The organism is Lysinibacillus sp. Bpr_S20, assembly GCF_023337835.1.
Classification (GTDB): Bacteria; Bacillota; Bacilli; order Bacillales_A; family Planococcaceae; genus Lysinibacillus.
Window position 1 is genome coordinate 461,370 of sequence record NZ_JALNLQ010000002.1, and the last position, 57,671, is coordinate 519,040.

Annotated in this window: 55 protein-coding genes (2 of these 55 cut by a window edge); 44 read left to right on the top strand and 11 right to left on the bottom strand. The window is 35.7% G+C overall.

Going from position 1 to position 57,671, the window contains the following annotated elements; genetic code table 11:
* The 4 genes in view from MWJ95_RS06650 to phnX are tightly spaced (at most 15 nt apart) and all read left to right on the top strand, a layout consistent with a single transcriptional unit that may run on beyond the window.
* On the top strand, positions 1 to 530 hold the 3' portion of the coding sequence (locus MWJ95_RS06650) for an ABC transporter permease subunit (RefSeq protein WP_249104842.1). The gene continues 1,135 nt to the left of window position 1, outside the view; 530 of the gene's 1,665 nt are visible here — the last part of the coding sequence; its start codon lies beyond the left edge, outside the window; it ends in the stop codon at positions 528 to 530.
* Complete coding sequence (locus tag MWJ95_RS06655; protein WP_249104844.1) at positions 493 to 1,476, top strand: extracellular solute-binding protein; 984 nt, start codon at positions 493 to 495, stop codon at positions 1,474 to 1,476. The genes MWJ95_RS06650 and MWJ95_RS06655 overlap by 38 nt, the downstream gene beginning before the upstream one ends.
* 15 nt (positions 1,477 to 1,491) lie before the next feature.
* Complete coding sequence (locus MWJ95_RS06660) at positions 1,492 to 2,586, top strand: 2-aminoethylphosphonate--pyruvate transaminase (protein WP_249104846.1); 1,095 nt, start codon at positions 1,492 to 1,494, stop codon at positions 2,584 to 2,586.
* Positions 2,583 to 3,389, top strand: a complete 807-nt coding sequence (gene phnX / locus MWJ95_RS06665) for a phosphonoacetaldehyde hydrolase (RefSeq protein ID WP_249073296.1) — start codon at positions 2,583 to 2,585, stop codon at positions 3,387 to 3,389. Before MWJ95_RS06660 ends, phnX begins: the two co-directional genes overlap by 4 nt.
* 80 nt (positions 3,390 to 3,469) lie before the next feature.
* Here the strand turns inward: phnX and def are convergent, their stop codons facing one another.
* Complete coding sequence (gene def, locus MWJ95_RS06670) at positions 3,470 to 4,027, bottom strand: peptide deformylase (protein WP_249073295.1); 558 nt, start codon at positions 4,025 to 4,027, stop codon at positions 3,470 to 3,472.
* A gap of 393 nt (positions 4,028 to 4,420) precedes the next feature.
* Between def and pdhA the strand changes: the two genes are divergently transcribed.
* The 7 genes from pdhA (at position 4,421) to MWJ95_RS06705 (ending at position 12,113) form a co-directional block, all read left to right on the top strand.
* Positions 4,421 to 5,536, top strand: a complete 1,116-nt coding sequence (pdhA, locus tag MWJ95_RS06675) for a pyruvate dehydrogenase (acetyl-transferring) E1 component subunit alpha (protein ID WP_249073294.1) — start codon at positions 4,421 to 4,423, stop codon at positions 5,534 to 5,536.
* 3 nt (positions 5,537 to 5,539) lie between these two features.
* On the top strand, positions 5,540 to 6,517 hold the full coding sequence (locus MWJ95_RS06680; RefSeq protein WP_079559704.1) for an alpha-ketoacid dehydrogenase subunit beta: 978 nt from the start codon (positions 5,540 to 5,542) through the stop codon (positions 6,515 to 6,517).
* A 236-nt stretch (positions 6,518 to 6,753) separates the two neighbouring features.
* Positions 6,754 to 8,094, top strand: a complete 1,341-nt coding sequence (locus MWJ95_RS06685) for a dihydrolipoamide acetyltransferase family protein (RefSeq protein ID WP_249073293.1) — start codon at positions 6,754 to 6,756, stop codon at positions 8,092 to 8,094.
* Between the two features lie 5 nt (positions 8,095 to 8,099).
* Positions 8,100 to 9,515: a dihydrolipoyl dehydrogenase gene (gene lpdA, locus MWJ95_RS06690; protein WP_249073292.1), complete on the top strand. Its 1,416-nt coding sequence runs from the start codon at positions 8,100 to 8,102 to the stop codon at positions 9,513 to 9,515.
* Between the two features lie 455 nt (positions 9,516 to 9,970).
* Positions 9,971 to 10,753: an SDR family NAD(P)-dependent oxidoreductase gene (locus MWJ95_RS06695; protein ID WP_249073291.1), complete on the top strand. Its 783-nt coding sequence runs from the start codon at positions 9,971 to 9,973 to the stop codon at positions 10,751 to 10,753.
* Between the two features lie 246 nt (positions 10,754 to 10,999).
* Positions 11,000 to 11,443, top strand: coding sequence for a CidA/LrgA family protein (locus MWJ95_RS06700; RefSeq protein WP_249073290.1), 444 nt, complete (start codon positions 11,000 to 11,002; stop codon positions 11,441 to 11,443).
* Complete coding sequence (locus MWJ95_RS06705) at positions 11,436 to 12,113, top strand: LrgB family protein (protein WP_249073289.1); 678 nt, start codon at positions 11,436 to 11,438, stop codon at positions 12,111 to 12,113. Before MWJ95_RS06700 ends, MWJ95_RS06705 begins: the two co-directional genes overlap by 8 nt.
* Before the next feature lie 33 nt (positions 12,114 to 12,146).
* On the opposite strand, the gene MWJ95_RS06710 is transcribed toward MWJ95_RS06705, so the two are convergent.
* Positions 12,147 to 12,743 carry a class I SAM-dependent methyltransferase gene (locus MWJ95_RS06710; protein WP_249073288.1) on the bottom strand — a complete coding sequence of 199 codons (597 nt, stop codon included), beginning with the start codon at positions 12,741 to 12,743 and terminating at the stop codon, positions 12,147 to 12,149.
* Positions 12,744 to 12,967: 224 nt separating this feature from the next.
* On the opposite strand from MWJ95_RS06710, the gene MWJ95_RS06715 reads away from it, so the two are divergent.
* The gene (locus MWJ95_RS06715) at positions 12,968 to 13,297 is read left to right on the top strand and encodes a helix-turn-helix transcriptional regulator (RefSeq protein WP_249073287.1); all 330 of its coding nucleotides are present in this window, start codon (positions 12,968 to 12,970) and stop codon (positions 13,295 to 13,297) included.
* A 40-nt stretch (positions 13,298 to 13,337) separates the two neighbouring features.
* On the opposite strand, the gene MWJ95_RS06720 is transcribed toward MWJ95_RS06715, so the two are convergent.
* Positions 13,338 to 14,807, bottom strand: a complete 1,470-nt coding sequence (locus tag MWJ95_RS06720) for an aminotransferase class I/II-fold pyridoxal phosphate-dependent enzyme (protein ID WP_249073286.1) — start codon at positions 14,805 to 14,807, stop codon at positions 13,338 to 13,340.
* Between the two features lie 151 nt (positions 14,808 to 14,958).
* Here MWJ95_RS06720 and MWJ95_RS06725 point away from each other — a divergent pair, with 151 nt between their 5' ends.
* Positions 14,959 to 15,918, top strand: a complete 960-nt coding sequence (locus MWJ95_RS06725; protein WP_249073285.1) for an NAD(P)H-dependent flavin oxidoreductase — start codon at positions 14,959 to 14,961, stop codon at positions 15,916 to 15,918.
* Positions 15,919 to 15,939: 21 nt separating this feature from the next.
* Entirely contained in the window at positions 15,940 to 16,227 is a 288-nt protein-coding gene (locus MWJ95_RS06730) for a UPF0223 family protein (RefSeq protein WP_249073284.1), read from the top strand.
* A 435-nt stretch (positions 16,228 to 16,662) separates the two neighbouring features.
* Here the strand turns inward: MWJ95_RS06730 and MWJ95_RS06735 are convergent, their stop codons facing one another.
* Positions 16,663 to 17,289 carry a YktB family protein gene (locus MWJ95_RS06735; RefSeq protein WP_249073283.1) on the bottom strand — a complete coding sequence of 209 codons (627 nt, stop codon included), beginning with the start codon at positions 17,287 to 17,289 and terminating at the stop codon, positions 16,663 to 16,665.
* A gap of 123 nt (positions 17,290 to 17,412) precedes the next feature.
* Here MWJ95_RS06735 and MWJ95_RS06740 point away from each other — a divergent pair, with 123 nt between their 5' ends.
* Complete coding sequence (locus tag MWJ95_RS06740) at positions 17,413 to 17,610, top strand: hypothetical protein (RefSeq protein WP_053483442.1); 198 nt, start codon at positions 17,413 to 17,415, stop codon at positions 17,608 to 17,610.
* Positions 17,611 to 17,789: 179 nt separating this feature from the next.
* Positions 17,790 to 18,584, top strand: coding sequence for an inositol monophosphatase family protein (locus tag MWJ95_RS06745; protein ID WP_249073282.1), 795 nt, complete (start codon positions 17,790 to 17,792; stop codon positions 18,582 to 18,584).
* Between the two features lie 47 nt (positions 18,585 to 18,631).
* Here the strand turns inward: MWJ95_RS06745 and MWJ95_RS06750 are convergent, their stop codons facing one another.
* A complete protein-coding gene (locus MWJ95_RS06750) occupies positions 18,632 to 18,817 on the bottom strand; it encodes a DUF5325 family protein (RefSeq protein WP_079559722.1) in 186 nt (61 codons plus the stop codon).
* 138 nt (positions 18,818 to 18,955) lie between these two features.
* Between MWJ95_RS06750 and typA the strand changes: the two genes are divergently transcribed.
* The 5 genes from typA to MWJ95_RS06775 all read left to right on the top strand — a co-directional run bounded on the left by typA (position 18,956) and on the right by MWJ95_RS06775 (position 24,367).
* A complete protein-coding gene (gene typA / locus MWJ95_RS06755; RefSeq protein WP_249073281.1) occupies positions 18,956 to 20,800 on the top strand; it encodes a translational GTPase TypA in 1,845 nt (614 codons plus the stop codon).
* Positions 20,801 to 20,832: 32 nt separating this feature from the next.
* Positions 20,833 to 21,198 carry a YlaH-like family protein gene (locus MWJ95_RS06760; RefSeq protein ID WP_374110120.1) on the top strand — a complete coding sequence of 122 codons (366 nt, stop codon included), beginning with the start codon at positions 20,833 to 20,835 and terminating at the stop codon, positions 21,196 to 21,198.
* 614 nt (positions 21,199 to 21,812) lie between these two features.
* On the top strand, positions 21,813 to 22,805 hold the full coding sequence (locus MWJ95_RS06765) for an ABC transporter substrate-binding protein (RefSeq protein ID WP_249073280.1): 993 nt from the start codon (positions 21,813 to 21,815) through the stop codon (positions 22,803 to 22,805).
* 1 nt (position 22,806) lies between these two features.
* The gene (locus MWJ95_RS06770) at positions 22,807 to 23,574 is read left to right on the top strand and encodes an ABC transporter ATP-binding protein (RefSeq protein ID WP_249073279.1); all 768 of its coding nucleotides are present in this window, start codon (positions 22,807 to 22,809) and stop codon (positions 23,572 to 23,574) included.
* Complete coding sequence (locus MWJ95_RS06775; RefSeq protein ID WP_249073278.1) at positions 23,567 to 24,367, top strand: ABC transporter permease; 801 nt, start codon at positions 23,567 to 23,569, stop codon at positions 24,365 to 24,367. Before MWJ95_RS06770 ends, MWJ95_RS06775 begins: the two co-directional genes overlap by 8 nt.
* Before the next feature lie 309 nt (positions 24,368 to 24,676).
* Here the strand turns inward: MWJ95_RS06775 and MWJ95_RS06780 are convergent, their stop codons facing one another.
* Entirely contained in the window at positions 24,677 to 26,107 is a 1,431-nt protein-coding gene (locus MWJ95_RS06780) for a S8 family peptidase (RefSeq protein ID WP_249073277.1), read from the bottom strand.
* A 399-nt stretch (positions 26,108 to 26,506) separates the two neighbouring features.
* On the opposite strand from MWJ95_RS06780, the gene MWJ95_RS06785 reads away from it, so the two are divergent.
* The 11 genes from MWJ95_RS06785 (at position 26,507) to MWJ95_RS06835 (ending at position 38,880) form a co-directional block, all read left to right on the top strand.
* A complete protein-coding gene (locus tag MWJ95_RS06785) occupies positions 26,507 to 26,695 on the top strand; it encodes a class II lanthipeptide, LchA2/BrtA2 family (RefSeq protein WP_249073276.1) in 189 nt (62 codons plus the stop codon).
* A gap of 56 nt (positions 26,696 to 26,751) precedes the next feature.
* The gene (locus MWJ95_RS06790; protein ID WP_249073275.1) at positions 26,752 to 26,940 is read left to right on the top strand and encodes a class II lanthipeptide, LchA2/BrtA2 family; all 189 of its coding nucleotides are present in this window, start codon (positions 26,752 to 26,754) and stop codon (positions 26,938 to 26,940) included.
* A 56-nt stretch (positions 26,941 to 26,996) separates the two neighbouring features.
* Complete coding sequence (locus tag MWJ95_RS06795) at positions 26,997 to 27,179, top strand: class II lanthipeptide, LchA2/BrtA2 family (RefSeq protein ID WP_249073274.1); 183 nt, start codon at positions 26,997 to 26,999, stop codon at positions 27,177 to 27,179.
* 32 nt (positions 27,180 to 27,211) lie between these two features.
* On the top strand, positions 27,212 to 30,334 hold the full coding sequence (locus MWJ95_RS06800; RefSeq protein WP_249104932.1) for a type 2 lanthipeptide synthetase LanM family protein: 3,123 nt from the start codon (positions 27,212 to 27,214) through the stop codon (positions 30,332 to 30,334).
* A complete protein-coding gene (locus MWJ95_RS06805) occupies positions 30,335 to 32,533 on the top strand; it encodes a peptidase domain-containing ABC transporter (RefSeq protein WP_249073273.1) in 2,199 nt (732 codons plus the stop codon).
* On the top strand, positions 32,475 to 32,723 hold the full coding sequence (locus tag MWJ95_RS06810) for a plantaricin C family lantibiotic (RefSeq protein WP_249073272.1): 249 nt from the start codon (positions 32,475 to 32,477) through the stop codon (positions 32,721 to 32,723). The genes MWJ95_RS06805 and MWJ95_RS06810 overlap by 59 nt, the downstream gene beginning before the upstream one ends.
* 73 nt (positions 32,724 to 32,796) lie before the next feature.
* Positions 32,797 to 35,928, top strand: coding sequence for a type 2 lanthipeptide synthetase LanM family protein (locus MWJ95_RS06815; RefSeq protein WP_249073271.1), 3,132 nt, complete (start codon positions 32,797 to 32,799; stop codon positions 35,926 to 35,928).
* Between the two features lie 334 nt (positions 35,929 to 36,262).
* Positions 36,263 to 37,165, top strand: a complete 903-nt coding sequence (locus MWJ95_RS06820; protein WP_249073270.1) for an ABC transporter ATP-binding protein — start codon at positions 36,263 to 36,265, stop codon at positions 37,163 to 37,165.
* 9 nt (positions 37,166 to 37,174) lie between these two features.
* The gene (locus MWJ95_RS06825; protein WP_249073269.1) at positions 37,175 to 38,116 is read left to right on the top strand and encodes an ABC transporter permease; all 942 of its coding nucleotides are present in this window, start codon (positions 37,175 to 37,177) and stop codon (positions 38,114 to 38,116) included.
* Positions 38,117 to 38,361: 245 nt separating this feature from the next.
* Positions 38,362 to 38,586: a helix-turn-helix transcriptional regulator gene (locus tag MWJ95_RS06830; protein WP_249073268.1), complete on the top strand. Its 225-nt coding sequence runs from the start codon at positions 38,362 to 38,364 to the stop codon at positions 38,584 to 38,586.
* The gene (locus MWJ95_RS06835) at positions 38,587 to 38,880 is read left to right on the top strand and encodes a hypothetical protein (RefSeq protein ID WP_249073267.1); all 294 of its coding nucleotides are present in this window, start codon (positions 38,587 to 38,589) and stop codon (positions 38,878 to 38,880) included.
* Positions 38,881 to 39,390: 510 nt separating this feature from the next.
* On the opposite strand, the gene MWJ95_RS06840 is transcribed toward MWJ95_RS06835, so the two are convergent.
* Positions 39,391 to 39,594 carry a YlaI family protein gene (locus MWJ95_RS06840; protein WP_249073266.1) on the bottom strand — a complete coding sequence of 68 codons (204 nt, stop codon included), beginning with the start codon at positions 39,592 to 39,594 and terminating at the stop codon, positions 39,391 to 39,393.
* Positions 39,595 to 39,605: 11 nt separating this feature from the next.
* A complete protein-coding gene (locus MWJ95_RS06845; protein WP_249073265.1) occupies positions 39,606 to 40,106 on the bottom strand; it encodes a molybdopterin-binding protein in 501 nt (166 codons plus the stop codon).
* Positions 40,107 to 40,288: 182 nt separating this feature from the next.
* Between MWJ95_RS06845 and MWJ95_RS06850 the strand changes: the two genes are divergently transcribed.
* The 3 genes from MWJ95_RS06850 to pyc are packed head-to-tail and all read left to right on the top strand — an operon-like array spanning position 40,289 to position 45,256.
* Positions 40,289 to 40,570 carry an Fpa/YlaN family protein gene (locus MWJ95_RS06850; protein ID WP_053483432.1) on the top strand — a complete coding sequence of 94 codons (282 nt, stop codon included), beginning with the start codon at positions 40,289 to 40,291 and terminating at the stop codon, positions 40,568 to 40,570.
* A gap of 60 nt (positions 40,571 to 40,630) precedes the next feature.
* Positions 40,631 to 41,809: an FtsW/RodA/SpoVE family cell cycle protein gene (locus MWJ95_RS06855; protein ID WP_249073264.1), complete on the top strand. Its 1,179-nt coding sequence runs from the start codon at positions 40,631 to 40,633 to the stop codon at positions 41,807 to 41,809.
* A 12-nt stretch (positions 41,810 to 41,821) separates the two neighbouring features.
* Entirely contained in the window at positions 41,822 to 45,256 is a 3,435-nt protein-coding gene (gene pyc / locus MWJ95_RS06860; protein ID WP_249104849.1) for a pyruvate carboxylase, read from the top strand.
* A gap of 311 nt (positions 45,257 to 45,567) precedes the next feature.
* On the opposite strand, the gene MWJ95_RS06865 is transcribed toward pyc, so the two are convergent.
* Entirely contained in the window at positions 45,568 to 46,491 is a 924-nt protein-coding gene (locus MWJ95_RS06865) for a COX15/CtaA family protein (protein WP_249073262.1), read from the bottom strand.
* A 336-nt stretch (positions 46,492 to 46,827) separates the two neighbouring features.
* Here MWJ95_RS06865 and cyoE point away from each other — a divergent pair, with 336 nt between their 5' ends.
* The 7 genes from cyoE to MWJ95_RS06900 all read left to right on the top strand — a co-directional run bounded on the left by cyoE (position 46,828) and on the right by MWJ95_RS06900 (position 53,857).
* On the top strand, positions 46,828 to 47,745 hold the full coding sequence (gene cyoE, locus MWJ95_RS06870) for a heme o synthase (protein WP_249104851.1): 918 nt from the start codon (positions 46,828 to 46,830) through the stop codon (positions 47,743 to 47,745).
* Between the two features lie 100 nt (positions 47,746 to 47,845).
* A complete protein-coding gene (gene coxB / locus MWJ95_RS06875; protein ID WP_249073260.1) occupies positions 47,846 to 48,934 on the top strand; it encodes a cytochrome c oxidase subunit II in 1,089 nt (362 codons plus the stop codon).
* A gap of 41 nt (positions 48,935 to 48,975) precedes the next feature.
* A complete protein-coding gene (gene ctaD / locus MWJ95_RS06880) occupies positions 48,976 to 50,859 on the top strand; it encodes a cytochrome c oxidase subunit I (protein WP_249104853.1) in 1,884 nt (627 codons plus the stop codon).
* Entirely contained in the window at positions 50,859 to 51,485 is a 627-nt protein-coding gene (locus tag MWJ95_RS06885) for a cytochrome c oxidase subunit 3 (protein ID WP_249073258.1), read from the top strand. The genes ctaD and MWJ95_RS06885 overlap by 1 nt, the downstream gene beginning before the upstream one ends.
* 1 nt (position 51,486) lies before the next feature.
* Positions 51,487 to 51,831, top strand: coding sequence for a cytochrome C oxidase subunit IV family protein (locus MWJ95_RS06890; protein WP_249073257.1), 345 nt, complete (start codon positions 51,487 to 51,489; stop codon positions 51,829 to 51,831).
* A gap of 599 nt (positions 51,832 to 52,430) precedes the next feature.
* The gene (gene ctaG / locus MWJ95_RS06895; protein ID WP_249073256.1) at positions 52,431 to 53,354 is read left to right on the top strand and encodes a cytochrome c oxidase assembly factor CtaG; all 924 of its coding nucleotides are present in this window, start codon (positions 52,431 to 52,433) and stop codon (positions 53,352 to 53,354) included.
* 41 nt (positions 53,355 to 53,395) lie between these two features.
* Positions 53,396 to 53,857 carry a DUF420 domain-containing protein gene (locus MWJ95_RS06900; RefSeq protein WP_100545569.1) on the top strand — a complete coding sequence of 154 codons (462 nt, stop codon included), beginning with the start codon at positions 53,396 to 53,398 and terminating at the stop codon, positions 53,855 to 53,857.
* A gap of 33 nt (positions 53,858 to 53,890) precedes the next feature.
* Here MWJ95_RS06900 and ytvI read toward each other — a convergent pair whose 3' ends face one another.
* Together ytvI and MWJ95_RS06910 are read right to left on the bottom strand one after the other, a co-directional pair.
* A complete protein-coding gene (ytvI, locus tag MWJ95_RS06905) occupies positions 53,891 to 54,955 on the bottom strand; it encodes a sporulation integral membrane protein YtvI (protein WP_249104855.1) in 1,065 nt (354 codons plus the stop codon).
* A gap of 207 nt (positions 54,956 to 55,162) precedes the next feature.
* A complete protein-coding gene (locus tag MWJ95_RS06910; RefSeq protein WP_249073253.1) occupies positions 55,163 to 55,528 on the bottom strand; it encodes a YugN family protein in 366 nt (121 codons plus the stop codon).
* Between the two features lie 145 nt (positions 55,529 to 55,673).
* Between MWJ95_RS06910 and MWJ95_RS06915 the strand changes: the two genes are divergently transcribed.
* On the top strand, positions 55,674 to 56,798 hold the full coding sequence (locus MWJ95_RS06915; RefSeq protein ID WP_249104856.1) for a CAP domain-containing protein: 1,125 nt from the start codon (positions 55,674 to 55,676) through the stop codon (positions 56,796 to 56,798).
* Between the two features lie 192 nt (positions 56,799 to 56,990).
* Positions 56,991 to 57,671, top strand: the 5' portion of a protein-coding gene (locus MWJ95_RS06920; RefSeq protein ID WP_249073251.1) for a UDP-N-acetylmuramoyl-L-alanyl-D-glutamate--2,6-diaminopimelate ligase. 795 nt of this gene lie beyond the right edge of the window; 681 of the gene's 1,476 nt are visible here — the first part of the coding sequence; the start codon lies at positions 56,991 to 56,993; its stop codon lies off the right edge, out of view.

Consider the following 57,671-nt stretch of genomic DNA (forward strand, 5'->3'; position numbering starts at 1 on the left):
CTTCGATGATTACGAATACTGTGCCAGGTATGGTACTTGGTCTTTCTTATTTGTTTTTCTTTACCGGCAGTAGCTTGAAGGGGACTTTCCTTATCGTTATTGCGTGTAATATTGTTCACTTCTTTACGACGCCCTATTTAATGGCGAAAAATTCATTGCAAAAAATGGATCCGACATGGGAAGTGACAGCTGAGCTATTAAAGGATTCGTGGTTAAAAACGGTCATTCGTGTAATTTTGCCGAATATTAGACCTACGATTTATCAAATGTTTAGCTATTATTTTTTAAATGCCATGGTGACTGTTAGCGGGGTAATTTTCCTTGTCAGTACGAAAACGATGCTTGTATCGACACGTATAAAAGAACTTCAACATTTTGCGAAGTATACAGATATTTTTGTCCTATCGATTTTTATTTTATGTACAAACCTCATTGTGAAATTAGGTTGTGACTATATAGCAACACCTAAAGAAAAAACAAAGGAGCATACAGATGAAAAAATCAACAGTAATGATGTTAGGTACAGTTAGCACTGCCATTGTTTTGGCTGCTTGTGGAGGAGCGGAAGCGGGTTCGAAAGATCAAGTCATTATTTATTCAAATGCGGATGATGAAGCCGTTCAAGTAATGGAAGCAACATTAGATAAAAAGGGTTATGAAGGTAAGTATTTAATCCAATCATTCGGAACTTCAGAACTGGGTGGGAAAATAATGGCTGAGGGGAAAGACATTGAAGCGGATGTCGTTACAACAGCTTCTTATTTTATCGAAAGTGCACAAAAATCTAAGTCAATGTTTGTAGATTTATCTTCTGATTTAAAGCCTCTAGATGGTGGTACTACATTTGCATTACCGATTTTAGGGAATATCGGGTCAATTTTTATCAATACGGATTTATTAAAACAAAAAGGGTTGCCAGTTCCAGCATCAATAAAGGATTTAACAGACCCTGCTTATAAAGATATGTTGTCATTTCCGAATATTCTAGATTCGTCAACAGGTTGGTTATTAGTGCAAGCGATTATAAATGAGTATGGCGAAAAAGAAGGCAAAAAGATATTAGCTGATTTAACTAAAAATGCTGGACCGCATATCGAAAGTTCAGGATCTGGACCTATTAAAAAAGTGAAAACCGGCGAAGTGGCTGTAGGGTTTGGTCTACGTATTCAAGCGATTGATGCTAAAAAAGAAGGGCTACCGATTGATTACATCGATCCGATAGAAGGTAATTTTACATTAACTGAATCAGTAGCCGTGGTAGATAAAGAAGGGGATGAAGCGCTAGCGCGTGAAATAGCCAAAATAATAGCAACGGAGGCCCGCCCTGATTTATTGAAGCAATATCCTGTAGCCCTTTATGAAGGTGAGCAAGTCAATGAAGAGTATGTGCCTAAATATTTGAAGAAATGGGACACAACATTAACGGTTGATCTATTAGAAAAACATCAAGCTTTCTTTAAAGAAGCGCAAAAATAAGGAGATATTGATTTAATGAACAGCTATAAATTGTTAACGCCAGGACCATTAACGACAACTGAAACAGTAAAACAAGTGATGTTAAAGGATCGTTGCACATGGGACGATGATTATAAAACGGTCACACAAACAATACGTAAGCAGCTTTTGGAGTTAGCGCAAGTAAAAGAAACCGATTATACAACTGTTCTTATGCAGGGAAGTGGTAGCTTTGTTGTGGAATCTGTGTTAACAACTGCAATTGGAGATGAAGATAAAGTCCTTATTATCACAAATGGTGCTTACGGTGAACGCATTGTTGATATGGCAAAAGTACTTAAGCTACAGCATACGGTCTATAGTGTTCCTTATCATGAACAACCGTCACCACTCAAAGTGAAAACGCTGTTGGAAAATGATTCAACAATAACGCATGTTGCCGTTGTACATTGTGAGACGACAACTGGCATATTAAATCCTATAAGTGAAATAGGAGACGTTGTGAAAGGGTTGAATAAAACGTTTATTGTTGATGCGATGAGTAGCTTCGGTGGCGTACCAATGGATGTATCGGTAATGGGGATTGATTATTTAATTAGCAGTGCCAATAAATGTATCCAAGGAGTACCAGGCTTTGGATTTGTGATAGCGAAGATTGAGGACTTAGAAAAGTGTAAAGGGCAAGCTAGAAGCGTTGCGTTAGATTTATATAATCAGTGGGAAGTAATGGAAGTGGATGGGAAATGGCGTTTTACATCACCTACACATGTTGTGGCTGCTTTTGCGAAGGCAATAGAGGAGCTAGTGGAAGAAGGTGGAGTCCGTGCTCGACACGAACGATATGCGACGAATAATCGTATACTTCGCGCTCGTTTGCAAGAGCTTGGGTTTAATGCTTATATTTCAGAGGATCTACAATCACCTATTATTACAACGTTTTTATTCCCTTATGAAGGCTTCTCCTTCGAACATTTCTATCATGCGATGAAAGAAGCCGGTTTTGTTATTTATCCGGGGAAATTAACAGATATGGATACATTCAGAATTGGTAATATTGGGGATATTCATGAAGATGATATGAATACACTATGTAAGGTTATCGAAAATTATATGGCGGTGATGAAAAAATGAAGATTGAAGCGATTATTTTAGATTGGGCAGGTACAACTGTTGATTTTGGCTGCTTTGCTCCTGTGAATGTTTTTCTTTCAATTTTTGAAGATGCGGGCATCGAGGTAACGCTTGAAGAAACACGCAAACCGATGGGCATGCTGAAAATCGATCATATTCGTACAATGCTAGAAATGCCTAGAATTCGTGAGGCATGGAATCAAAAGTATGGACGACATTTTACGGAAGAGGATGTCCAGGCGTTATATGTGCAGTTTGAATCAAAGTTAATGGAGTCATTAGCAACTTACACTGATCCGATTCAGCATGTGAAAGAAACCATACATCAATTAAAAGAAGCGGGTATTCGTATCGGTTCTACGACGGGGTATACTGACTCAATGATGGGGGTAGTGACTCAACATGCAGCAGCAAATGGATATGAGCCTGAATTTTTAGTAACGCCTACTCAAATAGGAGATAAAGGACGTCCGTACCCATATATGATATTTAAAAATATGGAGGCATTAGGTATTAAGGCAACAAAGCAAGTTGTGAAGGTTGGAGATACTACTTCAGATATTCAAGAGGCTTTAAATGCAGGTGTATGGGCTGTTGGTGTTATTGTTGGAAGCTCTGAAATGGGGTTATCACAAGAGGAATTTATGGCCTTGTCAGAAGAAGAGCAGCAAGAGGCTATTGAAAAAACAGCACTAGTATTTAAAGAAACGGGTGCACACTATACAATTCGAACAATGAAAGAGCTGCCAGCGTTGCTTGAAGAAATTAATGAACGTTTAGGACAAGGAATAGTCATGGTGTAAACATAAAATATCACAACGAGCTGGAAAGAAAGGAGACCCCGCAGTTTAAAAACTGCAGGATTTGCTTTCTTTCTGTGCTTTTAATCACGCTCATATGGTGTTGAATCTGGGATTTCCGCAAATGGATTTTTTTCATTAATGCGATCGTAAAACATAATGCCATTAAGGTGGTCTAATTCGTGTTGGAAGGCTATAGCAGGCATGCCTTTAAGTCGCATTTTTTTCTCTTCACCGTCAACTGTTTTAAATTTAACTGTAACACGAGCATGACGTGGTACATAGCCTGGAACATTGCGATCTACAGAAAGGCAGCCTTCACCCGCTGGAAGGTAAGTGTTTTCTACAGAGTGGCTAACGATTTTTGGATTGATCGCTACAAAACTTAATTGTTCGCCATTGTCATCTGTTAAATGAAGGGCAAACATACGATGTAGGCTATTTACTTGATTGGCAGCTAATCCAATGCCACCGCGTAAATTATATTTATCTGCCATTTCAGGATCTTGGCTGTTTATTAAATATTGAAGCATATCTTCTGCAAGTTGTTTTACTTCATCAGTTAAAGGAAATTTGACCTCCTCAGCTTTTGTGCGTAAAGTCGGATGACCTTCGCGAATAATATCATCCATTAAAATCATATATGAATCTTCCTTTCAACTTTATAGTGCTTACTAATAATTATACATCACGTCTTAAAACAATCACATGAAAAAAGACCTTATTTGAATATACTTAAAAAATTATTATATAGCTATTAGATTGTCTAGAACTGGGCATTCTACTATTGGTAATCATGAAAGGAAACTAAATTAATGAGCGCTTCTACTATGTTGTTATAATACAGTTGTTGTGGATTAGTGGTACAGTGTGAAACAGAGTTGTTTAATCGTTACTTTAGAAAAAATCTTTGTTTATACGCGTAATATATGATTGACCGACGGTATTTTATTCAGTATACTGAGTGCAAAGAATAAGTTGTACTAGTTGAAACAGTGATTTATTTTAATACAGCTGAAAGGGAGATGTGACAAATGAGCAAGAAAAACAATAATATTTTTGATGCTAAACAAACGCTGACTGAAATCGAAGATAAGTTTGAAATGTTTCAAATTTTGAATGAAGAAGGCGAAATTATAAATGACAATGCAGACCCAAAACTATCTGATGAGGAGCTAGTTGAGTTAATGACGCGTATGGTTTATACACGTATTTTAGACCAACGCTCTATTTCTCTTAACCGTCAAGGTCGATTAGGCTTCTATGCGCCAACGGCTGGGCAAGAAGCATCGCAACTTGCTTCACACTTTGCATTAGAAAAAGAAGACTGGATTTTACCTGGTTACCGTGATGTACCACAAATCGTATGGCATGGTTTACCTTTAGATAAAGCGTTTTTATTCTCACGTGGTCATTTTATGGGGAACCAAGTTCCTGAAGGCGTAAACGTATTAGCACCTCAAATCATTATCGGTGCACAATATATTCAAGCAGCAGGTGTAGCTCTTGGTATTCAAAAACGTGGTAAAAAGGCTGTGGCTGTAACTTATACAGGTGATGGTGGCTCATCGCAAGGGGATTTCTATGAAGGCATTAACTTTGCAGGTGCGTTTAAATCACCAGCAATCTTCATTGTACAAAATAACCAATATGCAATTTCAACACCTCGTGAATTACAAACAGCTGCGAAAACAATTGCTCAAAAAGGTGTAGCAGCAGGCTTACCAAGTATTTTAGTTGATGGAATGGATGCGCTAGCAGTTTACGTAGCAACACGTGATGCACGTGAGCGCGCAGTTAACGGCGAAGGTCCAACATTAATTGAAACAATGTGCTATCGCTATGGTCCTCATACAATGGCAGGGGATGACCCAACGCGTTACCGCACATCGGATACAGATAGTGAATGGGCACAAAAAGACCCTCTTGTACGCTTCCGTAAATATCTAGGGGCGAAAGGTTTATGGGATGAGCAAAAAGAAGAGGCTGTTATTGAACGTGCAAAAGAAGAAATTAAAGAGGCAATCAAGAAAGCCGATGCTGCTCCAAAACAAAAAGTAACAGAGTTAATGGAAAACATGTATAAAGGCGAAATGCCATCTAATTTAAAAGAACAGTATGAAATCTATAAAGAGAAGGAGTCGAAATAACCTATGGCACAAATGACAATGATTCAAGCAATTACAGATGCACTTCGCACAGAATTAAAGAATGATGAAAACGTTCTTGTATTCGGGGAAGATGTAGGTGTCAACGGTGGGGTATTCCGCGCAACTGAAGGCCTACAAAAAGAATTTGGTGTTGACCGCGTATTCGATACACCATTAGCAGAATCAGGTATTGGTGGCTTGGCAGTTGGTCTTTCTCTTCAAGGTTTCCGTCCAGTTCCTGAAATTCAGTTCTTCGGCTTTGTTTATGAAGTAATGGATTCTATTAGTGGTCAATTAGCACGTATGAGCTATCGTAGCGGTGGTGTCTATAATGCACCAGTAACAATCCGTTCTCCATTTGGTGGTGGTGTACATACACCAGAAATGCACTCAGACAGCTTAGAGAGTTTGATGACAGCACAACCAGGGTTAACGGTTGTTGTACCATCTACACCATACGATGCTAAAGGCTTACTGATTTCATCTATTCGAAATGATAACCCAGTCATTTTCTTAGAACATTTAAAATTATATCGTTCATTCCGTGAAGAGGTACCAGAGGAAGCATATGAAATTCCACTAGGTAAAGCGGATGTGAAACGTGAAGGTAAAGACCTAACAATCATTGCCTATGGTTTAATGGTTCACGAAAGCCTAAAGGCTGCAGAAGAGCTGGAAAAAGAAGGTCACTCTGTAGAGGTTATTGATTTACGTACAATCCAACCAATTGATATTGAAACAATTATTGCGTCAGTTGAAAAAACAGGTCGTGCAATCGTTGTACAAGAGGCTCAAAAACAAGCAGGTATCGCTGCAAATGTGGTGGCTGAAATTACAGAACGCGCGATTTTAAGCTTAGAAGCACCTGTACTTCGTGTGGCTGCACCAGATACTGTGTACCCATTCCCACAAGCTGAAGGTGTTTGGTTACCAAACTATAAAGATGTAATGGAAACAGCGAAAAAAGTTTTAACATTCTAACTTCTTTCAGCGGAGTCTCCCACTTCTATAGGTGGTGTGATGAATGCGGTTTGAAGTCACTTTTCAGCGGGTGTCCAAACATCCGCTGAAAGAAGTTAAAGCCTCCGGCGGATGTCACAGAATCGGAAAGGAGTTCTTTGTGCAAGCACAAAGCCGATTCCGGACGCAATTATGCCGAGGCATAATTGATTATATGTAGCTTCTAAACGACTGTAATATAGAAAGGATGGGTACACATGGCATTTGAATTCAGATTACCAGATATAGGCGAGGGTATTCACGAAGGCGAAATCGTGAAATGGTTCGTTAAAGCTGGAGATACAGTAAAAGAAGATGATATTCTTTGTGAAGTACAAAATGACAAAGCAGTGGTAGAGATCCCTTCTCCGGTTGAAGGGAAAGTTGAGGAAGTTTTAGTAGGAGAAGGCACAGTAGCTGTTGTTGGTGATGTCTTAATCCGCTTTGATGCACCTGGCTATGAAGACCTAAAGCTAAAAGGTGATGACCATGCTGAAGCGAAAACAGAGGCTCAAGTCCAAGCAACAGCTGAGGATGGTCAAAAAGTAGAAAAGGCACCTGTTAAAGAAGAGCAGGCTCCAGCGGCACCTCCTGTAAAGACTGAAGCTTTAGCTGTAGCTGATGAGAATAAGCGTGTCATTGCAATGCCTTCAGTACGTAAATTTGCACGAGAGCATGATGTTAATATTCGTGAAGTTCAAGGTACAGGCAAAAATGGTCGTATTTTAAAACAAGATATTGAGAATTTCCTAAATGGCGGAGGTGCTGTAGAAGCCGAAGTAGCACCAGTAGCTAATGAAGAAGCTGTTCAGCAAGAAACAACTGTACAAGCAGCACCAGTAGTCCTCGAAGGTGATTTCCCAGAAACACGTGAGAAAATGTCGGGCATTCGAAAAGCGATTGCAAAAGCGATGGTTCACTCGAAACAAACGGCTCCACATGTTACACTAATGGATGAAGTCGATGTAACAGCTTTAGTAGCACATCGCAAAAAATTCAAAGATATCGCTGCTGAAAAAGGTGTCAAATTAACGTACTTACCATACGTAGTTAAAGCCCTTATTTCAACTTTGCGCGAATTCCCAGAATTTAACCGCTCATTAGATGATGCAACACAAGAGATTATTCAGAAGCATTATTATAATATTGGTATTGCAGCAGATACAGAAAAAGGCTTGTTAGTACCAGTGATTAAACACGCAGATCGTAAATCTGTATTTGCAGTATCAAACGAGATTAATGAATTAGCGACTAAAGCACGTGAAGGCAAGCTTGCACCACATGAAATGAAGGGTGCTTCGATGTCGATTACGAATATCGGCTCTGCAGGAGGACAATGGTTTACTCCGGTAATTAATCATCCTGAAGTAGCAATTTTAGGTATTGGTCGAATTTCAGAAAAACCTGTAATAAAAAATGGTGAAATTGTAGCCGCACCTGTGTTAGCATTATCATTGAGCTTTGATCATCGTATGATCGATGGAGCCACTGCGCAAAATGCTTTAAATCACTTAAAGCGTTTGCTAAGTGAACCAGAATTATTATTAATGGAGGCGTAACAAAAATGGTAGTAGGAGATTTTCCAATCGAAACAGATACTCTTGTCATTGGTTCAGGTCCTGGAGGATATGTAGCCGCAATCCGTGCAGCTCAAACTGGCCAAAAAGTAACAATCGTTGAAAAAAATGTACTTGGTGGTGTGTGCTTAAACGTAGGCTGTATCCCATCAAAAGCATTAATTTCAGTAGGTCACCGTTTTGAGCATGCTAAACATTCAGATGACATGGGTATCATCGCTTCTGACGTGAAATTAGACTTCTCAAAAGCACAAGCATTTAAAGACAGCGTTGTTAAAAAATTAACTGGCGGTGTTGAAGGCTTACTTAAAGGTAATAAAGTTGAAATTGTACAAGGTGAAGCTTATTTCGTTGACGCTCACTCAGTGCGTATCATCAATGGTGAATCTGCTCAAACTTACACATTTAACAATGTAATTATCGCAACAGGTTCTCGCCCAGTTGAAATTCCAACATTTAAATTCTCTGAGCGCGTACTAAATTCTACTGGCGCACTTTCTTTACAAGAAGTACCAGGTAAATTAGTAGTTATCGGTGGAGGCTATATTGGTACAGAGTTAGGCTCGGCTTATGCTAATCTTGGCTCACAAGTAACAATTATCGAAGGCGGAAAAGATATCTTAGCTGGCTTCGAAAAACAAATGACACAAATCGTGAAAAAAGGCCTTAAAAAGAAAGGCGTTGAAATGGAAGTAAACGCATCTGCAAAAGGCGTTGAAGAAACAGAAAACGGCGTAGTGGTAACATATGAAGTTGGCGGAGAAGAGAAAAAAGTTGAAGCTGACTACGTATTAGTAACTGTAGGTCGTCGTCCAAATACAGATGAAATGGGCCTTGCTGAAATCGGTATTGAATTCGGTGAACGTGGTCTGATCAATGTTGACAAACAATGTCGTACAAATATTCCAAACATCTATGCAATTGGTGATATTGTCGCTGGTCCTCAACTTGCTCATAAAGCATCTTACGAAGGTAAAGTTGCTGCTGAAGCAATCGCTGGTGAAAAATCAATCGTTGATTATTTAGCTATTCCTGCTGTATGCTTCACAGATCCAGAAATGGCAACAGTTGGTTATAACGAAGATGAAGCGAAAGCTGAAGGCATCGAATACACTGCAGCGAAATTCCCATTCGCAGCAAATGGTCGTGCACTTGCATTAAACCAAACAGAAGGTTTCGTGAAGCTTGTTGCGCGTAAAGAAGATGGCTTATTAATCGGTGCTCAAATCGTAGGTGCTGGTGCATCTGATATGATCGCTGAAATGGGCTTAGCAATTGAAGGCGGTATGACTGCTGAAGATGTTGCATTAACAATCCATGCTCACCCAACATTAGGTGAAATTACAATGGAAGCTGCTGAAGTATTACTTGGCAACCCAATCCATATTGTAGCGAAAAAATAATAAAGTTCATGAAAACGGCTATAAAGCATCTGCTTTGTAGCCGTTTTTTTGTATAAATACTTTGAAGACTTATCGGAACAATTTCATTTTTTATCGGAATAATATCATTATTTGAGACACCTCCTTTAGAATGTTTAAAAACTAAATGGTCAAAGAAATTTTCGTGAATGTTATGGTGCTTTAGATAAATCGATTGTAAATCAACAAGCGCCTAGTCGGAACGGAAATCAACCGCTCACATTGCTGAAGAGCCATACTTTATTTAATTTCATTGACATAATAGTTTTTTGTATAATAGTTGTAATTTTGATAAAGTATTTATATCGAATGAATATTCGAAAAATACAATCCGATTAGGATCTATTAAATTTTGGATAGATTTAGTGTCAAATCCGAGAATGATAACGCTGTTTATGAAACAAGAGAAGTGAAAGAAAAAAACTGGGGTGATAAAAATGGAGCTAGGCTTGAAGGGGAAAGTAGCAGTTATTACAGGTTCAAGTAAAGGTATTGGTTATTATACAGCGATGCAGCTTGTGAAAGAGGGGGCGAAGGTTGTACTTTGTGCTCGTGGTGAAAAACAGCTTCAAGTGGCTGCGGGTTGTATTAAAAACGAAACGGGCGAGGACGTTTTAATTGTACCGGCTGATATAACAAAGGAAAAGGACTGTAAGTACTTAATTGAACGAGCAGTAGAGCATTTTGGTCGCCTTGATATTCTTATTAATAATGCAGGTACAGCTTCAGCTAATCCATTTGAATCGGTTAGTAGTGAGCTATGGCAAGCTGATTTAGATTTAAAAGTGTTTGGTGCTGTCAATTGTTCAAAGTATGCTGTACCTCATTTGCGTAAAGTTGGTGGTGGTGCAATCGTTAATGTGACTGCAGTAATGGCTAAAACACCACCAGCAAATTCACTCCCTACTACTGTAAGTCGTGCTGCAGGGCTTGCGTTAACGAAAGCTATGAGCAAAGACTTAGGACAAGATAATATTCGTGTGAATTCTGTTTGTATTGGCCTTATTCGTAGTGATCAAATAGAGAAGAAGTGGAGAGAAGAAGAGCCAGAACTTTCGTGGGAAAATTATTCTCGCAAAGTTGGTCAAGCAATTCCACTTGGTCGGGTAGGGGATACTCAAGAAGCGGCAAATGTCATTACTTTTTTAGTATCTGAGGCAGCTAGCTATGTGTCGGGTACTTCGGTAAATATTGATGGCGGTTCAGGACACGCTTTATAGATACATAAAAGAGTGAAGAGAATTGGTTCTCTCCACTCTTTTTTGCTCTTCTTCTTCATTAAAAAGACATTTTTCTCACGCGTTTTCATAAGAATTGGAATGAGTAATCATTGACGCTGCAAATACATGATTTGCTTAAATATTGTTTCTATTGTAGTCTTTTTTCTATTATTTTTCTAAAATTATAATAGACAGAAAATTCCTGCAGATGTAGAATAAACGTAATGGGGGGTGTAATGTGGCGAAATGTTGAACGAAAATTTTGCTTCGATGTTAAAGAGAGTTGTTCGTATTATTGTTCAGATTGGGATACTAAATATTTTTTATTACATGGGTGTCGGTATTGTGGCTTTACTACATGTACCTCTTCCAGGAAGTGTAATTGGATTACTTTTATTAGCACTTTCACTCAATTTTAAAATAATTAAAGTAGAATACATTCAAGATGGAGCAGGTTTCTTAATTGGCGTATTAACCTTGTTTTTCATTCCCGCAACAGTAGGCGTGATTGACTATCCTGAACTTTTGTCAACAACGGGTCTCTTGATTATTCTAGCCGTTATTGCTAGTACGCTCATCTGCATTTACGTTACAGGATTATTTAGTCAAATGATTGAGAAAAAAGAATTAGCTAAAAAAGAGAAAGAAGCCATTGTAGAAGACGGAGAGGGGGAACTAACAGTTGACTGAAATTATTGTTGTCGTTGGCACCATTGTCTTGTTCGTGCTATTTACAAAACTTTATCAACGTTTCCCACATCCCCTAATGATTCCACTAGTGACGACAACAATCGTCAGTGCGGTCATATTATTAGTCTTTAATATCCCATACTCTACTTATTTGGAGGGAGGACAATGGCTTCAAAAAATGCTAGGTCCAGCAGTTGTAGCACTAGCGTACCCGCTATATAATCAGCGTGAGATCATTATGAAGTATAAGTATGCTATTCTGTCAGGTATTTTTATCGCTATGATTACGGGCTTAATAACAATATTTGTTATGCTGAAATGGATTGGAGTTAATAAAAGCTGGTTGCTGACGGCCTTGCCTAAATCATTAACAACACCTGTAGGTATGCAGGTGAGTGAGACAATTGGAGGCATTCCACCATTAACGGCTGTACTCGTAATGCTAGCAGGATTTGTAGGTGCCATTATTGGACCATTAGTTATTAAATACGGCAAAATTGACTCTGCCGTTAGTAGGGGTGTCGCAGTAGGCAGTGCCTCACATGGTGTTGGACTTGTGAAATTAAGAGAATATGGAGAACAAGAATTATCAGTAGGCTCGTTATCTATGGGTTTAACTGCAATTATTGGTGCATTTCTATGTCCATTATTTGTTTATTTATTTTTGTAAAAAAACTATATACAGAAATTTGTATATAGTTTTTTATCTTTTTTCGATAATAATTTGAATGGTATGAGCGAGGCCTGTATGGAGTATACCTTCATGTCGTACTTGTTCACCTGTGAAAAAATGGATAATTTTAAAAGGCTGACACCAATTTAGAACATCCAATGGATCATATAAAAAATCAAGCTGTCTTGGGCCACCTGTGGCGTAGGATAGTTGATAAGTTGAATAAAGTTCCATCATAATACGACCGCCAGACTTTACAGAATCTACAATCCGCGTAAACACTTCATGTTGCTGTTCAGTTGGAAAATGTCCAAACACCATAATAGCAGCATCAAACATCTCTACTGGTAGTTCATCTTGGAGTAGATCAGTAAGCTTTGTATGAACTGTAACATTATGTTTTTCTGCAAGCTGACTCGTTTTTTCAAGCCCACTTTCGGCATAATCAAAGGCAGTTACTGTATGACCTTGTAAAGCTAAAAATACTGCATTTCGACCTTCACCTTCTGCGTATGCAGCCACATTTGGATAACCCTTTAAATAGTGTATATAGTCTTCAATAAATGCATTTGGCTGCTCACCATAAACATATTCAGTTGTTCTAAATCGTTGATCCCATGTGTTCATTCCATCACCTCTTTAATTTGCTAAGCACAAAGCTAATTTCAGACGCAATTATGCCGAAACATAATTGATTATATTGTAAGTAAAGTAAGCTTCAGAATCTAATTTTTTGCTTAGTTCATGAAAGCAACTATGCGTTGCGAATTAGCAAATAACAACTTCTAGAATAAAGTGTAGGTATCCATTATTATTTGATCAAAATATTATAAGTTGGAGGTGAAGTTCAAATGAATTTGGAAAACCGTTTAAAGGAATTAAGAGAACAACATAAGTATACACAGGATGATGTCGCAGGCTTTTTAAATATTTCAAGACAATCCGTTTCAAAATGGGAGCAAGGAAAGGGCTATCCTGATATCGATAATTTAAGAAGGTTAAGTGATTTATATAAAATTTCTTTAGACCAACTTATTACAGGTGAAGAAAAATATCATACACCTGTAGCTTCTGATTCAAATAAATCGGATCATAAAACTGTTGGAGATTTTTTGTGGAGATATTGGTGGCTCGTTTTCCCTATGTTAGGTATGATCTCTTCTTGGTTCTATTACCATTAGTAATCGAAAAAAGCTACCTCTATCTGAGGTAGCTTTGCTATTAAATAATTGGTTTACGTTCTTTTATGACGCGAATCGTTTTCAAAGTTGTATCTTCTGGTCCTTGTACAGGTAAACCAGCTTCAATATTCATTTGAATATAACGAATATTTTCTTGAGTAATTATTTCCCCGGGAATAAAAATCGGAATACCTGGGGGATATACCATAACAAATTCTGCACAAATACAATTATCCGCTTCTGCAAGAGGAACAACTTCAGTATCTGCATAAAATGCATCACGTGGTGACATGGCAAGTGCAGGGATTTCTGGCACATTGACGATTGCTTCGGTTATGGCAGCTTCTGAATCGAATGCTTTTGACATACGACTAAGGGCGTTGATTAGGAGATTAATTTCCTTTTTCGAATCCCCGAGTGTCACTAAACACAAAATATTATATAGGTCCGATAATTCTACTTCGACATTGGCATTGTGTCGAAGCCATTCCTCGGCTTGATGACCAGTGATACCTAAATCTTTAATACTTATTAGTAGCTTTAAAGGGTCCATATCATAAGTTGCCGATGAATGTAATTTTTCTTTACCGGCACATTTTAAATGTGGAATTTGGTTAATGCGTTTCCGTGCATCCTTTGCCAAGCGAAGAGCATCGCCAATTAAATCATACCCATGGATTGCTAGCTGACGTCGAGCTGTGTCAAGGGAAGCGAGTAATGGATAAGATGTCGATGTTGTTGTTAGCATCGACAGGACAGCCTGTACGCGCTTAGCAGACACAAGCCCTTCACGAACATTTAAAATAGATGTTTGAGTCATTGAACCACCAAGCTTATGTACGCTTGTTGCAGCCATATCAGCCCCAGCTTCCATTGCGGAGTATGGGAGGTCATCATGAAATTTAATGTGTACACCATGTGCTTCATCGACAATTACCGGGATGTTGCGGCTATGGACTATTTCGACAATACGCTTTAAATCTGCCGTGAAGCCGAAGTACGTTGGATTAATAACAAGTACTGCCTTTGTATCTGGATAAGCATTTAATGCTTTTTCGACAGCTTCAGGCGATATTCCGTGCGAAATACCATATTCACTGTCTACCTCAGGATGAATAAAAATCGGGATTGCACCAGCAAAAACAATCGCCGACATAATGGATTTATGAACATTCCGTGGTACTAGAATCTTATCACCTGGACCGACGACGGTTAGAATCATCGTCATAATGGCGCCACTAGTACCTTGAACGGAAAAGAATGTATGATCAGCACCAAAGGCTTCGGCAGCAAGTGCTTGCGCTTCTTTAATAGCGCCTTTTGGTGAATGCAAATCGTCTAGTGGAGCAATATTAATTAAATCAATTGATAAAACGTTGTCGCCGACGAATTCTCGGAATGCAGGATCCATACCTTGCCCTTTTTTATGGCCTGGAATATGGAACTGAATTGGATGTCTGTTCCGATGTTTAAGTAATACGTCGAACAATGGAGTCTCTAATTGTGACAACGCAGGTACCACCTCACATTATAATATTTAAGAAAACAAATGAATTATAGCACCTAATTGCATGAAAAAATAGACTTTACAGAAAAAAATAAAAATTAAAGGATTTTTTTATAATATCGAGAAATTAGTATCGTAGGAAAGGGGAGATACTATGAATTGGAATTCACGTGTGACGGAGCTTTTAAATATTAAATACCCAATTATACAAGGGGGATTAGCCTATTTAGCATATGCGGATTTAGCAGCAGCGGTGTCGAATGCTGGGGGCTTAGGACAAATAACAGCAATGAGTTTACGAGATCCTGACTTATTGCGTGCAGAGATTCATAAAGTACGAACATTAACGGATAAACCGTTTGGCGTAAATTTTGCCATTGGCATGTATGGTACTGGTTATGAGGATATGGTGCGTGTTGCGGTGGAAGAAAAGGTACCGGTTGTGACAATGACTGGCGGTAATCCTGCACCCATCTTTGATATTTTGGAAGGAACGGATATTAAAAAATTAGTACTTGTTGCAGCACGTAGACAAGCACAAAAGGCGGAAGAACTTGGCGCAGATGCTGTTATGGTTGTTGGGCAAGAGGGCGGAGGTCATCTTGGACGCGACGATATAGGGACAATGGTGCTTGTACCTCAGGTTGTAGATAGTGTGAAAATACCTGTTATCGCCTCTGGTGGGATTGGTGATGGACGTGGCTGGATGGCAGCTCATGCACTAGGGGCAGAGGGAATTGAAATGGGTACGCGTTTTATAGCGACCAAGGAATGTGTTGATGCCTCTGAGGCTTATAAAGAAGCCTTAATCGCAAGCACCGAGGCAGATACGACAGTAATAAAACGTTCTATAGGTGCACCAGCAAGAGCGTTGCGCAGTGAATTTACAGAAAAGATTTTAGAAATTGAGCGCGCTACACCAACGTATGAGGCGTTGAAAGATTATATTAGTGGGAAAGCGAATAAACGTTTTATTTATGAGGGCGAGAAGGATGAGGGACTTGGCTGGGCTGGACAAGTGACAGGGATGATTCATGATATTCCAACAGTTGAAGAGCTTATCACTCGAATGCTTGCAGAAGCGGAAAGTATCCGGGTAAAATGGGGTCAGTAACATAAAGGTGGTTATGTCCAAATGGAATACTCTTATCCGTTTTCAACAGATTGGTCAACTGAGGAAATTGTTGATGTTGTCCAATTTTTTGAAGGAATTGAACAAGCTTATGAAAAAGGCATTAAGCGTGAAGTAATGATGACGAAATATCGCCGTTTTAAAGAAATTGTTCCTTCACAGGCCGAGGAAAAAACAATTTTCCGTGAATTTGAAGAAGCTAGTGGCTATGTCAGTTACCCTGTTGTGAAACAAACAAAAGAAGCAGCTGATGGCACAATTATTAAAGTAGCACCAAAGCAACGTCGATAAAAATCGACCTGGGACAAAATTGATCAAAATCTTAAAAAGCGTGAGAAATCAACTTTAGCAACGTTGATTGCTTGCGCTTTTTTGATACGGAATTTTTTCAATTTCACTTTAAAAATATGCTGTCAGTTGTTGGTTCACTACTTTTAAAATGTGGACGTGAGTATTCCTCATGTCCACATTTTTTTATTTGATTGCTTTACACTATCTCGGTGTTAAAAATAAGCAAATTTCATATACTACATATACAAAATAAAACATTTTCAATTTTTTTGAAAATCAGCGAAAAAATAATAATTTACTCAAACTCTCTTTTACGAAAATATTTCTCAAAAAAATTTCATTTGCTAGGGATAATAACGTAAATTTTCCACAATATATAAATATAAGGTTTTATCATATAAAAATTGTTTTAGTTATTATGCCACAATGCCAAACTTATTTTCCAACAATGATGTTGTAAATAGGGAGTAAACGGCTAAAGGTTTCTTCCGTTAATTGATGAAGTTGGTTAGCTGACAGCTTGACAGCTTGTTCTTTTGGAATATGACGACCTACTAAAAACTCACCTTTTTTAACATCACGTAAACGAATCAGTAATTCATCTAGCTTGTCTTCCTTTGCATCTTGCAAGGAGATTGCTGCTGGAGACATGTGATCTCCAGAGACAATAAAATCATCAGGAAGTTGCTGTAGTATGGCTTTGTTGGCAATTAAACGTTCTGCCATCACATTTTTTTGTGGGGCTTCATAAATAATAGCTAAGACAATGAATAAATGTGTGCTCCAAAGACCAATCTGAAAGTGAGGTAATGATTTATAACCTCTTTTGTACGGTGCGAAGGCAACCCAGCTATCATTTGGGGGATTTACTGTTCTGCGCGCATGCTTCGCAACATGAGGATAAAATTCTTCTCCAAGATGACTTGAAAAGAAGGAAGAAAAATCCTCACCAAGCAATTGGAATTTTGGCCGTACACATAAATTTAATGCATCCATTCTCTGTTCTAAACCATCTATTTGAAAAACATTGAAGTCTTTGTTAGTCCATTTTATTTTTGTCATTTTTATTAACTCCTTTCGATTTATAAGGTTTATTTTATTAGAAAAATGGGAAAAAATCTTATAACAAGAACTTTACCAAATCTAATAAGTTTTGTGAAAAAATAAAAAAAGGAAGTGATTTTTATGAAACCCATCGTAAAAATTATACGTAAAGTTGACATTGAGAAGCAATATGAACACATTTTACAATTAGAATTAGATTATGAATTGGCTTCGTTATTCTCGGCAATGAATGAAAAAAATGAGCTTGAAATTGAAAAAAGTAAAAAACGCCTCGCTGAAATTCAGCTAGAACTTGAAAGCTTGCACGCCTATGCGTAATAAAAATTTTATACCGATTTGAAAAATCACTTGCTGAATATTCCGACAGCAGGTGATTTTTATTGCTATAAAGGGTAAAATAGACAATATATCATAATGGAATTATGTGTTACTTATTGATGTTTTTTAAGTAGGCTAAAAGCATAGGGCCTTTTCTTATAATCGAAGGGTGGGTTTTTATGGATTTACAACAAATGGATCAATTTGCAAAAAGCATTATATATGAAGCGGGTAGCCGTATTCGAGAGGCCTTTTCGTATAATCTAGTGATCGAGACAAAATCAGGTGCAAATGATCTTGTCACAAATATTGACCGCGAAACAGAATTATTTTTTATCGAAAAAATCAGAGGTTTTGATCCAACCCACAAAATTTTAGGGGAAGAGGGTATGGGAGAGAAAGTAGAATCATTAGAAGGTGTTGTATGGATTATTGATCCAATCGATGGCACGATGAATTTTGTGAAACAACACCGCCATTTTATGATTTCTGTCGGTATTTTTGTGAATGGGGTAGGCAAGCTAGGTTACATATTTGATGTAATGCGTGAAGATTTATTTTATGCTATTGCAGGCGAAGGGGCATGGTACAATGACTCACCATTACGTAAATTACAGTCAGTTAAAATGGAGGAATCGGTCATTGGTATCAATGCTCATTGGGTAGCACCAAATCGACATATTCACCATGAAAAGGTTATTGAATTGGTTAGGACAGTACGTGGTACAAGGTCTTATGGTTCAGCAGCAATGGAAATAGCGTTTGTTGTCAGTGGTAAATTAGATGCTTATGTATCGATGCGATTATCGCCATGGGATATTGCTGGTGGTACGATTATAGCTAAGGAAGTTGGAGCGATCGCCACTAATTTACATGGAGAGGGCTTTGATTTCTTGCATCAGGATACATTTATTATTGCCAATCCTTCTATACACAAAGAGTTGTTAGAAAAATATATTGTGCCTTATGAATAATAAAGGAGCCGTCTATTTTTAGACAGGCTCCTTCTTAAGTCATCTTATTAAAGTAAGCCTTGCTCACGAAGCTTACGTTTCATTTTAAAGGCTGTCATGAAAATGACACAAGTAGCCACAATGCCTGCTATTATACCTAATACACTGCTAATTGCCACTGAATACCCGATAGAACACATTGCTAAAACAGCAGCTAATGCGTAAATGGCCATTACGAATTTTGCACGATTCATAGCTGAGCCTCCTATATTAAAAATTTATAATGCGAATATATTTTTTAGAATGAGGAAAATTCTAATAAGGACATTTCTATCCTTCTTGTGCTATAATATCACAGTTAAACATTCGAAAAAAGAATATGGAGTGGAATAATGACAAACTTACGTCAAGATCTTCGCAATATCGCAATTATCGCACACGTTGACCATGGTAAAACTACTTTAGTCGACCAATTATTAAAACAATCGGGTACATTCCGTTCAAACGAACATGTTGAAGAACGTGCAATGGACTCTAATGATATTGAACGTGAACGTGGTATTACAATTTTAGCGAAAAATACTGCAGTAAATTATAACGGAACTCGTATCAACATCCTTGATACGCCTGGACACGCCGACTTTGGTGGTGAGGTAGAACGTATTTTAAAAATGGTAGATGGCGTTTTACTAGTTGTCGATGCGTATGAAGGTTGTATGCCGCAAACACGTTTTGTATTGAAAAAAGCGTTAGAACAAAAATTAACACCAATTGTGGTTGTTAATAAAGTAGATAAAGACTCAGCTCGTCCATTAGAAGTAGTAGATGAAGTATTAGAATTATTCATCGAGCTTGGTGCAGATGACGATCAATTAGACTTCCCTGTTGTTTATGCTTCTGGGGTAAATGGTACTGCTTCACTTGATGCAGATCCATCGAAACAAGAAGAAAACATGCAATGTCTATTTGAAAAAGTAATCGAATCTATTCCAGCACCTGTTGATAATTCAGCTGACCCATTACAATTCCAAGTAGCATTACTTGACTATAATGATTACGTTGGTCGTATCGGTATCGGTCGTGTATTCCGCGGTACAATCGAAGTAGGTCAACAAGTAGCACTTATGAAATTAGATGGATCAGTAAAACAATTCCGTGTTACAAAAATCTTTGGCTTCTTTGGCTTAAAACGTGAAGAAATTCAATCAGCAAAAGCTGGTGATTTAATTGCCGTTTCAGGTATGGAAGATATCAATGTTGGTGAAACTGTGTGTCCTGTTGAACACCAAGAAGCTTTAACACCATTACGCATTGATGAACCAACTTTACAAATGACGTTCTTAGTAAACAATTCACCATTCGCAGGTCGTGAAGGTAAATTTGTAACAGCACGTAAAGTAGAGGAACGCTTACGTTCTCAACTTCAAACAGACGTTTCTTTACGTGTTGAAGATACAGATTCTCCGGATGCTTGGACTGTTTCTGGACGCGGTGAGCTTCACCTATCTATCCTTATTGAAAATATGCGTCGTGAAGGCTTTGAGCTACAAGTATCAAAACCACAAGTAATCATCCGTGAAGTTGATGGCGTAAAATGTGAGCCATTTGAACGTGTACAAATTGATGTTCCAGAAGAAAATGTTGGATCAATTATCGAATCAATTGGTACTCGTAAAGGTGAAATGTTAGATATGGTTAACAATGGAAATGGCCAAGTTCGTTTAACATTCTTAGTACCTGCACGTGGTTTAATTGGTTATACAACTGAATTCATGTCAATGACAAAAGGTTTCGGTATCATCAACCATACTTTCGATTGCTACCAACCATATATTCCAGGTCGTATCGGTGGTCGTCACCAAGGTGTACTTGTGTCAATGGAAACTGGTAAATCGACAACTTATGGTATGATGCAAGTAGAGGACCGTGGTACACTATTTGTAGAACCAGGTACTGAAATTTATGAAGGTATGATTGTTGGTGAAAATACACGTGATAATGATATCACTGTAAACATTACAAAAATGAAGCAAAAAACGAATGTTCGTTCTGCGACTAAAGATGCGACAAATGTAATTAAAAAGCCGCGTTTATTAACACTAGAAGAAGCATTAGAATTTTTAACTGATGATGAGTACCTAGAAATCACGCCAGAATCTATTCGCCTTCGTAAACAAATTCTAGACAAAAACGAACGTGAGAAAGCAGCGAAAAAATTAAAAAACGCTGACAAATAATTTTTTGCTTCCACGAAAGGAAGAGGATATTGATGTTGAATTGGTTGTTATTAAACTCCATTCAAGCATCTGAAATGAGAGAAGGAACTGAGGCTGAAGTATTAGAGGATTTCACCGGTATTAGCCGTCTTATTTATGAATACTCACCAAATTATACTGTAGCAGGGTATATTGTTTTCTTCTCCGTATTCATTTTGTGCGCAATTGTTTATAAACTAGGCTTTGCACGAAAATTAAACTTTAGGCAAAATATTGTTATCTACATTTGTTTGTTCATAGGATGTATTGTTTTGACATTCTTTGCTCTTTCATTACCGATGATAGAGGGCTTAATTGTTGCAGCATTATTTTTAGGTATTTATAAAGTGCGGTTATCTAGAGAAAATAAAAATGCATAAAAGGTAATTTATAACTAAACCAGTCAGGTGATAACAAAAATATCATCTGACTGGTTTATTCTTATAATAATCAAAATTATTACAGCTTTTTCGATTGAAAATCATAAATAAAAAATAACTTTAAGTGTTTAATCATTCATTAAAAAATTTCTCTATTTTATAGATTGTAGAAAAGTAATCAGGGCATCATCCAAAAGACAGAGACGATAAAAATACGTTTTAATTTGACTTTAAAGGCTATATTAATTCAAATAAAAAAATCTACAAACCCCGTAAATGTTTTTTCAACATAACGGGGTTTTCTCGCTTTGTATTGGACGCATATATTTCTATCTCCTTTTTTGGGGGGTATTTTTTATATATTGTCCTTTTGTGAATATTATCCATTAAATTCCTGAAATACATATAATACTATATTGTTCAACTGAATTATATGTGAAATTGAATTTGATTTTACTGTGCACCAGACGTCCCTTTCGGATCCTAAGGTTTCCGAAAGGGACGTTTAATTATTTATTTTAGAAGTACTTTAACATAATTCTTCGCACCTTAAATGACATAAGTGAATAAGTTAATGTCGATAGGCTTATTTCATCAATCAAGGAGGAAATGAAATGCGTTGGCTTAAAAAAGGTTTGCTATTTAGTGTTGTCGCTTTGTTACTCCTTTCTTTGACAGCATGTAATAAAACGGAGCTTGAAAAAGTTAAAGTTGGAGAAGTGACGCGCTCGATTTTCTATGCGCCGCAGTATGTAGCACTTGAAAAAGGATACTTCAAGGATGAAGGTCTTTCTGTTGAGCTACAAACAATTGCGGGTGGCGATAAGACAATGACGGCGTTGTTGTCTGATGGCATTGATATCGCCTTAGTCGGGTCAGAAACTTCTATATATGTAACGCTCCAAGGCTCCAATGACCCGATTCAAAATTTTGCGCAGTTAACACAAACAGATGGCACGTTTTTAGTTGCGCGCGAAAAGATGGATAATTTTTCGTGGGATCAGCTAAAGGGTTCTACATTTTTAGGGCAACGTAAAGGTGGAATGCCACAAATGGCGGGTGAGTTCGTACTGAAAAAGCATGGCATTGATCCTAAGAATGATTTAAAACTCATTCAAAACATTGATTTTGCTAATATTGCTACTGCCTTTGCTTCTGGAACAGGTGACTATGTACAGCTATTTGAACCAACTGCGAGCATGTTTGAGAAAGAAGGTAAGGGCCATATTGTCGCTTCATTTGGTACGGAATCAGGGAAATTACCTTATACATCATTTATGGCGAAAAGTAGCTATTTAAAGGACAATGCGAAGGCAGTTCAAGGCTTTACAAATGCATTGAAACGAGCGCAGGATTTTGTACAAAAAGCAAGTCCAGCCGAAATAGCGAAAATTATTCAACCATACTTTGAGAATGTAGATGTTGAATTAATTGAAACAGTGGTTGAGCGTTATAAATCACAGGGATCTTATGCTACAGATCCAATTTTGGATGAGGGAGAATGGGATAACTTGCAAACGATCATGGGGGAAGCTGGTGAACTTCCTCAACGGGTGGATTATGGAAAGCTTGTGAATACAACCTTTGCTAAAAAGGCAGCTGAGTAATATGGAATTTTTAAAACTAGAAAATATTCATCATAGCTATTTTTCGAATACGCAGGCAAAAGAGGTTTTACGTGATATTAGTTTAGATATTCGTAAAGGTGAGTTTGTTTCTTTTATAGGACCGAGTGGATGTGGGAAAACGACGCTATTATCAATTATTGCAGGATTATTTGCCTCTACAGAAGGCAAGGTATACATTGATGGTGAGGAAATTTCAACACACAATCAATCTCTAATTGGCTATATGCTTCAGCAAGATTATTTATTTCCTTGGAAAACGATCGAAGAAAATGTCACAATTGGTTTGAAAATCATGGAGCGAAGCAATAAGGCTCATAAAGTAACGGCAAATGCACTTTTGCAAGAAATTGGTTTACCGCATGTAGGGAACAATTATCCGAGAGAGTTATCTGGTGGCATGCGTCAACGGGTAGCACTTGCAAGAACATTAGCAGTAGAACCTAAAATTTTATTGCTAGATGAACCATTTTCGGCACTTGATTATCAGTCGAAATTAAAATTAGAGGACTTGGTTGTTGAAACGTTAAAGGCCTATCAAAAAACGGCAGTTCTAGTGACACATGATATTGGTGAAGCCATTTCGATGAGTGAACGAGTATTTCTATTTTCTGCAAATCCAGGTAAATTGCATAGAGTATTTGACATACCTTCAGAGTTACAAAAGCTTTCACCTTTTGATGTTCGACAGCATCCAGCATATTCAGAGGTATTCCAAACTATTTGGAAGGAGCTGGAGAGTCTTGGATAATACATTATTTAAACAATATCAGCAGATGCTAAAAAAAGAAAAGCGTTTTGTTCGAGTATATCAGCTTATTATCTTACTAGTATTTTTCGGTGGGTGGGAGCTTCTTTCAAGATTTGGATGGATTGACCGTTTAATTTTTAGTTCACCAACGCAAGTATGGCATACATTCGTAGAAAAAGTGAGTGACGGTACGTTAACATTGCACGTTGGTGTTACTTTAATAGAAACGATTATTGGCTTTATTGCCGGTACATTAATCGGTACATTAATAGCGATTGTCTTGTGGTGGTCGCCAATGATATCGAAGGTACTAGATCCATATTTAGTTATTTTAAACGCCATGCCGAAAGTTGCTTTAGGACCAATTTTAATAGTCGCGCTTGGTCCAGGTTATTTTTCAATCATAGCGATGGGGGCATTGATTTCAATCATTATTACAACCATCGTAGTTTATACAGCTTTTAAAGGAGTAGATCCAAACTACAGCAAGGTATTACAAACTTTTGGGGCAACAAGATGGCAAATATTTAGAGAAGTTATTTTACCAGCTTCATTTCCAACGATTATTTCTACTTTGAAAGTAAATGTAGGACTTTCCTGGGTAGGTGTCATAGTTGGGGAATTTTTAGTCGCTTCAAAAGGGCTTGGTTATTTAATTATTTATGGCTTCCAGGTGTTTAATTTTAATCTTGTGCTTATGTCACTACTCATCATCGCCTTTTTTGCGACGATTATGTATCAGGTTGTTGAGTTGATAGAAAAGGCGATTGTAAAAAATAATGGTTCACAATGATAAAAAATGCTATCGTAAAAATAAAATAGTATACTAGAACACCCCGTAAATGCTAGTGATTTTAAACTTACATTTACGGGGTGTTTATATGATGAATACTACAAAAACTGTATATTATCTTCAAGATGTTCTGTTTTAGAGATATGTTGAAAGAAACTATTCAAAAGTACGATAATAATTAGATTTACAAAATTTGTTTTTTAATATTTTGAAACGTGGATTATGCTTCGCCTAATGAGCAAAACCTTTGAAAAAGTCTCTAAATTTGAGTCTAACGTCTTTAGGAATTAAATATTTTACATGTTCATCTTAATGGGCTGTTTCATAATTACTAAATAATTTATAGATATTTAATATCCCATTTCCAACATGTTCTTTAGGTCCAATTCTAGAGGTTCCTTGATTATATAGCTTATTAATTGCTTTATTGGGTTGATTTTTAAAATTGTTTTGATCAATAATTAGGCCAAGAGCTCCTGCTACTTTTGGAGCGGCGTTAGAAGTACCTATAGAATATGAATAACCACCGTTTGAGGACGTGCTTAAGATGCTTTCTTCTTGAAACCAGCCTTCTTCTATCCAACGATTCTGACCATAAGTTTCTAATAATCTTGTATCTCCCCCATAAGATGCAATATCAACGAAGTTTTTTCCATAGTTAGAAAAATTTGATAGTTGATTTGTTGGGCCAACAGAGGAAACAGAGACTACATTAGGGAGTCCAGCAGGTATATCTAATAGAGAACCATTAATTTCACTATTATCTTTTGATAAAACTTCTTTCCAAAACTTATTAAGTGTATAAGAATCATTTAAATTTAGAGAATCATTACCTACAGCTGCGACTACGATACTTCCTTGTTTTTTAGCAAAATTAATTGCCTCTTTGTAAGCTTTTATTTCAGCTAAATGATTTATCTTTTCACCCTTTTCATTTGTTATTTGTCCTTGTACAAGGTATTCACCTAAACTAAGGTTAATAACATCCACATCATCTTTGGCTGCTTCAATAATCCCCTTAATAATCCAAATGGATTCGCTAGATCCCTTTCCAAAAACACGATATGATCTAATTCCTATTTGGGGGGCAACCCCTTTCATCATTCCATTTGCAGCTATTTGTCCTGCTACAAAGGTACCGTGACCAGTTAAATCTATTAAACGGTCACTTTCACCTGTTTCTTCGGTGTCTGTTTCATTAATACCGCCTTTAGGTACAAGATTAATTGATCCTTCAACAATATTGTTTTTTAAATCAGGATGTTCAGTGTTTATCCCCGAGTCAATAATTCCTATTATTGTTTTTTTGCTTCCCTGAGCGATTTCGTAGCTCTTACCATTTGATGTGGATAAAATCATATCCCATTGTAAGTGCCATAATGGCGGTTTGTTAGAATTGTCAGAGTTTATAGAATTGACGGGTTTTATATTAACGTCTTGAATTCGCGTTTGCTTTGTTTTTTGTTCCATGGACTCATTGTAAGAATCTATGTACTGATAATCTTTTAAAAAACCTTCTAACTTGCTAGGCTCTCCTATTAACTGATACATTCCTATTTCTTCAACAGAATACGCTAATTGTATTGAAGACTTTTCTATTTGTTCAAGGAAATCATTAGAATAGCTAGGGCTTCTTAAAAATACAGAATATTGCTTTTCGTATTCCTTTGCTAATCCGTTCTCATTTCCAATAATAATAATCCCAAAAAACAGAAATAAAATACTAGCCAGTTTTCTCATAATTATATACCTCCCTTTTTGTTGATAATATAACATTTAAACTAATATTTGTAAAATTAGTTTAAGTAAGGTAATATATGGAATGCGTTGTAATTTAAATAAAATTACCTAAATATTTCAAAAAAAGTATTTACTTATCGAATTTCATAAGTTATGATATTGGTAAATAAATGGTAGGGGAGGTAATAAAAGGTAATTTTGACTCTAGAACTTAAATGAGTAAACAGATGTACAGTAAGTGAAGTAAGTAGGTTATGGGAAAGACTATAACACTTTAGATTATCTCTGACTCAATTGATTTAAGAAGGTGCATCAAGATGATAAAACTATAGGTTGTAAATTTATAGTCTAAATGTTTTTTCTTAAGTACTAGAAATAAATTAAGGAGATGAATGGAAAATGGAATGTAATTTAAAATTTGATGCAATTGGCGAGATAGACGAAGCGGAATTAAAATCATTATCGGGTGCAGGAGAAGTAAATCCTCGTAGTTCATGGGGATGTGTAATAGACGTGACAATCTGGACTATCACTGACTCGATGAATTCATGTCCGTCTACAGCATGCTCAACAAGATGTGGTAAATAAAACGGAGAACATTTCTTAAAAATTATTCAATAATTAAAAAAGGAGATGAATAAAAGATGGAGTCTAATTTAAAGTTTGATGCAATTGGTGAGATAAATGAAGAGGAATTGAAATCATTATCGGGTGCTGGGGAAGTGAATCCTCGTAGTTCATGGGGATGTGTAGTCCAAGTGACAATCTATACGATCTCTGACTCGATGAATTCATGTCCGTCTACAGCATGCTCAACAAGATGTGGTAAATAAAACGTAGAATCATTTCTTAAAAATAATTCAGTAATTAAAAAAGGAGATGATTAAAGATGGAGTATAATTTAAAGTTTGATGCAATTGGTGAGATAAATGAAGAGGAATTGAAATCATTATCGGGTGCTGGGGAAGTGAATCCTCGTAGTTCATGGGGATGTGTAGTCCAAGTGACAATCTATACGATCTCTGACTCGATGAATTCATGTCCGTCTACAGCATGCTCAACAAGATGTTAATTTAATTTAAAGGGGGATCTTAAGTGTTAAAAATGAATGGGGACATCAACCAATTAAAATTAAATAAAGCAAACTACCTTTTTGAAAGAACACCCAATCATTTGAGTTCTGTAGAGATTGGATCATCAATTTTGAATTGGATGGAACAAACGGAACTAGGATTTGATGAATTCAAGGAAAGACTTATGCATAAAAAAATAGACTTCAATAATTTTGTTAAAATCATTAACGACCAAGATCCCCAACATTCTCAACAAATTTGGTGTGAGCTCTTTAAAAATATTTTTTCTTCTATCGATAATGAAGATTTTGAGAATATGGATGCATCATTAGGCTTTGGGATACCGATTATTCCATTTACTCGATACTTCAGAAAAAAATTAGAGGAGACGATAAGTGTAAGAGTTAAAGAGTATAGCAATTGGAACAGTGTACTCGATGGGTTAGAAGCAAATTTATATCAAGAATTAAAAACAGTTTCTTGTAAATTGTTTATATCTGATTTTTCTAACAAAAAAGAAATGATTGGAAATAATTCGGAAGAGAATCTGTTAAATACCTATATACGTGATTTTTTAAAATCAAAGATATATCTAACAAAAGTTTTCGAAAACTTCCCAGTTTTAACTCGATCATTAACAGAAATTACTGATCGATATTCTAAAAACTGTATTCTTTTATTAGAAAGATTTGCTTGTGATTATTTAGACATCAACAACACTATGGGAATTGGTAAAGAATACCCAAAACTAAAGGGGATATCACTTGGTGAAGGGGATACACATAAGGGTGGACAAACAGTAGCGATTTTCACCTTTGATAACGAGAATAAAGTAGTTTATAAACCAAGATCTTTAGATATAGATATTCAATATAACTCCTTTTTAGAGTGGGTTAATAACCATTCAACAATTAAACATCATCTACGTAAAATAATCACTATTGATCGAGAAACTTATGGATGGCAAGAATTTATTGAACATGCGGAATGCGAAAGTCTTCAAGATATAGAAAAATATTATTATAGAGTAGGTATTTTAATAGGGGTTTTTCATTTATTTGGTACTACTGATATGCATTATGAAAATCTTATTTCATCTGGGGAACATCCAAATATTATTGATTTAGAGACTTTATTTGCAAATCATATTAATGGCTCAGAAAGTTTTAAGTTTCCTATGGATCAACTTTTAGATTCAGTGCTTAAATCAGGATTATTACCAACAGGTCAACTATTTAGAAGTAATATAGATTTTGATTTAAGTGCCATTACAGGAATCCCAAATCAAAAATCAGATAACATGAAAGGATGGGTTCTTGTAGATGATAATTCAGACCAAGTGAAATTTGAAAATGTTAGTTTTATAACAACAGAAAGTAAGCATCTTGTTTTCAATCAAGGAGTGCTTATTGACCCTCGTGAATACATAGAATTTATTAATAGAGGATTAAAAGATATCTATATGGTATTTCTTGAGAACAAGGAAGAGCTAACTAATGTTCTAACAAAGTTATTCTCTAAGTGCGAGTGTCGAACAATACTACGTCCTACTTATATTTATGCCCGTTTTTTAGTTGCATCATATCACCCAAAGTATTTAAAAGATGGGTTAGATCGGGAAAAGTTGTTGGAAATGCTTTGGAATATGGTGAAAACGGAACCAAAGTTCGAAGGGATTGTAGATTTTGAAATAAATGAAATTTTGAATCACGATATCCCATTTTTTACATTTCGGATGAATTCAACTAGTATTTTTTCTAGTAACGGTGATGAAATCATCAATATTTTTAGAGAGACAAGCTTAAATAGGTTAATAATGAAATTACAAAATTTAAATCATGAGGATTTAAAACGACAATTACAATATACTGAATTAATGCTTGAAAGTAATCATATAGCTACAATGGAATCTTCTGAAGTAGAAGCACTTGAATATAAAATAAATATTCCTTCTTATCAAACAAATAATATTCATTTGGAAAAAGCTATCGAAATTGGTGATTATCTCATTAATCATGCTATTGGTAATAAATCAGACGGTCCTGTCACATGGATTGGAATGGATACAAATCCAGAAACTAATCGATTAAATCTTAAAATATTAGATCCAACTCTATATAACGGTGTTTTAGGAATTTCCCTTTTTTTAGCTCAACTTGGAAAGATAACAGGGAAAGAGATTTATACAGACTACGCTCGACGCGCTACTGTATATGTAATAGATATCATTGAAGAATTTGGAAATTCCCTACCGCCTTCAATGTATAGCGGATTAGGATCTGTTCCATATACATTACACTATCTTGGAGAGATATGGGACGATAAGTTTTTATTCGATAAAGGGTCTGAATATTTAAACGAAATCAACCAGCTGGATTTTACTTCTGAAGATGTTATTGATTTTCTAGGTGGGATAGCCGGATTTATTACTTATTATATAGAACTTTATAAATTAAATAATAATGAAGAGTTACTATACAAGATTAATGAATTGTGCACGATACTAATACAAAAATTACAAGAACAAGAAATTAAAATAAAAGATAATACTTTCCTTACAGGTTTTGCACATGGAACTTCAGGTATCATCTATTCATTATCACAAGCTAATAAATACATTCCTAACGCATTAGTGTCAAATTGGGTTAACAAGTTAATCCAATATGAAGATACTCATTATAATTCATTACAATTAAATTGGGCAGATTTAAGAGATAATGCGACAGATATTTGGAATTCTTATTATTGGTGTCATGGAGCACCAGGAGTATTACTTAATCGTTCAATTATGTCAAAGAACTTCGAAAAAAATGAAGTAATTCCAGTGAATATCAGTGATATTGTTGAATCTTTCTATACTCAGGAGAATTTTGACAATAGGATTTGTCTGTGTCACGGGGCTTTTGGAAATGTAGATATTATCTATTCGGTCTCGGAGAATTTAGGTAATAAATATATGCAAGAGCACTGTTTGAATCATTCAAATAGTTTGTTACAGGATGTAGAAGTCCTGGGTAAAATTGAGGGGATGAAAAAGAGCGGATTAATTGGCCTATTTACTGGTATTACAGGGGTAGGATACTCCTTATTAAGACTAATTGATAGAACAGTACCTAACATTCTTACATTAGAATTACCCAAGAGGGTGGAATAAATGAAAAAGGTTCCTTATATAGAGCAAATGAGCCAAACTGAATGTGGTATAGCTTGTTTGGCAATGATAGCTGCTTATTATAAATGTAATATTCCATTATATGAATTAAGGGAAAAGTTAGGTAACGGTCGGGATGGAAATACTTTATATGATTTGTATCAAGTTGCTAAAGAATACAAATTTGAAACTAAATGTTTAAAAGCTTCCGTTAATAATATTTCTCAAGTTGATTTACCGGTAATTATATTTTGGGAACATAAACATTATGTTGTATTAGAAAAAATAAAAAATAACCATTTCTATATAATAGATCCTTCTTTTGGTAGAAAAAAAGTGGATCAAATAGAGTTCGAAGAGAAATTTTCAGAGTACATTCTTCTATTATGTCCCGGAGAGTCTTTCCAAAAAAGAAAAGAAGAAAGTTTATGGAAGCCTTATTTAAAACTGCTTACTTTAAGACCGAGCATAATGTTTGGGTTACTGGGTATAAGTTTAATCTTGCAATTATTTGTACTCATTACACCTATATTAACCCAGAAGTTGGTTGATAACCTAGCTGGTAAAAATGGGGATATTTCGATAATCCTTGTAGGGATTATTCTCTCTTTTATTTCTTATTTTATATTTAATTTACTGAAGAGTGAAGTTTCTCTTAGGCTATTTAAATTCTTAGACTTTACTATGTCATGGGATTTCTTTAAACATTTACTCGACTTGCCTTATAGCTTTTATCAAGTAAGACAATCCGGAGATTTATTATATAGATTCTCTAATTTAAGAGCCATTCGATCTATTTTATCTAACCAAATTATGAAGAATATTTTAGATTTGTTCCTTCTTATCTTTATAGTTGGTTATATGTTTTATAAATCTTTCATATTATCTTTGTGGATCATTGGGCTTTCAATAATTATATATTTAGTTGTATTAGGATTAAGGCCGTTAATACATGAATTAAATAGAAGTGAACTGTTAAAGGACACAAATCTCTATTCTTTTCAAACAGAATCAATTCTAGGAATCTTAAATATAAAAACTTCAGGATCTGAAAAGCAAATACAAGATAGATGGAAAAAGTTTTATTTGGAGTTTGCGAATGCATTTGTGAAAAAGGAAAGAGTATTTAATTTTATGACCTCGTTTACAGGGTCTTTGACATATTTTGCACCTTTACTAATTCTTTGGATTGGTTCCCATAGTGTATTGAATGGAACATTAAGTATGGGAGAATTAATTGCATTCCAAACAATATCAACTTTTTTTATATCCACTTCTAATTCTTTCATAATGTCGATAGACTCATTTTTTCAACTAAAGGTATACTTGCGAAGAATTAGAGATGTAATGGATACTCCTACGGAATCATCTGACGATGGGAAAGAAAAAATTGATTTATTAGGAAATATATATTTGGAAAATGTAGACTTTTCGTACACTGAACAAGGTGATTCAATAATTCAGAATATATCTCTTCAAATTGAAGCTGGTCAAAAGGTAGCTATTGTAGGTCCTTCAGGGTCTGGAAAAAGTACATTAGCAAAAATAATTGTTGGACTTCATAAACCGATAAAGGGTGAAATCTTTTTTGAAAATATGCCCTTATCAAAACTTAATAAATCTTATTTACGTAGACAGATGGGAATCGTTACTCAAGATCCATTCCTGTTTAATCAATCAATTGCTGACAATATTAAACTTAATAGAGATGAGATTAATAACTATCATGTTGCCAATGCGGCTTCTATAGCACAAATTCATGATGAAATTATGAAAATGCCAATGAATTATGAGACTATCATTTCAGAAATGGGTCAGAATATTTCTGGAGGACAAAGACAAAGAATAGCACTTGCTCGATCATTAGTAAACCAGCCCAGAGTCTTAGTTTTAGATGAAGCAACAAACGCCTTAGATAGTCTAAACGAGAAAAGAATTGATGAATATCTTTCAGAAATTAAATGTACACGAATAATTATTGCACATCGATTATCATCAATTGTTGATGCAGACCAGATTGTTGTTATGGAAGATGGGAAAATAATAGGTATTGGAAAACATGAGGAATTGATAATCGAAAATGAATTTTATAAAAAATTATACGATACGAATAGTCAGTTAGACTTGAAAGGAGGTGAGAAATATGAAGAAATCGATGGTGACAGAGTGGAAGAACCCTTATATTCGAAGCAACAATATTGAAGGGTTCCCAATTGAAAATCCTGTACAAGAATTATCTGAAATGGACATGCTAAATGTCAATGGAGGAGTTCAAGAACGTTGGGCTGAAACGATTTTAACAAGCTTAGCATGTGCAGCTGCTAGTTATATCCTTGGTAATCCTGGCCACGTATGTACTCTGACAGTGGAGTGTCAGAAAAAATGTAACTAATTTATATTTTCAACCTAAAGAGAAAGGTTTTTCCTTTCTCTTTTTATTAGACTATGATGAACGGAGCGATAATATGCCAAACCTTTGTTTATATAGATCATATACAATTGAGGAAAGGAAAAAGTCGGAAACAAAATCTGAAAAAGAAAATTTGAATTTGGCAATTAATTTTTGGAACAACATAACTAATACTGAAAAGCCTCAAGACATAGAACATATGTTAAAAGACATGTACAAAATTGACTTAGATGATTTAAGTTGTATATTTGATACTGATAAATATAACAGTGATTTTTTGAATCATGAAAGTTGGACCCAATTTTTAAGTAATTTTATTTTAAAACCTAATAAAGTGAACGATAATTTATTTACCTCATTAAATAATTACCCGTTTTTTATGTTTTTTAAACCATTTTTAATAGGTTTTGTTAGTGAGTTTAATTCATTTAGTGAAAGAAACTCAATTAAATTAACCGATACAGCTTTACAAGAAATTCTTCTTCATTTATATCAGCTATTATTTAATATTGCTCATAAAACCTTAATACTCGAAATAAATACACTTCGACTAAAGGGAGAATTGGTAGGTGCAACATCACAGGAAAGATATAATTATTATCATACATATATTCTAAATGATAAAGAATACTTGTTTTCATTAATAAATGAATATCCCGTATTATTTAGGCTATTAATAACTAAAGTTTTAAATACAAAGAATTTTCTTAAAGAACTATTAATGAGAGTACAAAAAGATAAATATGAAATAAAAAGTTTATTTGATGTTGATATTCCGATTAAAGAGATACATCATATAAATTTAGGATCTGGTGATTCTCATAATAATGGAAAAACAGTTTGTGTTATAACATTTAGTGAGGGCAGACGTCTTGTATATAAGCCACGTTCATTAGAATTAGATGAAAAGTTCCAAAACTTTTTAAAATGGTATAACGATAAAAATGATACAAGTACAAAATTAGTACCATTTAGACTTATAAATAAAAAAGATTATGGTTGGGTCGAATTTATTGAAAACAGTAAGTGCATTAATAATGATGAAGTTTGTGCATTTTACCATCGTCTAGGACAATTGCTTGCAATTGTACATATATTTAATGCTACAGATTTTCATTATGAGAATATAATTGCATCCGGTGAATACCCATTTTTAATTGATTTAGAATCTCTATTTCATCATACAATAATGCCGGATCACCATGATTCTCAAAGTCCAGTTATTAATAAAGCTCTTAGAATTGTGCGGGATTCTGTTGTTTCTACAGGTGTACTTCCTTCAACAGCTAATATTAACTTGAATAAAAAAACTATCTTTGATTTAAGTGGGATAAGTGATGCAGATAATCAAATAACTCCATTTAAAGAAGGATTTGTGAAAAAAATTAATTCAGATGAAATTAGAATAGAAAAAGAAACCTTTAAAATTAAAGGAGGGTCGAATTTACCTAGGTTGGAAGGAAAAGATATATTTATTCTTGACTATCTTCCTAACTTTTCTGAGGGATTTGAGTGTGCATACACATTTTTTTACAATAATAAAAAAGGACTTATAGAAATTTTAGATGGCTTTTCAAACGTAGAGGTTCGAAAAATATTTCGTGATACGATGAAATACAATAAACTTTTAAATATGAGTTACCACCCAGACTTTTTAAGGAATCAGATTGATCGAGAGATTTTATTATCTCGATTGTGGGTTGAAAGCAAGAATGAGGAGAGTATAAAAAAGATTGTTCCTTATGAAATTAGAGATTTAGTGGAAGGAGATATTCCTTACTTTTCTTCTAGCCCTGGAAGTTATAATATTGTAACTTCTGATGGAACTAAACACATTCCTCTTTATTACAAAAGTGGTATGGATTTATGTAAAGAAAAAATCGGCAAATTGAACAAAGAAGATTGTCTCTATCAATTGGAAATAATACACTCTACAATATCTGCTGTTTATTCTAAAACTGATCTTAACTTAGTGGCTCTTAATAATAACGATGATCAAGATCCTAATGATTTAATATTCAAAGTAAAAGTTATTGGAGATTTAATAATTGAAAAAGCAATAAAAACTGGCGAAGGTATGGAATTAGAGTATTGTTGGACTTCTATGGTTCTTGACGGTAATGATGAAACTAATTGGAAATACTCTATTACAGGACCGGGTTTGTATGATGGTAATACTGGAATAGCACTGTTTTTCTGTTATTTATGGAAAATTACTGGGGATGAAAAATATAAAAAGGCAGCAGTTGCAACTATTACACCAGTAAGAAAACTAATGACAGAGTTAAACAATAGGGATGATATTAGTATAGGGGCGTTTATAGGAATAGGCGGTATCTTGTATACATTACACCATCTTGGAGAAGTATTGGATAATCCTGTATTTATTGAAGAAGCCCTTGCATACAGTAAGAAGCTCCCAAAATCTATCAAGAATGATCAATTATATGATGTAATAGGTGGTAGCGCTGGTTTACTGCATGTCATTATTAATTTATATGAGCATACGCATCAAGAATTTTTATTAGAGATTGCAAAAATGCTAGCTGATCATTTAGTTGAATCCGCAGAGCCTATCAAGAATGGTGTTGCATGGCTTCAGCCCTTTAAAAAGAGCGATGAAGCCTATATTGGATTTTCACATGGTAATGCTGGAATTATATCAGCATTAGCGCGATTTAATAAGTATGGTAATAATAATGAAATAGTTGAGTGTATAAAAAAGGGTCTAACCTATGAAAATTTTTATTATAATCCAGATAAGAAAAATTGGTTTAGTAAACATTTAGATTCTTATCCAATCGCTTGGTGCCATGGGGCTCCGGGAATTTTATTATCTCGAGCTATGTTATTAAGGGAGAATATTCATGAAGTCTGTGGGGACATAAAAAATTCTCTAGATTTCCTTTCCGAAGAAATTGGTGGAGATAATTATTCTCTTTGTCATGGTCAATTAGGTAATTTAGATATTTTATTATATGTTAGGAAATTGTTACCTGAATATTTTGTAGAATATGATTCTATCATAAATGATGTATATCAAAAAATTTGTTTGGAAAAGAATTTTAAAGCTGATTTGAATACAGTTGGAATAATGAATGGAATAAGTAGTATAGGGTACGGTTTATTACGATTAATTAATTCAGATTCTATTCCTTCTGTTTTAGCGCTTGAACCTCCTAGGTAGTAAAGCAATTTCATACCTATATAATCTTTTCGTTTTAGGCTTCCCTCGAAAATTTTCATACTAATGGTCTGAATTCGGCATTGTACCAGAATCAGACCTTAATCTTTTCATTCTATTGGCCTTAATTTAATATGTTAAAGGATTGTGCGTTGTCATGATTGTATTGTTCCTTTTACGAAGGAATAAAATTTTTTTAATACGCAACATTTTAATTCCGCTGGTTCGCTCCTATTTTAATAAGGGGCGCTTTTTTTTTACAAAAAGTAAAAAATAGTTGTCATTATGGAAAAAATATTTTATACTTGCTTTATAGAAATGTAAAGGAGTGGATTTTTTGGAAACTGTTTTACAAATACGAAATCTTACTAAGAAAGTTAATAAAAAAGTTCTTTTGGAGGATATTAATTTAGATTTATTTAAAGGAGAAATCCTAGGTTTAATTGGTCCTAATGGGGCAGGAAAGTCAACAACTCTTAAAACAATATTAGGTTTAGCCTCGGCTTCTGATGGAAGTATTATTCCTAAAAATTCTTTATCAAATAATAGGAGAGCTTGGTTAGGCGAAGTTGGTTGTATTGTGGAAAATCCCTCGTTTTATGAATATATGAGTGGCTATGATAATTTGTGGATGCTATCAAAACTTTATGGAAAAAGGACGAAAAAAGAAATTTTGGAAATAGCTGAACTTGTAAAATTAACTTCAGCGATTCATAAAAAGGTCAGCACTTATTCGCTAGGGATGAAACAAAGATTAGGGGTTGCTCAATCTCTTATACACAATCCTCAAATTTTAATTTTAGATGAACCGACAAATGGTTTAGATCCTCAAGGAGTTATTGATCTTAGAAATTTATTGATCTCTTTGGCAAAAGAAAAAAATTTATCTATATTAATTTCTAGTCATCAATTATCGGAATTAGATTTATTATGTGATCGCTTTGTATTTATTAACAACGGCAGAATAGTGCAAGTTCAATCAAAACATCAATGTGAAAATAAAAAAATTAGTTATACAATTTTGGTTCAACCTCTACAAAAAGCGTTGGATTTAATTAATGAAAAATTTCCTCATACGAATCCTACAATAAAGGATCAAAAGTTAATTGTTCAATTATTAGAGATCGACATTTCTGAAATAACAAAGTTTTTAATTTCCAATGATTTGAATTTATCTGAGGTTTATGTGAATGACGAATCGCTAGAAGAAACATATTTAAAATTAATAAAGGAAGGGTGAATGAATTAGATGACTCTTATAAAATTAGAACTTTATAAAATTATAAAAAAGAAATTTATAATGATATTTTTAGGTTTCCTTACTTTAATTGTTATAGGAGCCGCTGTTTACAACGTTTTCCAAATTCAGGAGTCAAACCAAGTGAATGATTGGAAAAGTGAATTAGAAAGTCGAAATATTCGTTTAGCAGAGGCTAATGAAAATCTTGCTGAAACATCACTTGCCTATGTAAGTAATAAAGAAAAAATTATATTAAATGAATATCGTATAGAAAATAATATAAAACCTGATCAAGAGCAAAATGTATGGACTTTTATAAAAAGCATTCAACCTTTATTATCGTTTTTAGGAATATTGACAGTTATGATTGCGTCCAGTATAGTTTCAGAAGAATTTGATAAAGGTACTGTTAAAATATGGCTGACAAGACCTATTTCCAAGAATGCGTTCCTTTTTTCAAAATACATGGCAGTTGTCATGTCTAACTTTTTAGCTGTGTTTTTTCTTTTGTTAATAGCCTTTTTAGTGGGAATAGTGTTCTTTGGTTTTGATGGACCTAAAGAACTTTTAATCATAAACAATAATAATGTTGACCAAGTGGAATATTGGTACTACATGTTACGTTATTATCTGTTTACAGCAATTGATTTAAGCATTTTTTGTACACTTGCTTATACATTGTCTGCTTTAATAAGAAATACCTATATTTCACTTGGATTAACTCTATTCGCTTATTTTACTGGTAATATTGCTACAAGAATTATTGGAATGAAATTTAGCTGGGCAAAGTTTATTCTATTCGCAAATACCGATTTTAATGTTTATGTTGATGGAACAGAAGTAATTGCTGGTATGACTCCTTTATTTTCAGCCATAATCGTATTGTTATATATATTCTTATTTTTGAGTATAACTTTCCTTGTTTTTAACAGAAGAGACTTATCTTTCTAGATAAGGGTTTATTGTTAACTTTAAATAGTTTTAGCATTAAGCCAAGTTTGAATTTCAGAGTAGGAAACTAAAAATTCCGTGATTTATGTGTTTAGTTGAATGAATCACCTGACTTCATACTATTAGATAAAGATAGCTTAGCATTAGAGGATCTAAAGCGCCTGTTGACGAAAAAAAGTAATTTTTTTTTGACAAAAAGTTAAAAAAATGTTACCGTTTTTGTATTGAAATGGGGGGTGTTTGTTTTGCAAACAGAACTTACTAATACACTTCATATTCTTAGAGCTAAAAAAAAATGGTCACAAAAAGAGGTAGCTGAGAGATTGGGTGTAAGCAGACAAACAATAAATTCAATTGAGGCTAATAAGTATAGCCCTTCCTTAGTTTTAGCCTTTAAAATTGCCAAATTGTTTGATGTGGATATTAATGAAGTCTTCCAATATGATGTTTTGAGAGAGGAGAATGAATAAATGTATATGGTTGTCCTGACTCCTTTAGCTCTTCTTTTTTGGGGAGCAAGTATATTGTATTTCCGATTTGTCCTGCCTAAAGAAAAAGATGAGCGAATGGATATAATCTTTAAAGCAGCTTATAAAAATGCTTATTCTTTACTTTTAATTGGGATTGCTTTTCTTTTTTTAATAACTAAATTTTCTGCAATGAATGTAGATTTTGAAAATTTCAAAAATTATATTTTGATAATATTATTGATATCATCTGTAGCATTTGTGAGCACGGTTGTTTATCTAAATAAAAAAATGTAATTTAAAGAAAATCCAACTAGGGTATTATACCTATAAACGGTTAGAATCTGCTATTGAGAAATTCGTAAGCCTCCTAGATGCTAATACTGTAATTCAAGCATTAGTTTAAAATTGCTTCATTCTTAAAAAATAATTGCATAAACCTTGGTAAAAACTGCCCCATAAAAAGAGACACTAAATAAACATTTATGGGGTGTTTTTTTGACGACATAAATATAGAAGAAAGATTTTGGGATGATAATTTCTGATTTTTCATGGCAAAACATAAGTATTATGTTCCAACAACCTTTTTTCTTAAGAAGATAATCTAAAACAATGTTCTAATGCTACTACCGTTTACTTTCATCGCAGGAAAGCGAGTAGCGGAAATAAGTGTCTTCTGATTTATCTAGGTGAAAAAAATTGTTAATCAACACAACTGATGTTTTAAATAACTGTGGATTATAAATAAAAATCATTCCGAGCTTAAATTATGCTGCGGAATGATTTTTATACTTTTTGACTTTTAGGTTAAAATTCTTTATCCATTTGTGGTGAAGTACGATAAAAACGGAAATTTCCTGTTTCAATGCGTGCAACGGTATGTTCTTCAATTCGATCATGGCATGTACCACACATATACGTATGAATTGGTCGATTGCGTAATTTTTTTGCTAACGGTAAATTATCATCTAAATTGTTAATTGTATCGCAAATAACGCATTTTACGCGCATTGCATTCCCTCCTACTCAGCACGAATTGCTAATACATTTTTGATAGGGTTGTCTACATTTGAACCGTCTCTGAATAGCACATGAACAGGACCATCTTCTAGTAATGGCTTGCCATCTTGGCTATATTTTAAAATGAAAGTATAAGCCTCTTCGATTGTAAATGAATATTCTTTGTCATCTTCACATTCGATAACGATTGTTGTGGCTTCAGGTTTAATCTCAGCATTTTTCAAGAAGTGACTTAATTCAATTCCGAAAGTACCTGTTTCCATCCCTTTGCGGTCAAATTTTCGTTCTGATTTCAATGTTGGTGGGAAAGTAGCTCCTTCCATAATCTCACGTGACCAGTGAGCACCTACTTCACGCATATATTTAATATCCGAATCTTCCTCAACTTCTTTTGTGTCGAAGTATGTTTTTAAATCTAATTTACGATCATCGAAAATCCATACAGTGGGATCTAATGTTAATTGGAATGTAACTGCGCCCTTGATAGGAATTATTGTTTCCATAATAGAAATCCTCCTCAAATCTTGTATATCCATGAAATAGTATAACGCTAATGACCCGAGTTAATAAAGAAATATAATTTGATTTCTCTATTTTCCAATGTAGACACTTGCATTTTTAACGACTAAAAGATAAACTTTATTAAGATAGAATCGAAGAAATATCAGATAATGGGGGCGTCCTCATGGATACTAAATCACAAACTTCTTTTCAAGAGAAGGCTTTGGAGCTTTTAGTTGCTGATGCAGACAAAATTGCTCGCCTCATTCGAGTACAAATGGATCATTTAACAATGCCACAATGCCCTTTATATGAAGAAGTATTAGATACACAAATGTTCGGCCTTTCACGTGAAATTGACTTTGCTGTGAAGCTTGGACTCATTGATCGCGAAAAAGGCAAAGAAATTCTCGATTCACTCGAGAAAGAACTTTCTGTACTACATGACGCGTATACAGACAAATAAAAAGAAAAAACTCAAACGCAATTTGCGATTTGAGTTTTTTTTCTAGAATGAGGTTTTCCAATGAAACAATACTTAAAACGTTATGCACAAAATTTTGATTACCCGTTATTTTTTACTTTTCTATTGTTAAGCTTATTTGGATTAGTCATGATTTATAGTTCAAGTATAATGGTAGCAATTCAAAAAGGACTTGAACCAGATAACTATTATCACAAGCAAGTAATCAATTTAATTGTAGCTTTTCTTGGGTTTTTAGTAGCAGCATTTTTCCCGTATAAGCATTATGCGAATAAAAAAGTTATGTTGTTACTGACGGCTGTGCTAGTTGTCCTTTTTACTTGGGTAAAGGTTGCTGGTAATGATGAAGCAGGAGTAGGGGCAAAAAGTTGGATTCATGTCCCTGGTTTGGGTAACTTCCAGCCTTCTGAATATGCGAAGCTATTTATCATTTTATATTTTGCGGCTGCTTTTTATCGTAAAGCGCAAAAGTATACGTTTGAAAAGCTACAACCAACAGAAATTTTTTATCCAATATTCCTCTGGATTCTTGTTGTTGCTGGTGTAGCATTTGAAACCGACTTAGGAGCAAGTATTATTCTATGTGGAATTGCTGTTTGTGTTGTAGCAGCGAGTGGCATTCCGTTTAAAACATTTTGGAAGTTTTTCGGGTTGTTGGGTGCGTTTGGAGGCGTCATCTTTGGTATACTAATGCTATTTAAAGGGGATATGTTAACTGATAACCGTAGGGGGCGTCTTAAATCATTCATAAACCCGTTTGAGTATGAAAATGGTAGTGGCCACCAAGTTGTCAATAGTTATTATGCCATTGGCGGAGGCGGCTTAGAAGGAAGAGGTCTCGGTCAGTCGATTCAAAAATTGGGGTATTTGCCTGAACCACAAACTGATTTTATTATGGCGATTATTATGGAGGAACTTGGAATTTGGGGAGTTCTGATTGTTTTAGGTGGTTTAGGATTTATTGTATATAAAGGATTTTCGATTGCATTGCGCACGAAAGATCCACTAGCACGTATGATTACGGCTGGTATTGCGAGCTGGATTGGCTGGCAAACGTTTATCAATCTTGGGGGTGTAACTGGGTTAATCCCGTTAACCGGTGTAACGTTACCTTTTATTAGCTATGGCGGGACATCTATAATTATTCTATCTTTAGCAATGGGAATATTAATCAATGTTTCTATGTTTGAAAAGGTAGAACGGAGAAAGACACAATCATAAAGGGGGATATCAATGGAGTCAATCAAAAAAATTCTCGTAGCCAATCGAGGAGAAATTGCAATTCGTATTTTTCGTGCATGTACGGAGTTGAATATCCAAACAGTAGCCATTTATTCACGGGAGGACAGTGGTGCATTTCATCGCTTTAAAGCAGATGAGGCCTATTTAGTGGGGGCTGGCAAGAAACCAATTGATGCTTATTTAGATATTGAGGGCATTATTTCGATTGCTAAAGATGCTAAGGTTGATGCGATTCATCCAGGGTACGGTTTTTTATCGGAAAACGTAGAATTTGCACGTCGATGTGAAGAAGAGGGGATTGTCTTCATTGGGCCGACATCTCAGCATTTAGATATGTTTGGAGATAAGGTGAAGGCGCGTGAACAAGCAATTGCTGCGGGCATTCCTGTTATTCCTGGTACAGATGGTCCAGTAAATAATTTAGCAGAGGTAGAGGCTTTTGCAAGCGCATATGACTATCCAATTATGATTAAGGCAGCATTAGGCGGCGGTGGTCGTGGAATGCGTCTTGTTCATACAGCAGAGGAGCTAGCTTCCTCCTATGAACGTGCAAAATCAGAGGCGAAGGCAGCATTTGGCTCTGATGAGGTATATGTAGAAAAGGCTATTATTAAGCCAAAGCATATTGAAGTCCAAATTATTGGCGACCAACAAGGTAATATCATTCATTTATATGAACGTGATTGCTCGATTCAACGTCGTCATCAAAAGGTTGTTGAAATCGCGCCATCTAATTCAATTTCGGAAGATTTAAGAAGCCAAATTTGCGATGCAGCAGTTCAATTAATGAAAAATGTCTCATACATAAATGCAGGGACAGTAGAATTTTTAGTTGCAGGCGAGAATTTTTATTTCATCGAGGTCAACCCTCGAATTCAAGTAGAGCATACGATTACTGAAATGATAACGGGTGTTGATATTGTGCACGCCCAAATTAAAGTAGCAGCAGGCTACGGATTGCATAGTGAAGAAATCCACATTCCACAACAGGCAGATATTCCAATGATCGGCTATGCAATTCAAGCACGTGTCACGACGGAAGATCCGGCTAATGACTTTATGCCAGATACAGGAAAGCTTATGGTGTACCGTTCAAGCGGTGGCTTCGGGGTTCGATTAGATGCCGGAAATGGCTTCCAAGGGGCTGTAGTAACACCGTATTATGATTCACTACTGGTGAAAATTTCTACGACGGGAATGACGTTTAAAGAAGCCGCGGCAAAAATGGACCGAAATTTAAAAGAGTTCCGTATTCGTGGGGTGAAAACGAATATTCCATTCTTAAATAATGTCGTAACGCACGAGAAATTTTTAACGGGTGCATTTGATACAAGCTTTATTGATTCAACACCTGAACTATTTATTTTCCCTGAGCGCAAGGACCGCGGGACAAAGCTCTTAAGTTATATTGGTAATGTGACGCTAAATGGCTTCCCAGGAGTAGAGAAGAAGGCGAAACCAATTTTTGTACAGCCGAGCATCCCGAAAGTCGATAAACTAATCGTTCCTCCGGCGGGGACGAAGCAAATTTTAGATGCCCGAGGAGCAGAAGGGCTTGTGAAATGGATTCTAGAGCAAGAGGACGTGCTATTAACGGATACAACTTTCCGCGATGCACACCAATCACTTCTAGCGACTCGTGTACGTTCACAGGATATGTTCGAAATTGCAGATGCCACTGCACGTATGATGCATGATTTCTTCTCACTCGAAATGTGGGGAGGCGCGACGTTTGATGTGGCGTATCGTTTCTTAAAAGAAGACCCGTGGGAGCGACTTGCCAAGTTGCGTCAACAAGTACCGAATGTGTTATTCCAAATGTTATTGCGTGGTGCGAATGCAGTCGGCTACACAAATTATCCAGACAATTTAATTCGTGAGTTTATCGCTGAATCAGCGGCATCAGGCATTGATGTTTTCCGTATCTTCGATAGCTTGAACTGGATTAAAGGAATGGAAGTAGCCATTGATGCTGCACGACAATCAGGTAAAATTGCAGAAGCTGCGATCTGTTACACAGGAGATATTTTTGATGAAACAAGAGCGAAATATTCAGTTCAATACTATAAGGAAATGGCCAAGGAGCTAGAGGCAGCAGGAGCGCATATTTTAGCGATAAAAGATATGGCCGGATTATTGAAACCGGAAGCAGCATATCGCTTAATTTCCGAGTTGAAAGAGACGACAAATCTGCCAATCCACTTGCATACGCATGATACAAGTGGCAATGGTATTTATTTATATGCCAAGGCGATTGAAGCGGGAGTAGACATCATTGATACAGCGCTCGGTTCAATGGCAGGTTTAACGTCACAGCCAAGTGCAAACTCCTTGTACTATGCAATGATGGGCAGTGAGCGTAAGGTTCGTGGCGACATCGATGCACTAGAAAAGTTATCGTATTACTGGGAAGATGTACGTAAGTATTATAAGGATTTTGAAAGTGGTATGATTAGCCCGCATTCTGAAATTTATGTCCATGAGATGCCAGGTGGCCAATACAGTAACCTGCAACAGCAGGCCAAAGCAGTGGGTCTTGGGGACAGATGGGAAGAAGTGAAGCGCATGTATTCTCGCGTAAACCTTCTATTTGGTGATATTGTCAAAGTAACCCCATCATCGAAAGTAGTCGGTGATATGGCGTTATTTATGGTGCAAAATGATTTAGATGAAAATTCTGTACTGACAAAAGGGCAAACTATCGATTTCCCAGATTCTGTGATTGAGTTCTTCCAGGGCTATTTAGGACAACCGCATGGCGGTTTCCCGGAGGCTCTACAAAAGGTTGTGTTAAAGGATCGTGAAGCAATTACGGTACGCCCTGGTGAGCTACTGGAGCCTGTGAATTTTGAGCAACTAAAGGCGGTATTAGAGGAGAAATTAAATCGTGCCGTAACGAAACAGGATGTGCTAGCGTTTGCTTTGTATCCAAAAGTGTTTGAAGAGTATGCAAAAACAGTGAACTCCTTCGGCAATATTTCGGTCTTAGATACGCCAACATTCTTATACGGGTTAAAACTAGGTGAAGAAATCGAAGTAGAGATCGAAAAAGGTAAAACACTAATTATTAAACTTGTTTCCATCGGTGAACCACAGCACGATGGCACGCGTGTTATTTACTTTGAGTTAAACGGTCAATCTCGTGAACTAGTGATTCAAGATATGACTGTAGAAGTAGATGGTAACCTAGCGTTAAAGGCGGATCCAACCAATCCAAATCAAATTGGCGCAACGATGCCAGGTACGGTCTTAAAAGTAGTTGTATCAAAAGGAAGCCATGTAAAACGTGGGGATCACTTATTAATTACCGAAGCGATGAAAATGGAAACGACCGTCCAAGCACCAAAAGACGGTATCGTGAAAGAAGTATACGCTAGTGCAGGTGACGCCATTTCAACAGGTGATTTGTTAATTGAAATTGAATAACTGATTATAAAGAAGGTTATTAGATAGCTTTTATAGCATACTAATAACCTTTTTTATTGGTTCATTATTAAATATCACAGGATGTGATGGTTATCAATCTATCCACGTTTTATCGCCCAACTTTTGAATTTTATCGACTAACTTCCACGTTTTATCGCCCAACTTTTGAATTTTATCGACTAACTTTCACGTTTTATCACCCAACTTTTAATTTTTATCGACATTTGTCGATTTTTTGAAATTACTTAAGTAGAAGCGTTTGAAATGAAAAAGATTCGCCATCGAAACAGAAGGCGAATCTTTTTCTACTATTATTTGTTTTTTTCATTATAATTGCTACGCGCAACTAGCATTACCATATAGCAAAGTAGACCAAATAAAATTGAAATAAATAATGAATGAAGTAATGCGACTGTTAAATTCAATTTAGTTAGGACTACTAACATGCCAGCAATCACTTGTAAAATGACTATAGTAAAGGCAATAATCCAGCCATAGTAAATTACTCGTTGATTTTTATATTCTTTTACAGCGTGCCAAGTTATGTATGCAATCCAAATGAAAAAGATAAGAACAGCTAGACGATGCCCCATTTGCACCCATTCATACATATTATTAAAAGCTGCGAATGGTGTTTCGTTATAGCAAAATGGCCAGTCAGGACATATTAAGCTAGAATCTGTATGGCGAACAAGCGCCCCTGTATAAACGACTAAATAAGAATAAATTGTGACAGCAATTGTATGCCAACGTAGTTTTTTTCCAATAAAAACGTTATCGGCATCAAATTTCCGATCAACTTCAAATACAATCATAGAAAGAAGGAGAACAGCAGCAAAGGAAATAAGAGAAATCCCAAAGTGGAGCGCTAATATGAAATCACCTTGTCCCCACAACACTTGAGCTGCTCCGATAAGAGCTTGTGCGATTAAGAAAAACATCGCTAAGAAACCTAATAATTTTACTTCACGAATATGACCGAGTTTACGCCATGTCCAAACTGTTAACGCAAGAATTGAAATAGATACGACCCCAGTTACAAGACGATGTGAAAATTCAATTAAGACTGCTGGTGTAATTTCTTTTGGAATAAGAGAACCATTGCAATCAGGCCAGTTTCGACCACAGCCTAAGCCACTATCTGTTTTGGTTACAAGTGCTCCACCTAGTAAAATAAGGAGCATCCCAACTGTAGCGGCAACAGCAAACCATTTCAGATACCTGTTGTGTTGCATAAAATGAGTCACCTACTTTATCTATGAACATTACATGAAAGTAATGTTTCTGCTACTAGATAATATCGAAAAAACAGGTAAAAAACAACTTGTAAAGAGTAGGGAGTATTAGATGTTGATTCCATTTCACAAATTGTTCATAATTTCGTGCTCTAACCTTCACAATTCATTTTAGAAAATGTTTTACTATAGATATGTTGTTTTATTATATATTTCTAGACAAAGCTAATTTTTACAACTTCATCTAAATTTCACTTAATGTCTAGAAATCAATCGCAAATTTCGCTATAGTAATTGGTAGCGGAATATGCTTACAAAAATGAAAGGAGAGGTATCATGTCAAACGGTCGTGCACTGACGGCTGCTAGAAATAGTGGATCAGCACCAACATCTGTTGTGAAAGATTTCTTAGCACTAATAAAAATCGGAATCGTCAACTCGAATCTTGTCACAACGTTTACAGGGATGTGGCTGGCATTTCAATTTACTAGTAGACACTTCTTGCAAGAGCTTGATGTCATATTGTTCACCATGCTGGGTGCGGCATTCATTATAGGTGGCTCAGGCGCAATGAATAACTTTATTGATCAGGATATTGATCCAATCATGAAAAGAACAAAAAGTAGACCGACAGTAACAGGTAGATTTAAGCCGAATTTTGTATTGACCATTGCCCTCTCATTTTTAATTGTAGGTGAAATTTTGTTATTTGCGGCATCGTTTGCGGCCGGCATGTGGGGACTAGCAGGAATATTTGCTTATGTCGTTCTGTACTCAATGTGGTCAAAGAGGAAGCATGTTAGTAACACGGTTGTAGGAAGTATTTCAGGGGCAATCCCACCTGTTATTGGGTTTGCAGCTGTTGAACCTACATTAGGTCCTGGAGCACTTGCCTTATTCCTTATCATGTTTGCATGGCAACCACCGCATTTTTATGCGCTTGCTATGAAACGTACTGAGGAATATCGTGCAGCTAATATACCAATGCTACCTGTAGTAAAAGGATTTAAACGTACGAAGTACTCGATGTTATTCTGGATTCTTTTATTATTACCATTACCATTCCTTTTACCGGAGCTTGGGGTTGGCTTCATAATTCTTGCCACTGCATTGAACTTGGGCTGGTTGATTCTAGCTTTTAAAGGCTTTACCACAAAAGATGATATGAAATGGGCAAATAAAATGTTTATCTATTCTTTGAATCATATGACCATATTATTTGTGTCCATCATCATTTTTGCGTTGTTTAGCTAAATTTAGGAATTCTTTCTTTTTCTAAAGAATTCATATAGACAGAACTTATGTCCTAGGTACACATGAAAATACAACAAAGAAAGAGGGGTTTAATTAAGCTATGATGAAAGGGCTTAAAAAATGGCGTCTTTTTTCACTACTAGCAGTGATGATGGTTTTCCTTTCTGGTTGTGGTGAAGATTATATTTCTGCACTTAAACCATCTGGTCAAGTAGGTAAAGAACAATTCAACCTATTAATGTTAGCTACTGGAATTATGACGTTGGTTGTAGTAGTAGTATCCGTTATCTATTTACTTGCATTCTTAAAATTCCGCCGTTCAAAAGTTGGCGAAAACGTTATTCCTAAGCAAGTAGAAGGAAGTCACACTCTTGAAGTGATTTGGACAGTTATTCCAATTATTTTATTATTAATCTTAGCTGTACCAGTTGTTACGGCTACTTACAAATTTGCAGATGTTGCTGCGATGGACGAAGTAGATGAGAACGGTGACAAAACAGCACTTACAGTAAATGTAACTGCAAAATTATATTGGTGGGAGTTTGAATATCCTAACCAAGGTATTGTAACTGCACAAGAATTAGTTGTACCAACAGGTCAAAAAGTTTACTTTAACTTAAAAGCTGCCGATGTTAAGCACTCATTCTGGATTCCTGCTGTAGGCGGTAAAATGGATACGAACGTTGATAACTTAAACAAGTTCTATCTAGAATTCGATAAAGAATCAAAAGACCTTAAAGACGGCGTATTCTATGGTAAATGTGCTGAATTATGTGGTCCTTCACATGCTTTAATGGACTTCAAAGTTAAAGCATTAAGCCCTGATGCATTTGATGCATGGGTAGCTTCAATGAAAGCAACAGATAAAAAACTAGCTGATAAAACTTCAACTGATCTAGGGGAAGCAACATTTGCTAAGAGCTGTATGGGTTGTCATGCTGTATCGGGTACAAGCGCTCCAGGTACACCAGGTCCTAACTTAACTGCATTCGGTGACCGTAACCGAGTTGCTGGTTTCTTAGAACATAACGAAGAAAACTTAAAAGCATGGATTAAGGATCCTGGGCAGTTTAAACCAGGCAACTTAATGATGAACACAGAAGGTACTGCGCCAGTTTATGGTGATTTAACTGACGAAGAAATTCAAGCTCTAGCAACTTATATCATGGGCTTATCTGTTGAGAAATAATTTTAACTTTTATGTAACAAACTTTGAGGGAGGTAAAAGTTGTGAGCTCATACACACAGAAAAAGGGCTTTGGAGCAACTGTCTGGGAATACATTACAACTGTTGACCATAAAAAGTTAGCCGTAATGTATTTATTAGCCGGTACATTGTTCTTTGCTATCGCTGGTTTTGAAGCGTTATTAATGCGTATTCAATTAATGCAGCCAAATAACGATTTCGTATCAGCTGGTTTTTTCAATCAATTATTAACAATGCACGGAACAACAATGTTATTCCTAGCTGCGACTCCATTACTATTTGCATTTATGAACATGCTTGTACCATTACAAATTGGTGCGCGTGACGTAGCATTCCCGTTCCTTAACTCTTTAGGGTTCTGGTTATTCTTCCTAGGTGCAGTATTCCTTCACCTATCATTCTTTATGGGTGGTGCTCCTGATGCGGGCTGGACTTCTTATGCATCATTATCTTTATATTCTCCTGGACATGGTATTGACTTCTATGTTCTAGGTTTACAAATATCAGGGGCAGGTACATTAATTTCAGGTCTTAACTTTATCGTAACGATTATTACAATGCGTGCTCCAGGTATGACATTCATGCGTATGCCATTATTCACTTGGACTGCGCTTGTATCAAGTGCATTAATCCTATTCGCATTCCCTCCACTAACAATTGGTTTATTAATGATGTTATTTGACCGCATGTTCGGTGGTAACTTCTTTAACCATTTAATGGGTGGTAACACAATTATTTGGGAACACTTATTCTGGATCTTCGGACACCCAGAGGTTTATATCTTAGTATTACCGGCATTCGGTTTATTCTCTGAGATTATTCCAGCGTTCTCTCGTAAACGTTTATTTGGATACTCTTCAATGGTATTCGCAACAATTTTAATCGGTTTCTTAGGGTTCATGGTTTGGGCTCACCACATGTTTACAGTTGGTCTTGGGCCAACAGCAAACGCAATTTTTGCTGTTGCAACAATGGCAATTGCCGTTCCAACAGGTATGAAAGTATTCAACTGGATCTTAACTATTTGGGGCGGATCTATTAAAGTTACAACACCAATGCTTTATGCACTTGGTTTCATCCCGTCATTCGTTGCGGGTGGTGTTACAGGGGTAATGCAAGCATCTGCACCTCTTGACTACCAATTACACGATTCTTACTTTATCGTTGCTCACTTCCACTACGTAATCGTTGGTGGTATCGTAACAGCGTTATTCGGTTCAGCGCACTTCTACTGGCCAATTTTCTTCAACCGTATGTTAAACGAAACACTTGGTAAAATTACGTTCTGGGTATTCTTTATCGGATTCCATTTAACGTTCTTCGTTCAACACTTCTTAGGTTTAATGGGTATGCCACGTCGCGTATTCACGTACATGGAAGGTCAAGGTTGGGATCAGTTCAACTATATCTCTACAATCGGTGCATTAATGATGGGTGTAGGGGTTATCTTAATGGTAATCAACTGCTTAATGTCTATCAAAGGCAAACCAGCAGGTCGCGACCCATGGGGCGATGGACGTACATTAGAATGGTCAATTCCACAACCAATCCCATTCTATAACTTCCGTCAAACACCACTTGTTCGTGGTTTAGATCCATGGTGGATTGAAAAGCAAGAAGGTAATAAAGAAATTACATTTGCTGAGCCAATCGGTGATATTCATATGCCAAACAACTCAGCTATTCCATTTGTTATTTCTGTGGGCTTGTTTATCGCAGCATTCGGTGCTCTTTATAATCAAGATCCTGATAAACCATGGTCAATTTATGTGTTAATTGGTGGTCTTGCAATTACATTTGGTGCTATGATTTTCCGTTCTGTTAAGGACGATCACGGCTTCCACTTACACAAAGAAGAAATTCTTGAAATTGAAGAACATCTTTACGGCAAAGGAGGAAATAAATAATGGATTTCAATACTAAATTTACTCCTCATACTTGGCCAGATCATCCTGAACAAGCGACGATGGAAGGGAAAAATAAAGTTGTTGGTTTCTGGATTTTCCTTGCCTGTGAAGTTGTACTTTTCGCAAGTTTATTCGCTACTTATCTAGCGCTTAAGAACAAAGGGCCTGCTGGCATGGAGTTCACAACACAAAGTTTATTTGAATTACCTTTAGCTTTCGCTATGACGATGTTATTATTAACATCTTCACTAACGTCTGTTTATGCCATTTACCATATGCGTAACTTTAACTTTAAAGCTATGCAAACTTGGTTTGGTATTACATTACTTTTAGGTCTTGGATTCTTAGGTCTTGAAATCTATGAGTTCTACCACTATGTACACAAAGGCTTTACTTTTGACCAATCTGCGTTCTCAACTGCGTTTTATTCATTAGTTGGTACACATGGTTTCCACGTAACATTAGGTCTTGTGTGGTTTGCTACGTTAATGCTACGTAATGCTAAGCGTGGTCTTAACCTATACAATGCACCTAAATTCTTCGTGGCTGCTTTATACTGGCACTTTATCGACGTAGTTTGGGTATTCATCTTTACAGTAGTATACTTGATGGGAGTGATCGGATAATATGTCTACACACGATACACCTATAGTTGCTAAGACTCAGGCACAATACGAGTATGATCGTCATCATAATGCCGTTCATATGCGTAAACAAGTTATCAACTTTGCGATTATGATTTTCTTTACGTTTATCGCATTCGCAGTAGTTGCTGCTGATTTTTCTAAATACTTAGTATTACCGCTTATTTTATTGCTTGCTAGTGTTCAAGTTGTCCTTCAACTTTACGCTTTCATGCACTTAGAAGACAAAAAAACACACTTCGGTGGTGTAATTGGCTTCTTCATGTGGATGGGTATACTAATCGCATTTACATTCTTCTTAGCATTTTTAACAATTATTTGGTGGTAATCCCCCAAAAAGCACGTTCTCTACTTTATGTAGGAACGTGCTTTTCTTTTTGGGTTCTATTCACGATATAGTGTTGAGCAGGTAAGAACTAATATAATTCATGTGAAAGTGATTTCTGTTCTAGGCTCTCGCTTTTTCTATGGTCGAGAGTCCTCCGCTACATTACCGCTGCCGCTTCACTTTTTCACAGACAAACCCTTTCCTAAAGATACGTTTTATCATTTAAATTATAGTGACAGGTAGAAAATACATACTATGTGAATAGGTTGATTGGAGTGGAGACTGGGCGACTCCTTGGGGATTAGCGTCACAGATGAGACCCTGGAGCGAGCAACGCGAGTGAAGCGGCTCATCGGACGCCCCCAGGAAAGCGCCCAGTCGGAACGGAAATCAACCCCCACGTTATTGGTGAGGAGCTTATAAGAAAAAATATAATTCATGTTGGGTTTTTATACTTCGAATATTTTTTCTATAAATATGATAATCCTGTAAGAAAGGTAAACTATAGATAGATAGTAATTTGTTCACCTTTCGTTCATTGCAGAATAAGTGTAAGCGTTCTATAATGGGAGTACTGAAGTTAAAGGAGTGCGTTTTGTATGCCACTTAGTATATTTGGTTTCCAAGCTTTATGGAGCCCGTATTTAATAGGGGTTCTTGTTTTCATAACAGTCATCTATTTTTTAGTCACAACAAAGTGGCGCAAGGATTTTAAAGTAAGTGAGCCTTTAAAAAAAGAAGAGGCTATTTATTTTGTACTGGCAATGGTAACGATTTATATTATTAAAGGATCACCAATAGATTTAATGGCGCACATTATGTTTACGATGCATATGGTGCAAATGGCTATTTTATTGTTACTTGTACCGATTTTCATTATTAAGGGAATTCCTTGGTGGGTATGGAAGGTTGCTATTGAAGCACCAGTAGTTAAAACTCTATTTAAAACATTTACAATCCCTGTCGTTTCGGTATTTGTATTTATTGGTTTATTTTCTTTCTACCATTTACCTGCAGTTTTAGACTACATTAAATTAAACGAAACTTTGCATGGTACATATACATTTGTATTATTTGTTTCTGCTGTCCTAATGTACTGGCCTTTGATTCAAAATATGCCGAATCGTGCGCAAATGAAACCTTTGCATAAATTAGCCTATATCATTGCTAATGCGGTATTAATTACACCTGCGTGTGCATTAATTATTTTTGCGCCAAACGCTATGTATGAAACATATACAAATGGTGATGCGTGGCTGAAGGCAATGGAACTTTGTGTACCGGCTTCTACATTATCTAGTTTATCTCTTTCAGGACCAGAGCTCTTTACAAATATGACAGCTGTTGCCGATCAGCAACTAGGCGGCGTTTTGATGAAGATTTTACAAGAGCTTATTTTTGGTGTATTACTTGGAGCAATCTTTATTAATTGGTATCGTTCAGAACAAAAGGATCCTGATAAAATTACTGCAGATGCATTAAAAGAACATCAAAAGAAATGGGAAAGCCAACAGCAACATTAGTTGAAAAAAAAGAAATTTATTTTGTATAAGGGGTTTTGTGAATGGAATTGCAAATTTTGCCTACTATAAGTACATCATTCATCGTTATTAGTGCTGTACTTGTAGCTATTGGTTGGGGCTTAATTATAAAAAGAAAAGTAGAGGCACATAAAAAAGTAATGCTTGCTGCAGGAGTTGCAGCACTAATCTTCTTTATTATATATGCTTCGCGTACAGTCTTTATTGGGAACACAGCGTTTGGTGGGGGAGAAGATTTAAAACCGTATTATACGTTCTTCTTAATTTTCCATATTACGCTTGCAACAACTGGTGCGGTGTTTGGTATTGTTAGTATTATTTCTGGTTTAAAAACGAATCTCAAACTTCACCGTCGTATTGGACCAATTACAAGTATTATTTGGTTCTTCGTAGCTATTACCGGAGTTTTAGTATACATTTTACTATATGTAATGTTTGAACCAGGTGAAACAACATCTGTTATTAAAGCTATATTAGGGTTTTAAGTTATTTCAGTAAATAATAAAAAATCTCCCTCCTTATTTTTGAGAAGGTGGGAGATTTTTTATGGATGTCTGCTTAAATAAGGAAACGACAACAACAACGAGTAAAGGACCAATTAAAATACCGAGAAATCCAAACATTTTAAAACCGATAAACATGGCAATAAACGTTGTTAAAGAGGAGAGTCCAACTTTATTTCCAATGACTCTAGGCTCAATCATACGCCGAACTAAAAATTGTGCGATTGTAAGTATGACTAGCACGACCGCAAAGAAATATTCACCTGTAAAGGCTTTGTAGATTGCCCAAGGAATCAGCACGATAAATGAATCTAAAAAAGGGACGAAATCTAAAACGACTAGTAAGAGTGATAATATTAGTGGGAACGGGGCTTTAAGAAAATAAAAGGTTGCAAAAGCTATCGCAAAAATGCAAATACCAACAAAAAATTGTGCTTTCAAAAAACCAAATAAAGCAAGTTTTACGCGCTGTCCAATAAATAGTATTTTTTGATGATGGTGAAACGGAATAGGCGCTAACATTTTACGATTAATAGTCGGCAATTCTAAAAGAAACATATATAATACTACCCAATAAACAAAAATATCAAACAAACGAGAAGTTATATACGTAAGTAAAGATGACCAAACATTCAAATTTGTTAAAGAAAGAGCATATTTCTCGATTGAAGATAGAGCCCGTGCTATCATATCTTGAATTTGTATAACAAGATCTAAGGGCAAACGGTAAGTATAGTTGGAAAGCTTGGATTGTATTTGAATCCATAGTGCTGACAGTTGATTGAGGTACTCAGGAATATGAATAATAATTGTTGAAAATTGCTTCCAGCCTATAAATATAATGAGAATACATAATAGTAATGTCATGCTTGTAAAGAGCATAAAAAAAATGGATGCGATTATTTTGCGTTTTTTTCGGAATCGTTTACTCATTCGTATGATGACAGGTTCCACTAATAATGCAGTTACGTAGGCAAGTAGTATGGGTAATGACAGGGATATAAACCAGAGAATCGCAATTCCGGTAGCTATAACGATGATCGGATGGCGAAAAAAGGGGTGTTTTAAAAATTGTAACATTTATCTCACCTACATCCTGTAAAAGATATAGTTAGTATGAGAAGAAATAAAATTTTTACTCAAAATAAAAAAGACTGGACCACCAGTCTTTTCAGATATAGCTATTGCACTGCATGCTGTTGCCAATTTATTGTGAATCCTAATAAAAAAATAAAATAATTTCGATGTTTAATCGACATGTATGCAACGTGAAATAACTAATTAAAATTATGCACGAATTTCAAAAGCTTCTAGGTCAAGTTTAACCTTTTTTAAGATTTCTTCACATTTTTTTACAAGATGAGCTGGATAAACTTCATCGTCACCATACTCTACACCGTGTGGATAGTAGTACTTACCAAGTACTGGTTTCATTAATGTTAGGATGGCATCGTGTGCACCAACATCACCAGATTTTGCATATGAGAATACACGTAGGTAATAACGTCCTTCACGAGTATCGAAGCGCTTATCAAATGTCATACGCTCGTAATCCCAGCCGCCATCACATTCTAAACCATTTTTTTTCATGACGCTTACAATAAGTTCTTGATCAGCTGTTAAATTTTCAAGGTTAGTATTTTCGAAATACATCTATAATCCTCCTTTAGGTTCTCGTACAAAGTATACGCTCATTTTTATAATAGAGCATATTCGACATTGTTGCAATGACAACATTGTGTCAACCCAATTACAATTGATATAATAAATAGAATAATGTGATAAGAAGGAGTCATGTATGAAAGCTTTATTTCGCATTTTTATGGCATGTGCTGCAGTTGCGTTGATTGGCTTTATGTTTTTTAATACAGCCCCACGTGAAAACGAGCCACTTAAAGGCCCGAATGCCAATTCAAATATTATTCCCAAAACTGAATTAAAGCAGCCTGAAATGGGGGCAACGACACGTCCAAAAAGCGGAATGTCGACATTAATAGGTAAAGAAGCAAAGGTAGTCTTGGAGAGATATGGTAAACCAGTACGAAAGGAATCTTCCTCATTCGGATATGATTGGTGGATTTATAATGCAAGTGCTTCTACATTTTTCATGGTAGGTGTTGACAATAATGTTGTGACACAAGTTTATATTGCTGGTAAAGACTTAGATGCTTCTCCTTTTAAGATTGGTCAGAAGCGCGACGATATATACCGAATGACCATCATTGATTATGAAGTAACTGCAAATGTTGGTAAAAATATTTTCGTTTTCTCGATGAGTGAAGAAGATATGCAGACACGACTGCTTGTAAAATTCGATGGGCTTTTTGCACAACTATATATAGATAGAGAAACAGGAGAGCTACAAGGAATACGCTTTACGAATAGTAAAACCCTTGTTCTACATCAACCTTATGAAATGACTTATCAAGGTGAGCTAGTTATACCAACACCACCATCTTCTTTTTTACAGCAGGAAATTAATGAAGCAAATGCCGCACAGCTTGATGATTTAATAAATATCACAAGAGTTCAACATGATTTAGCTCCATTAAATATCGATCAATCATTAGAAGAAGTTGCAAAAGTGCATTCTGAAGATATGAAGGTTCAAAATTTCCTTGGTCATGAATCACCAATAAATGGAGATTTAAAAAAGAGGTTAGGAACACATGGAATCGAATATAGTGAAGCGAATGAAAATCTTGCAACTGATTATTTTGATGCAATCGAAGTCATGCACGGCTGGCTGAATTCACCTGAGCATCGAAATGTCATGTTAAATGATCGATATACAACAGTGGGATCTGGGGTATTTTTAAACTATTATACGCAAATATTTTTAGAATCATCTTCTCCGGAGCTGGATAAAGAGAATAAAGACTCCGAGGAACCGATGGAACATATTGATGAATCATCACCATAAAGTGATTGGACGACTTTGTTAATGTGGGATATATAGAAATTTAAGACTGAAGATAAACTTGGCGAAATCAAGTTTGTCTTCAGTCTTTTCGTCTTTAAACGAAAAAAAGGTAAGCGCAATGACCGCCTATATTTTTCGTCACACCGTTACATACGCCGTCATATGATAGAGAACCGAAAGGAGGAATGGAGCTTGCAATTAGCTGAACTATTAAAAGATTGGCCATGTAGTGTAACCGGAGGATCCATTCGCACAACTATTACAGGCGTCGAGGATTATGCTCAGGCAGTAAAACCAGGGGATATTTTTATTGTACGTAAGGGTAAGAAAACATCGGGAAGTCGTTTTGTCAAAGAAGCAATAGCTCGGGGTGCTGCCGCTATAGTATCAGAGGAAAGTATTTCATTACCCATTACTGATCAAAATATTCCTTTTGTTTGGGTTCCGAATACATCCCTATTTTTATCATATGCGAGTGCAAAGATTTCAGCCTTTCCCGCAGAAGCATTAACGGTCATTGCGATTACAGGTACAAATGGTAAAACAACAGTGAGTCATTTTGTGAGCCAATTATTAAGAGCCTTACATAAAAACGTTGCAGTTATCGGAACTGTAGGATTTTTTATCAATGAACAGAAACAACAAACAGTGTATGAGCAATTAACTACATTACAGGCAAAAGAGTTACATCCAATTTTAAAGCAATGTGTACGAAATGGTGTTACACATGTTGTTTTAGAAGCTTCATCAATGGGATTACAGCAACATAGACTTGATCATTGTGATATCGATTGTGGTGTTTTTTTAAATTTATCGGAGGACCATTTAGAAGATCACGGAGGGCTTGAGGCATATAAGCGTGCCAAAAAAAGG

Excerpts from the sequence above, each read along its gene's own strand:
- MWJ95_RS06800 (WP_249104932.1), top strand. The coding sequence starts at position 27,212 with ATGAATGGGGACATCAACCAATTAAAATTAAATAAAGCAAACTACCTT.
- MWJ95_RS06910 (WP_249073253.1), bottom strand. The coding sequence starts at position 55,528 with ATGTATTTCGAAAATACTAACCTTGAAAATTTAACAGCTGATCAAGAA.
- MWJ95_RS06825 (WP_249073269.1), top strand. The coding sequence starts at position 37,175 with ATGACTCTTATAAAATTAGAACTTTATAAAATTATAAAAAAGAAATTT.
- MWJ95_RS06680 (WP_079559704.1), top strand. The coding sequence starts at position 5,540 with ATGGCACAAATGACAATGATTCAAGCAATTACAGATGCACTTCGCACA.
- MWJ95_RS06855 (WP_249073264.1), top strand. The coding sequence starts at position 40,631 with ATGAAACAATACTTAAAACGTTATGCACAAAATTTTGATTACCCGTTA.
- MWJ95_RS06810 (WP_249073272.1), top strand. The coding sequence starts at position 32,475 with ATGAAGAAATCGATGGTGACAGAGTGGAAGAACCCTTATATTCGAAGC.
- MWJ95_RS06770 (WP_249073279.1), top strand. The coding sequence starts at position 22,807 with ATGGAATTTTTAAAACTAGAAAATATTCATCATAGCTATTTTTCGAAT.
- MWJ95_RS06715 (WP_249073287.1), top strand. The coding sequence starts at position 12,968 with ATGAATTTGGAAAACCGTTTAAAGGAATTAAGAGAACAACATAAGTAT.
- def (WP_249073295.1), bottom strand. The coding sequence starts at position 4,027 with ATGATTTTAATGGATGATATTATTCGCGAAGGTCATCCGACTTTACGC.
- MWJ95_RS06660 (WP_249104846.1), top strand. The coding sequence starts at position 1,492 with ATGAACAGCTATAAATTGTTAACGCCAGGACCATTAACGACAACTGAA.
- MWJ95_RS06915 (WP_249104856.1), top strand. The coding sequence starts at position 55,674 with ATGAAAGCTTTATTTCGCATTTTTATGGCATGTGCTGCAGTTGCGTTG.
- ytvI (WP_249104855.1), bottom strand. The coding sequence starts at position 54,955 with ATGTTACAATTTTTAAAACACCCCTTTTTTCGCCATCCGATCATCGTT.
- MWJ95_RS06740 (WP_053483442.1), top strand. The coding sequence starts at position 17,413 with ATGAAACCCATCGTAAAAATTATACGTAAAGTTGACATTGAGAAGCAA.
- phnX (WP_249073296.1), top strand. The coding sequence starts at position 2,583 with ATGAAGATTGAAGCGATTATTTTAGATTGGGCAGGTACAACTGTTGAT.
- MWJ95_RS06900 (WP_100545569.1), top strand. The coding sequence starts at position 53,396 with ATGGAATTGCAAATTTTGCCTACTATAAGTACATCATTCATCGTTATT.
- MWJ95_RS06785 (WP_249073276.1), top strand. The coding sequence starts at position 26,507 with ATGGAATGTAATTTAAAATTTGATGCAATTGGCGAGATAGACGAAGCG.
- MWJ95_RS06835 (WP_249073267.1), top strand. The coding sequence starts at position 38,587 with ATGTATATGGTTGTCCTGACTCCTTTAGCTCTTCTTTTTTGGGGAGCA.
- MWJ95_RS06655 (WP_249104844.1), top strand. The coding sequence starts at position 493 with ATGAAAAAATCAACAGTAATGATGTTAGGTACAGTTAGCACTGCCATT.
- MWJ95_RS06845 (WP_249073265.1), bottom strand. The coding sequence starts at position 40,106 with ATGGAAACAATAATTCCTATCAAGGGCGCAGTTACATTCCAATTAACA.
- cyoE (WP_249104851.1), top strand. The coding sequence starts at position 46,828 with ATGTCAAACGGTCGTGCACTGACGGCTGCTAGAAATAGTGGATCAGCA.
- MWJ95_RS06885 (WP_249073258.1), top strand. The coding sequence starts at position 50,859 with ATGGATTTCAATACTAAATTTACTCCTCATACTTGGCCAGATCATCCT.
- MWJ95_RS06695 (WP_249073291.1), top strand. The coding sequence starts at position 9,971 with ATGGAGCTAGGCTTGAAGGGGAAAGTAGCAGTTATTACAGGTTCAAGT.
- typA (WP_249073281.1), top strand. The coding sequence starts at position 18,956 with ATGACAAACTTACGTCAAGATCTTCGCAATATCGCAATTATCGCACAC.
- MWJ95_RS06815 (WP_249073271.1), top strand. The coding sequence starts at position 32,797 with ATGCCAAACCTTTGTTTATATAGATCATATACAATTGAGGAAAGGAAA.
- MWJ95_RS06790 (WP_249073275.1), top strand. The coding sequence starts at position 26,752 with ATGGAGTCTAATTTAAAGTTTGATGCAATTGGTGAGATAAATGAAGAG.
- pyc (WP_249104849.1), top strand. The coding sequence starts at position 41,822 with ATGGAGTCAATCAAAAAAATTCTCGTAGCCAATCGAGGAGAAATTGCA.
- MWJ95_RS06700 (WP_249073290.1), top strand. The coding sequence starts at position 11,000 with ATGTTGAACGAAAATTTTGCTTCGATGTTAAAGAGAGTTGTTCGTATT.
- MWJ95_RS06780 (WP_249073277.1), bottom strand. The coding sequence starts at position 26,107 with ATGAGAAAACTGGCTAGTATTTTATTTCTGTTTTTTGGGATTATTATT.
- MWJ95_RS06725 (WP_249073285.1), top strand. The coding sequence starts at position 14,959 with ATGAATTGGAATTCACGTGTGACGGAGCTTTTAAATATTAAATACCCA.
- lpdA (WP_249073292.1), top strand. The coding sequence starts at position 8,100 with ATGGTAGTAGGAGATTTTCCAATCGAAACAGATACTCTTGTCATTGGT.
- MWJ95_RS06840 (WP_249073266.1), bottom strand. The coding sequence starts at position 39,594 with ATGCGCGTAAAATGCGTTATTTGCGATACAATTAACAATTTAGATGAT.
- ctaG (WP_249073256.1), top strand. The coding sequence starts at position 52,431 with ATGCCACTTAGTATATTTGGTTTCCAAGCTTTATGGAGCCCGTATTTA.
- pdhA (WP_249073294.1), top strand. The coding sequence starts at position 4,421 with ATGAGCAAGAAAAACAATAATATTTTTGATGCTAAACAAACGCTGACT.
- MWJ95_RS06730 (WP_249073284.1), top strand. The coding sequence starts at position 15,940 with ATGGAATACTCTTATCCGTTTTCAACAGATTGGTCAACTGAGGAAATT.
- MWJ95_RS06850 (WP_053483432.1), top strand. The coding sequence starts at position 40,289 with ATGGATACTAAATCACAAACTTCTTTTCAAGAGAAGGCTTTGGAGCTT.
- MWJ95_RS06805 (WP_249073273.1), top strand. The coding sequence starts at position 30,335 with ATGAAAAAGGTTCCTTATATAGAGCAAATGAGCCAAACTGAATGTGGT.
- MWJ95_RS06795 (WP_249073274.1), top strand. The coding sequence starts at position 26,997 with ATGGAGTATAATTTAAAGTTTGATGCAATTGGTGAGATAAATGAAGAG.
- MWJ95_RS06890 (WP_249073257.1), top strand. The coding sequence starts at position 51,487 with ATGTCTACACACGATACACCTATAGTTGCTAAGACTCAGGCACAATAC.
- MWJ95_RS06750 (WP_079559722.1), bottom strand. The coding sequence starts at position 18,817 with ATGAATCGTGCAAAATTCGTAATGGCCATTTACGCATTAGCTGCTGTT.
- MWJ95_RS06865 (WP_249073262.1), bottom strand. The coding sequence starts at position 46,491 with ATGCAACACAACAGGTATCTGAAATGGTTTGCTGTTGCCGCTACAGTT.
- MWJ95_RS06745 (WP_249073282.1), top strand. The coding sequence starts at position 17,790 with ATGGATTTACAACAAATGGATCAATTTGCAAAAAGCATTATATATGAA.
- coxB (WP_249073260.1), top strand. The coding sequence starts at position 47,846 with ATGATGAAAGGGCTTAAAAAATGGCGTCTTTTTTCACTACTAGCAGTG.
- MWJ95_RS06765 (WP_249073280.1), top strand. The coding sequence starts at position 21,813 with ATGCGTTGGCTTAAAAAAGGTTTGCTATTTAGTGTTGTCGCTTTGTTA.
- MWJ95_RS06710 (WP_249073288.1), bottom strand. The coding sequence starts at position 12,743 with ATGAACACATGGGATCAACGATTTAGAACAACTGAATATGTTTATGGT.
- MWJ95_RS06760 (WP_374110120.1), top strand. The coding sequence starts at position 20,833 with ATGTTGAATTGGTTGTTATTAAACTCCATTCAAGCATCTGAAATGAGA.
- MWJ95_RS06685 (WP_249073293.1), top strand. The coding sequence starts at position 6,754 with ATGGCATTTGAATTCAGATTACCAGATATAGGCGAGGGTATTCACGAA.
- MWJ95_RS06735 (WP_249073283.1), bottom strand. The coding sequence starts at position 17,289 with ATGACAAAAATAAAATGGACTAACAAAGACTTCAATGTTTTTCAAATA.